The organism is Ralstonia sp. VS2407, from assembly GCF_052950655.1.
This window is the reverse complement of sequence record NZ_JBRFVG010000010.1, coordinates 56,186-113,856: the sequence shown is the minus strand read 5'-3', so window position 1 is coordinate 113,856 and position 57,671 is coordinate 56,186. Positions and strand designations below refer to the sequence as shown.

At 64.6% G+C, this 57,671-nt stretch carries 48 protein-coding genes (2 of these 48 running past the window's edge); 29 read left to right on the top strand and 19 right to left on the bottom strand.

Annotation, left to right across the window (positions count from 1 at the left end; genetic code table 11):
* From ACU8YE_RS17170 to mprA, 5 genes are all read left to right on the top strand, one after another.
* Positions 1-562, top strand: partial view of an NAD kinase gene (locus ACU8YE_RS17170; protein WP_316878642.1) — the 3' portion only. Its footprint begins 377 nt before the window's first position; the window shows 562 of its 939 coding nt (coding positions 378-939); its start codon lies off the left edge, out of view; it ends in the stop codon at positions 560-562.
* Between the two features lie 145 nt (positions 563-707).
* Positions 708-2,414: a DNA repair protein RecN gene (gene recN / locus ACU8YE_RS17165; RefSeq protein WP_440476639.1), complete on the top strand. Its 1,707-nt coding sequence runs from the start codon at positions 708-710 to the stop codon at positions 2,412-2,414.
* 93 nt (positions 2,415-2,507) lie between these two features.
* Positions 2,508-2,972, top strand: coding sequence for a hypothetical protein (locus ACU8YE_RS17160; protein ID WP_232040935.1), 465 nt, complete (start codon positions 2,508-2,510; stop codon positions 2,970-2,972).
* A gap of 264 nt (positions 2,973-3,236) precedes the next feature.
* Positions 3,237-4,874: a S8 family peptidase gene (locus ACU8YE_RS17155; RefSeq protein WP_446929237.1), complete on the top strand. Its 1,638-nt coding sequence runs from the start codon at positions 3,237-3,239 to the stop codon at positions 4,872-4,874.
* 191 nt (positions 4,875-5,065) lie between these two features.
* Positions 5,066-7,039, top strand: a complete 1,974-nt coding sequence (mprA, locus tag ACU8YE_RS17150; RefSeq protein WP_446929236.1) for an MprA protease, GlyGly-CTERM protein-sorting domain-containing form — start codon at positions 5,066-5,068, stop codon at positions 7,037-7,039.
* A gap of 96 nt (positions 7,040-7,135) precedes the next feature.
* Here mprA and rrtA read toward each other — a convergent pair whose 3' ends face one another.
* Entirely contained in the window at positions 7,136-7,756 is a 621-nt protein-coding gene (gene rrtA / locus ACU8YE_RS17145; protein ID WP_446929235.1) for a rhombosortase, read from the bottom strand.
* On the bottom strand, positions 7,753-10,596 hold the full coding sequence (gene glnE, locus ACU8YE_RS17140) for a bifunctional [glutamate--ammonia ligase]-adenylyl-L-tyrosine phosphorylase/[glutamate--ammonia-ligase] adenylyltransferase (protein WP_446929234.1): 2,844 nt from the start codon (positions 10,594-10,596) through the stop codon (positions 7,753-7,755). Before glnE ends, rrtA begins: the two co-directional genes overlap by 4 nt.
* Positions 10,597-10,771: 175 nt before the next feature.
* Between glnE and ACU8YE_RS17135 the strand changes: the two genes are divergently transcribed.
* From ACU8YE_RS17135 to ACU8YE_RS17115, 5 genes are all read left to right on the top strand, one after another.
* Complete coding sequence (locus ACU8YE_RS17135; protein WP_446929233.1) at positions 10,772-15,055, top strand: YhdP family protein; 4,284 nt, start codon at positions 10,772-10,774, stop codon at positions 15,053-15,055.
* 5 nt (positions 15,056-15,060) lie between these two features.
* The gene (locus ACU8YE_RS17130; RefSeq protein WP_260802126.1) at positions 15,061-15,930 is read left to right on the top strand and encodes a carbon-nitrogen hydrolase family protein; all 870 of its coding nucleotides are present in this window, start codon (positions 15,061-15,063) and stop codon (positions 15,928-15,930) included.
* 30 nt (positions 15,931-15,960) lie between these two features.
* On the top strand, positions 15,961-17,424 hold the full coding sequence (gene tldD, locus ACU8YE_RS17125; RefSeq protein WP_232040942.1) for a metalloprotease TldD: 1,464 nt from the start codon (positions 15,961-15,963) through the stop codon (positions 17,422-17,424).
* Positions 17,425-17,813: 389 nt separating this feature from the next.
* Positions 17,814-18,893, top strand: a complete 1,080-nt coding sequence (aroG, locus tag ACU8YE_RS17120; protein ID WP_232040943.1) for a 3-deoxy-7-phosphoheptulonate synthase AroG — start codon at positions 17,814-17,816, stop codon at positions 18,891-18,893.
* 170 nt (positions 18,894-19,063) lie between these two features.
* Positions 19,064-19,966: a mechanosensitive ion channel family protein gene (locus ACU8YE_RS17115; protein WP_232040944.1), complete on the top strand. Its 903-nt coding sequence runs from the start codon at positions 19,064-19,066 to the stop codon at positions 19,964-19,966.
* 68 nt (positions 19,967-20,034) lie between these two features.
* Here ACU8YE_RS17115 and ACU8YE_RS17110 read toward each other — a convergent pair whose 3' ends face one another.
* Positions 20,035-20,592, bottom strand: a complete 558-nt coding sequence (locus tag ACU8YE_RS17110) for a cob(I)yrinic acid a,c-diamide adenosyltransferase (protein ID WP_232040945.1) — start codon at positions 20,590-20,592, stop codon at positions 20,035-20,037.
* Positions 20,593-20,710: 118 nt separating this feature from the next.
* Here ACU8YE_RS17110 and ACU8YE_RS17105 point away from each other — a divergent pair, with 118 nt between their 5' ends.
* From ACU8YE_RS17105 to ACU8YE_RS17055, 11 genes are all read left to right on the top strand, one after another.
* Positions 20,711-22,129, top strand: a complete 1,419-nt coding sequence (locus ACU8YE_RS17105; RefSeq protein ID WP_260802128.1) for an FAD-binding oxidoreductase — start codon at positions 20,711-20,713, stop codon at positions 22,127-22,129.
* Positions 22,130-22,156: 27 nt separating this feature from the next.
* Complete coding sequence (locus ACU8YE_RS17100) at positions 22,157-23,047, top strand: LysR substrate-binding domain-containing protein (RefSeq protein ID WP_232040947.1); 891 nt, start codon at positions 22,157-22,159, stop codon at positions 23,045-23,047.
* 493 nt (positions 23,048-23,540) lie between these two features.
* On the top strand, positions 23,541-25,034 hold the full coding sequence (locus ACU8YE_RS17095; RefSeq protein ID WP_446929232.1) for an FAD-linked oxidase C-terminal domain-containing protein: 1,494 nt from the start codon (positions 23,541-23,543) through the stop codon (positions 25,032-25,034).
* Positions 25,035-25,047: 13 nt separating this feature from the next.
* Complete coding sequence (locus tag ACU8YE_RS17090) at positions 25,048-25,989, top strand: ion transporter (RefSeq protein ID WP_414561049.1); 942 nt, start codon at positions 25,048-25,050, stop codon at positions 25,987-25,989.
* Between the two features lie 22 nt (positions 25,990-26,011).
* Positions 26,012-27,145 (top strand): glycolate oxidase subunit GlcE, encoded by a 1,134-nt coding sequence (gene glcE, locus ACU8YE_RS17085; protein WP_322017604.1) that lies wholly within the window; start codon positions 26,012-26,014, stop codon positions 27,143-27,145.
* A 26-nt stretch (positions 27,146-27,171) separates the two neighbouring features.
* Entirely contained in the window at positions 27,172-28,416 is a 1,245-nt protein-coding gene (gene glcF, locus ACU8YE_RS17080) for a glycolate oxidase subunit GlcF (protein ID WP_440839545.1), read from the top strand.
* Positions 28,417-28,468: 52 nt separating this feature from the next.
* A complete protein-coding gene (locus ACU8YE_RS17075; protein WP_446929231.1) occupies positions 28,469-28,846 on the top strand; it encodes a CidA/LrgA family protein in 378 nt (125 codons plus the stop codon).
* The gene (locus ACU8YE_RS17070; protein WP_092972481.1) at positions 28,843-29,574 is read left to right on the top strand and encodes an LrgB family protein; all 732 of its coding nucleotides are present in this window, start codon (positions 28,843-28,845) and stop codon (positions 29,572-29,574) included. Before ACU8YE_RS17075 ends, ACU8YE_RS17070 begins: the two co-directional genes overlap by 4 nt.
* Before the next feature lie 177 nt (positions 29,575-29,751).
* Positions 29,752-30,147 carry a VOC family protein gene (locus ACU8YE_RS17065; RefSeq protein ID WP_316870166.1) on the top strand — a complete coding sequence of 132 codons (396 nt, stop codon included), beginning with the start codon at positions 29,752-29,754 and terminating at the stop codon, positions 30,145-30,147.
* Positions 30,148-30,206: 59 nt separating this feature from the next.
* The gene (locus ACU8YE_RS17060) at positions 30,207-30,686 is read left to right on the top strand and encodes a cupin domain-containing protein (RefSeq protein ID WP_232040953.1); all 480 of its coding nucleotides are present in this window, start codon (positions 30,207-30,209) and stop codon (positions 30,684-30,686) included.
* A 41-nt stretch (positions 30,687-30,727) separates the two neighbouring features.
* Positions 30,728-31,426 carry a helix-turn-helix transcriptional regulator gene (locus ACU8YE_RS17055; protein WP_232040954.1) on the top strand — a complete coding sequence of 233 codons (699 nt, stop codon included), beginning with the start codon at positions 30,728-30,730 and terminating at the stop codon, positions 31,424-31,426.
* A gap of 11 nt (positions 31,427-31,437) precedes the next feature.
* Here ACU8YE_RS17055 and ACU8YE_RS17050 read toward each other — a convergent pair whose 3' ends face one another.
* The 9 genes from ACU8YE_RS17050 to ACU8YE_RS17010 all read right to left on the bottom strand — a co-directional run bounded on the left by ACU8YE_RS17050 (position 31,438) and on the right by ACU8YE_RS17010 (position 40,881).
* A complete protein-coding gene (locus tag ACU8YE_RS17050) occupies positions 31,438-31,935 on the bottom strand; it encodes a glutathione peroxidase (RefSeq protein WP_232040955.1) in 498 nt (165 codons plus the stop codon).
* A gap of 90 nt (positions 31,936-32,025) precedes the next feature.
* Positions 32,026-35,274 carry a pilus assembly protein gene (locus ACU8YE_RS17045; RefSeq protein WP_446929230.1) on the bottom strand — a complete coding sequence of 1,083 codons (3,249 nt, stop codon included), beginning with the start codon at positions 35,272-35,274 and terminating at the stop codon, positions 32,026-32,028.
* A 30-nt stretch (positions 35,275-35,304) separates the two neighbouring features.
* On the bottom strand, positions 35,305-35,880 hold the full coding sequence (locus ACU8YE_RS17040; RefSeq protein WP_322017601.1) for a pilus assembly PilX family protein: 576 nt from the start codon (positions 35,878-35,880) through the stop codon (positions 35,305-35,307).
* A gap of 2 nt (positions 35,881-35,882) precedes the next feature.
* The gene (locus ACU8YE_RS17035) at positions 35,883-36,920 is read right to left on the bottom strand and encodes a PilW family protein (protein WP_446929229.1); all 1,038 of its coding nucleotides are present in this window, start codon (positions 36,918-36,920) and stop codon (positions 35,883-35,885) included.
* A complete protein-coding gene (pilV, locus tag ACU8YE_RS17030; RefSeq protein ID WP_446929228.1) occupies positions 36,917-37,519 on the bottom strand; it encodes a type IV pilus modification protein PilV in 603 nt (200 codons plus the stop codon). The genes ACU8YE_RS17035 and pilV overlap by 4 nt, the downstream gene beginning before the upstream one ends.
* Positions 37,516-37,989 carry a GspH/FimT family pseudopilin gene (locus ACU8YE_RS17025; protein ID WP_232040960.1) on the bottom strand — a complete coding sequence of 158 codons (474 nt, stop codon included), beginning with the start codon at positions 37,987-37,989 and terminating at the stop codon, positions 37,516-37,518. Before ACU8YE_RS17025 ends, pilV begins: the two co-directional genes overlap by 4 nt.
* Positions 37,990-37,997: 8 nt before the next feature.
* A complete protein-coding gene (locus tag ACU8YE_RS17020) occupies positions 37,998-38,435 on the bottom strand; it encodes a type IV pilin protein (protein ID WP_260802136.1) in 438 nt (145 codons plus the stop codon).
* Between the two features lie 196 nt (positions 38,436-38,631).
* Positions 38,632-39,771 carry a PilT/PilU family type 4a pilus ATPase gene (locus tag ACU8YE_RS17015; RefSeq protein WP_232040962.1) on the bottom strand — a complete coding sequence of 380 codons (1,140 nt, stop codon included), beginning with the start codon at positions 39,769-39,771 and terminating at the stop codon, positions 38,632-38,634.
* A 66-nt stretch (positions 39,772-39,837) separates the two neighbouring features.
* Positions 39,838-40,881, bottom strand: a complete 1,044-nt coding sequence (locus tag ACU8YE_RS17010) for a type IV pilus twitching motility protein PilT (protein WP_024974790.1) — start codon at positions 40,879-40,881, stop codon at positions 39,838-39,840.
* A gap of 122 nt (positions 40,882-41,003) precedes the next feature.
* On the opposite strand from ACU8YE_RS17010, the gene ACU8YE_RS17005 reads away from it, so the two are divergent.
* Complete coding sequence (locus ACU8YE_RS17005) at positions 41,004-41,720, top strand: YggS family pyridoxal phosphate-dependent enzyme (protein WP_446929227.1); 717 nt, start codon at positions 41,004-41,006, stop codon at positions 41,718-41,720.
* A 30-nt stretch (positions 41,721-41,750) separates the two neighbouring features.
* Entirely contained in the window at positions 41,751-42,575 is an 825-nt protein-coding gene (gene proC / locus ACU8YE_RS17000) for a pyrroline-5-carboxylate reductase (protein WP_446929226.1), read from the top strand.
* A gap of 52 nt (positions 42,576-42,627) precedes the next feature.
* On the opposite strand, the gene ubiA is transcribed toward proC, so the two are convergent.
* The 5 genes from ubiA to ACU8YE_RS16975 all read right to left on the bottom strand — a co-directional run bounded on the left by ubiA (position 42,628) and on the right by ACU8YE_RS16975 (position 48,047).
* On the bottom strand, positions 42,628-43,503 hold the full coding sequence (ubiA, locus tag ACU8YE_RS16995) for a 4-hydroxybenzoate octaprenyltransferase (RefSeq protein ID WP_322017596.1): 876 nt from the start codon (positions 43,501-43,503) through the stop codon (positions 42,628-42,630).
* 67 nt (positions 43,504-43,570) lie between these two features.
* A complete protein-coding gene (gene katG, locus ACU8YE_RS16990) occupies positions 43,571-45,748 on the bottom strand; it encodes a catalase/peroxidase HPI (RefSeq protein WP_446929225.1) in 2,178 nt (725 codons plus the stop codon).
* A gap of 127 nt (positions 45,749-45,875) precedes the next feature.
* Positions 45,876-46,376, bottom strand: coding sequence for a Dps family protein (locus tag ACU8YE_RS16985; protein WP_446929224.1), 501 nt, complete (start codon positions 46,374-46,376; stop codon positions 45,876-45,878).
* Between the two features lie 174 nt (positions 46,377-46,550).
* Positions 46,551-46,793, bottom strand: a complete 243-nt coding sequence (locus ACU8YE_RS16980; protein WP_260802141.1) for a hypothetical protein — start codon at positions 46,791-46,793, stop codon at positions 46,551-46,553.
* Between the two features lie 306 nt (positions 46,794-47,099).
* On the bottom strand, positions 47,100-48,047 hold the full coding sequence (locus ACU8YE_RS16975; protein WP_446929223.1) for a LysR substrate-binding domain-containing protein: 948 nt from the start codon (positions 48,045-48,047) through the stop codon (positions 47,100-47,102).
* 153 nt (positions 48,048-48,200) lie between these two features.
* On the opposite strand from ACU8YE_RS16975, the gene ACU8YE_RS16970 reads away from it, so the two are divergent.
* On the top strand, positions 48,201-49,364 hold the full coding sequence (locus ACU8YE_RS16970; protein WP_446929222.1) for a metallophosphoesterase: 1,164 nt from the start codon (positions 48,201-48,203) through the stop codon (positions 49,362-49,364).
* 147 nt (positions 49,365-49,511) lie between these two features.
* Here ACU8YE_RS16970 and recG read toward each other — a convergent pair whose 3' ends face one another.
* Positions 49,512-51,659, bottom strand: coding sequence for an ATP-dependent DNA helicase RecG (gene recG, locus ACU8YE_RS16965; protein ID WP_446929221.1), 2,148 nt, complete (start codon positions 51,657-51,659; stop codon positions 49,512-49,514).
* 132 nt (positions 51,660-51,791) lie between these two features.
* Between recG and queA the strand changes: the two genes are divergently transcribed.
* The 5 genes from queA to secF all read left to right on the top strand — a co-directional run bounded on the left by queA (position 51,792) and on the right by secF (position 57,496).
* Positions 51,792-52,853 carry a tRNA preQ1(34) S-adenosylmethionine ribosyltransferase-isomerase QueA gene (queA, locus tag ACU8YE_RS16960; protein ID WP_316878612.1) on the top strand — a complete coding sequence of 354 codons (1,062 nt, stop codon included), beginning with the start codon at positions 51,792-51,794 and terminating at the stop codon, positions 52,851-52,853.
* A 2-nt stretch (positions 52,854-52,855) separates the two neighbouring features.
* The gene (tgt, locus tag ACU8YE_RS16955; RefSeq protein ID WP_232040973.1) at positions 52,856-54,007 is read left to right on the top strand and encodes a tRNA guanosine(34) transglycosylase Tgt; all 1,152 of its coding nucleotides are present in this window, start codon (positions 52,856-52,858) and stop codon (positions 54,005-54,007) included.
* Between the two features lie 106 nt (positions 54,008-54,113).
* Positions 54,114-54,446 (top strand): preprotein translocase subunit YajC, encoded by a 333-nt coding sequence (gene yajC / locus ACU8YE_RS16950; RefSeq protein ID WP_004632835.1) that lies wholly within the window; start codon positions 54,114-54,116, stop codon positions 54,444-54,446.
* A 110-nt stretch (positions 54,447-54,556) separates the two neighbouring features.
* Positions 54,557-56,446, top strand: a complete 1,890-nt coding sequence (secD, locus tag ACU8YE_RS16945) for a protein translocase subunit SecD (protein WP_446929220.1) — start codon at positions 54,557-54,559, stop codon at positions 56,444-56,446.
* Positions 56,447-56,524: 78 nt separating this feature from the next.
* Positions 56,525-57,496: a protein translocase subunit SecF gene (gene secF, locus ACU8YE_RS16940; RefSeq protein ID WP_232040975.1), complete on the top strand. Its 972-nt coding sequence runs from the start codon at positions 56,525-56,527 to the stop codon at positions 57,494-57,496.
* A gap of 104 nt (positions 57,497-57,600) precedes the next feature.
* Here secF and ACU8YE_RS16935 read toward each other — a convergent pair whose 3' ends face one another.
* Positions 57,601-57,671, bottom strand: partial view of a YceI family protein gene (locus ACU8YE_RS16935; protein WP_232040976.1) — the final stretch only. It continues 526 nt past the right edge of the window; only the last 71 of its 597 coding nucleotides appear in the window; its start codon lies off the right edge, out of view; it ends in the stop codon at positions 57,601-57,603.

The following is a 57,671-nucleotide window of genomic DNA, read 5'->3' as shown; positions in this document are numbered from 1 at the left end:
CACCGTGCTGCCCGACATGTTGTCGGGCCGCTACGAGGCCGAAACCCGCACGCTGCTGCAGGCTCAGGTCGTGCGCGACGACGAGGTCATCTTCTCCGCCCTCGCCTTCAACGACGTGGTAGTCAACCGCTCGGGCACCTCGGGCATGGTGGAGCTTGCCGTGTCGGTCGACGGCTTCTTCATGTACAACCAGCGTTCGGACGGCTTGATCGTCTCCACGCCCACGGGCTCGACGGCGTATGCGTTGTCTGCCGGCGGGCCGATCCTGCATCCCGCGCTCTCGGGTCTGGTGCTGGTGCCCATCGCACCGCACTCGCTGTCGAACCGGCCGATTGTCATTCCGCAAGACGCCGAGGTGGTCATCCAGGTCACCAGCGGGCGCGATGCCAGCGTCAACTTCGACATGCAGTCGCTCACGTCACTGCTGCCCGGTGACCGCATCGTGGTGCGCCGCTCGGAGCGCACGGTGCGGCTGCTGCACCCGATCGGCTACAACTACTACGCCACGCTGCGCAAGAAGCTGCACTGGCACGAGTATCCGACCGAAGACAACCGGCTCTAAGAACCTGCCCATGATCCTACTGCGCGGCCCGATCTTGAACTTGCAATGCTCGCCGTACGCATGTACGGCTGCGCTTCTCGCTTCAACCTCGAGCCGCTCGCTACGAATCATGGGCAGGTACTAAAACTCCTCGCTCACCGCTTCCATGCTGCGCAGCCTCACCATCCGCGATTTCGTCATCGTTCACGCGCTGGATCTCGATCTGGCCGACGGTTTTACCGTGTTTACGGGCGAGACCGGCGCGGGCAAATCCATCCTGATCGATGCACTTGCACTCACGCTGGGTGAGCGCGCCGATGCGGCTGTCGTGCGCGAAGGCGCGCCGCGTGCCGACATCACCGCCGAGTTCGACGTGCATCCGCATGTGGCCGCATGGCTGGAGGCACATGAACTGCACGACGACGAGGGCGTGATCCTGCTGCGTCGCACAGTCGATGCTGCCGGCCGCAGCAAAGCCTTCATCAACGGCGCGGCCGTCACGCTGGCGCAGCTGCGCGAGGTGGGCGAACAACTGGTCGACATCCACGGTCAGCACGCGCATCAACTGCTGCTGAAGGCGGATGCGCAGCGCAGCCTCCTCGACGCCCATGCGGGCCTGGAAGGCGCCGTGCGCGTGGTCGGAGAACGTTACCGGGAGTGGCATGCCGTGGTGCGGGCACGCGAAGCCGCCGAGCAGCAGTCGCGCGAAGTCCAGCTCGAGCGCGAGCGCATCGAATGGCAGGTCAACGAATTGCAGAAACTCGCCCCGCAACCTGGCGAGTGGGAAGAGGTCCAGGCCGAGCACCACCGCCTGTCGCACGCAGCCAGCCTGATCGAAGGCACGCGCGCGGCGCTGGATGGGTTGTCCGAGTCGGAAGGTGCGGTGCTCACGCAACTGGGCGCGACGCTCCATACGCTGCGTGAACTGGCCGAGATCGACCCCGCGCTTACCGACGTGCTGGCTGCACTTGAGCCGGCCGAGGTGCAGATCCAGGAGGCCGTGCACACGCTCGCCCGCTATGCCGATCGCGCCGAGCTGGACCCGGACCGCCTGGCCGAAGTTGACGCACGCATGCAGGCACTGCACACCATGGCACGCAAATACCGCGTCGCCCCCGAAACGCTGCCCGCTGAACTGGCTGAACGGCAGGCGCAACTGGCCGCGCTGCAAGCGGCATCCGACCTGGACGCGCTGCAGGCCCAGGAAGCGCAAACCCAAGCCGCCTATATGACGGTCGCGCAATCGCTGTCGCGCGACCGCGCCAAGGCCGCGCGCGAGTTGGCCGACGCGGTGACCGGCGCCATGCAAGGCCTGTCGATGGCCGGCGGGCGCTTCGACATCGCGCTGCACGCGCTGGAACATGGCGGGGCAGCGGGGCTGGAGCAAGTCGAATTCCTCGTCGCGGGGCATGCGGGCGTGTCACCACGGCCGTTGGCGAAGGTCGCCTCGGGCGGCGAGCTGGCGCGGATCAGCCTGGCCATCTCGGTGATTGCCAGCGAGGCAAGCCCGACGCCCACGCTGATCTTCGACGAAGTGGATTCCGGCATCGGCGGTGCGGTGGCAGAAGTCGTGGGACGACGCCTGCGCGAACTCGGCATGCGCCGCCAAGTGCTGTGCGTCACGCACCTGCCGCAAGTAGCCGCGCTCGCCAATCACCATATTCAAGTCGCCAAGCAGACGGTCGCCGGCAGCACGCGGTCCGACCTCGTGGTGCTGGACGCCACGGGCCGCGTGGACGAGATCGCCCGCATGCTGGGCGGGGCGTCGCTCACCGACACCACGCGGCGCCATGCAGACGAGATGCTCGCCGCGGGCCGTGCGCAATCGGCACCTGAATCCGCGGCGCGAAAATCCCGCCGCGTGGCACAGTGATCGCCTATACCGGAACCATTGCTGCCAGGGTTGGCACGAACATTCCGGATGCACGCGCTACAAACACCCTCTACCGAATCCAAGGAGAACTTCATGGCCCGCATGGCCCGCACGATCCAACCGGCTGCCCGCCCTCGATCCCTGCTGTCGACCGCCAAGCCTGCGCTGGCCGCGGCTCTCGGCCTGTGCCTGCTGGCCGCGTGCAAGTCCGTGCCGGCCATTGATCCGGGCAAACCGCCTGCCATGGACCCCGCCTCGGCCAACACCCAGCCTCCTGCTTCCGTGTCGGCTGCACATAGTCTGGGCGACATCATCATCGGCCTGAGCACGCCGACCACCTCGTCCGCCACCGTGCAAGGCGTGCTGGATGCTGCCGGCGCACGCGCAACGCCGCGCCTGGCCTTTGCGGTGGTGCGTCCGATGTCGGGTGGATTCTGGGTGGTGCGCGCCAGCTCGGGCGATGCATCGGCCACGCTGGATGGCGCAGTGACAGCGTTGCGCGGCACGCCCGGCATCGCTTCGGCCGACCCGGATCGCATCATGAAGATTCAACGCTGAACTACCGCGACACCACTCTACACTGTGAATGATCGGGCGCCGCCTGGCGTCCGGTTCCGGCTCCACACTCCTTCGCCAGGCCCGCATTCTGCTTCAGCAGCAACGCACCAGCCGGCCTTTTTCCCCTCGCAAACGTGATCGGCCATCGCCGCCACACCAAGCGGACAAGTCGCGTGCTACCTTTGGTTTTGTGTAACGGTATGTCAACGATCACATCCTGACGACGTTTCTCATTACAACGAGACCCCCACGGAGCACCCGCTGATGACCCCCTCCCTCTTCCGGTTGAAGTCTTGGCTCCGCGCGGGCGCCGGCCTGGCCTGTCTTGCCTGGGTGATGGGCAGCCAGGTCGCCACAGCTGCCGCGCCGCTGCCGCAATACACCGGTGACCTGATCATCAAATGGCGCGACGACACGAGTGGCACGCGCAAGACGCTTTCCGCCAGCGAGGCGAACAACCGCTTGCTGTCGGTAGCGCAAGCAGCGGGCAGCACGCTGCAGGTCAAGCGCACGCTGGGCACCAATGCGCAGCTCATGCACACCGGCCTGACCGATGCGGCCAGCATCCAGGCCACCGTCGACAAGATCGCGCAGGACGCCCGCGTGGCCTATGTCGTGCCGGATCGCATCCTGCGGCCCAACACCATTCCGAACGATCCGCTGTTCGCCACGCAGAACAACCTGGCCGCACCGGCGCTGGTACCGGGCGGCATCAACGCAGCCGCGGCGTGGAGCATCACGCAGGGCTCCACGGGCATCGTGGTGGCGGTGGTCGATACCGGCTACACCGATCATCCCGACCTGTCAGCCAAGATCCTGCCGGGCTACAACTTCATCTCGGACCCGGCCCGCGCGGGTAACACCTTCGGCCGGGGAACGGACGCGCATGACTTGGGCGATGGCGTAACGAGCACGGATGTCGCAAACATTTCGGGCTGCACCAGCAGCGATATCGCCAATAGCAGCTGGCACGGCACCGAGGTCAGCAGCGTGCTCGCCGCCCAGACAAACAACACCCTCGATATTGCAGGGGTCGGCTGGAATACGCCGATCGTGCCGGTACGCGTGTCGGGCAAATGCGGCGCGCTGCTTTCCGACACGGTGGACGGCATGCTGTGGGCGGGCGGCATCAACGTGTCCGGCGTGCCGACCAACGCCAACCCGGCGCGTGTGGTGAACGTGAGCCTGGGCAGCACGACGCAGTGCTCTGCAGCAGAACAGGACGCGGTGAACCAGTTGGCCGCACGCGGCGCCATCGTGGTGGCGGCCGCCGGCAATGAAGCCGCGCAGACCGTTGATGCGCCGGCCAATTGCGCAGGCGCCATCGCCGTCACCGCGCACGTCGACAGCGGCGAAAACGCCAGCTACGCAAACGTGGGGCCCCAGGTGGCGTTGTCCGCGCCGGGCGGTGGCTGCGGCAACTCGAAGGTCGTTACGAGTACAACTCCGGCCACTTGTGCGGAACCCGTTTCCGTCATCCAGGCCGACTCGAACGATGGTACGCAGAGCGTCGGCAACCCCACGGTCAAGTCGGTGGCAGGTACGAGCTTCTCGACACCGGAAACAGCCGGCACCATCGCGTTGATGCTGAGCGTGCAACCACAGTTGTCGAACGCGCAGGTATTGGCGGGTCTGAAGCAGACCGCACGCCCGCACCCGAGCGGCACGTTTTGCGCCGTGAACACCGGCATCTGCGGCGCGGGCCTGCTGGATACCGCAGGTGCTGTCAGTTATGCCCAGAACACGGCGCCTGCCGGCGCGGGTAGTGGCACGACGGGGTCGGGTGGATCGACCGGGAGTTCCAGCAGCGGTGGTGGGGGCGGGGCCGTGCCACTGGTTGGGGGGGCGCTGCTGTTGGCGCTGGGGCTCGGATGCCGACGCAAGCGCACGTTGCCGCATTGACGCACCTTTGGCTTGAGCAAGACCGCCTCCCGATGGGGGCGGTTTTCATTTGCGCCACTCCTGCGCACCGCCTCCCAGCCACCGATACTAGGGTTTATGCCTAGTACGATCGACGCGACGCTGTCTCAATCCTTTTGGACAATGCAAACGCAAGCTTTGCAATTCCTTACAAAAAAGACAGGACTGCTCTGATGAAGACAATGGTTGCCGGGGGTGTAGTGCAGGCGCTGGTGGCGCTTGGGCTGGTGTCGTATCACGTTGCGCCGGCGCTGGCCGTGGAGAAATCCGCCACGTTCAATACGCAGTTGCAATGGGTGACGCAGTTGGTCGTGAAAGAGAAAAGCACGGGACTGAAGACGCAATCGGTTGCAACAGGTGGGGCGGTGCCCCCCGCAGACGTGGCAACGGTGCAACGCTGGTCGGCGGCAGCACAGTTGCCGATGGCGTACAAGCGCCCGATGTCGGGTGGGGCACACGTACTGACGTTGCCCAAGGTCATGACGCTGGAAGACGCCCAGATCATCGCGCAGCGTATGGAGGCCACCGGCGAGTTCGAATATGTATCGCCCGACCGCATCATGCGGCCGATGGCACTGGCGACCGATCCGCTGTTCGGCCAGCAATGGAACCTGCTGGCGCCGACCGCAAGTGCGCCCGGTGGCGCCAACGTAACGGCCGCGTGGGATACCACCACCGGTGTCAACACCGTTGGCGTTGGCATTGTCGATACCGGCATCCGCGCAGACCATACCGACTTTGCCGGGATCAGCTTCGGCACTGGCCGCAACTTCGTCAGCAGCAACGCCATGACGGGCAGCCCCGATCCGAAGACGGGCAATACGATCCCATCCGGATTCGTCAACAACGGCGCCAACAATGCGCTGGCGAATACCGACCCCTCCGACCCGGGCGATTGGGTGACCAGCAACGACGCCGCGCTCTACCCGACGTTTTGCGGCAGCTCGGCAAGCGACAGCAGTTGGCATGGCACCTTCGTCGCTGGCCAGATCGGGGCGCAGCGTAACAACGGCATCGGCATCGCAGGCATTGCCCCCCGCGTGCGTTTGCAGATGGCGCGGGCACTGGGCAAGTGCGGCGGCGCCACGTCCGACATCATGGACGCCGTGACGTGGCTGTCGGGCGGCTCGGTGCCGGGCGTCACAAGCAACCCGACACCAGTCAAGGTCATCAACATGAGCCTGGGCGGCTCCGGGAGCTGTTCGACGCTGGAGCAGAACAGCATTACCGCAGCACGTGCGTTGGGTGTGACGATTGTCGCCGCCACCGGCAACGAGGCTGGGCCTGTGGATGCGCCCGCCAACTGCACGGGCACCATCGCCGTGACAGCCCACACGCTGGAAGGCGACAACGCGTTTTACGCCAATGTCGGTGCGCAAACGGTGATCAGCGCGCCAGGCGGCGGTGCGGGCACGGTCATCTCCGGCTCCTCCAGCAAAATCGTGTCGCTGTCCAACACCAGCAAGACGTCGCCTGTGGCGTCTCCCACGGGCGACGCCTACGCGCAGGACATCGGCACATCGATGGCCACGCCGCATGTAGCAGCCACCGCAGCACTGATGCTATCGGTTCAGCCCGCGCTCACGCCAGACAACATCACGGCGATCATCAGGCAATCGGCGCGACCGTTCGTCGCCGGCACTTACTGCGCAACACACGCTGGCGTTTGCGGCGCCGGTACGCTGGACGCCGGTGCGGCCGTCGCGCAGGCGCAAGGTTTGCCGACCGTGCATGCCACGGCATCGGCCTCGAGCGTGACCGCCAACACGGCCGTCACGCTGACGTCAGTAGGCGGCGCCGGCTATAACAGAACGGCCAGTAGCACCGTCTGGGCCCAGATCGCCGGAACGCCCGTTACCCTGACAACGACCGGCCCCGATGCCAACGGCGTCAGCACAGCCACGTTCACACCGGGCGTCGCCGGCGTGTACAGCTTTAGCGTGACGTTGACGAACAGCGCGGGCGCCACCGCCTCCGATACGGCCAGTGTGACTGCTACGGCGGCAGCGACGACATCGGGTTCAGGTACGGGTAGCGGAAGTGCGACTAGCAGTAGCGGCGGCGGCGGCGGTGGCAACATCCCCCTGTGGCCGGGAAGTCTGCTACTCGCCGCCGGCGTGCTCACATTCCGCCGTCGCAAGGGCTGATCGAGCAATCTCGCGATCGTCTAAACGCAAAACGGACACCCTGGCCCTCGCCGGCGTGTCCGCTTTTTTTGGCTCGGCACAGACCTGCTCTGCCGATCAACCCTGCGCCTGTTTCCTGCCTTGCGCGCCCCACTCCCCCAACACCCATATCAGCAACCCGCTCGCCGCGCCAAACGCATGCGCAATGCGCACCACGCCAAACCCCCAGTGCGGGTCAAAGGCGATGGGCGACAGCCAGGATTGCTCCAGCCACACCTTCACCAGCACGCCTGCGCACAGCGCCACGCCAATCCAGCGTGAGAAACGATCCTCTGCCGCGTCCGTGGATGGCCTCAGCAGCCGTAGCCCGCCCCATGCCGCCAAGCCATGCAGCGCGCCGGAAAGCCCTCCGTACCACTGCAACGTCGGCTGACTAAGCAGGGCGATCTGGACGAGCACCCCGCACGCCACCAGCACTCCAACGATGACTTGCGGCCGCAACACGCGCGCCAGCATCAGGATGAGCCCCACGGCTGCCATTGCATCGCCGAGCCAATGCCACTGGTCCAGATGCACCCACATGGCGGTCACGATGCGCCACCACTGCCCTGTTCGCACGGCGTCGCGTTGATACAGCCCGACCGCATACAACCACGGCACGAACGAGAACGCCGCCGACAGCGCAGCCACACCGGCGCACGCGGCCCACGTGTGCAGCGTTTGCCGATGCACCCTCATTGCGCAGGCCCGAATACTTGCTTCCACAACGCACGTACGTGAGCGGCCTCGCGCGCGCAGGTGTCGATCGGTACGCGGGCAGTGGGTTGCCCGTCGAGCCGTAATTTGTGCTGGCGCGCGCGAAAGTCCCGATAGGCATCGGCCACTTGCGCGGCCGCTGTCGCATCGATCAACCCCAGTTCGCCAGCCATGCGCAGTAGCGCGATGTTGCCCTTGTTGAGGGTCAGCTCGGCATGCGCTGCGCTATGCAAAAGCACCAGGAACTGCACGGTGAATTCGATATCGACCATGCCCCCGCGATCGTGCTTGAGATCAAACAGCCCCGTCGGGTTCGCATGGCCTTCGGCCACGCGTTCGCGCATCGCCACGATTTCGTCGCGCAGCGGGCCGGGCTCGCGCGCCTGGCGCAATACGGCGGTACGCAACACCTCGAAGCGCTCGCCGATTTCCGCATCGCCGGCACAGAAGCGTGCACGCGTGAGCGCCTGGTGCTCCCACACCCACGCTGCGTTGTCGCCCTCGCGCATCTGATAGCGGCGGAACGCCTCGAAGTGCGTGACCATCAGGCCCGCCGCACCGTTCGGGCGCAATCGCGTATCGACGTCGAACAGCGTGCCGGCGGCGGTATGGCTGGTCAGCCAGGTAATGAGCTTGCGTGCGAATGACGCGTACACGTCCGGCGCGCGCTCGTCATCGTCGTCATACAGGAAGATGATGTCGAGGTCCGACGCATAGCCCAGTTCCTTGCCGCCGAGCCGCCCGTAGGCGACCACGGCAAAGCGCGGCACCTCGCGGTAGCGTGTCGAGACCTGCTGCCAGACGGTTTCAAGCGTCAGGTCCAGCACGGCATCGGCCAGATCGGAAAGCCGGTCGCTGATGTGCTCGACACTCAGCATGCCCTGCAAATCCTGCAACAGCACGCGGAAGGTCTCCGCATGGTGCTCCTGACGCAGGATATCCATCTGCATCTCGACATGGTCGGACGCTGCCTGCAGGCGTTCGCGCACGCGCGCCCGGAAGGCGGGCCAATCGGGCTCGGCCGACAGGGCTTCCACGTCGAGCAGCTCATCGAGCAGTTGCGGATGACGCGTGAGGTAGTCCGCCGCCCAGCGCGACGCATGCAGCGTGTGGGCCACGCGCTCCATGGCCTGCGGATATTCGCTCAGCAGCGAGAGGTACGAGGATCGCCGGCTGATCGCGTCAAAGAAATCGAGAAAGCGCGCGATGGTGACATCGGCATCTGTCTGCCGCGATGCCTGGTCAAGGGCTCGGTTGATCAGCAAATCGAAACGCTGGCGGCTGACTTCAGACAACGCGCGATAACGCGGCGAATTGCGCGTCGCACGCAGTCGCTCCAGCACGCTGTCGGGGTTCGCATAGCCGAGTTCGGCGAGCTGTGCGCGGGCGGTTTCCGTGTGCTCGTCGTCGAGCAGATCCGCATGCCAGACGGCGGCGCACGGCGGCTGGCTGTCCTGCTTGTCGGAGAAGGTTTGATCGAAATGTTGTGCGACTTCGTCCTGGTACGCCTCGAGCCTGGTGACCAGCGCCACATAATCGTCAAAGCCCATCATGCGTGCCACGCGCAGCTGATCTTCCGGCGAGCCCGGCAGGTTGTGCGTCTGTGCGTCTTCGATGTACTGCAGGCGGTGTTCAAGCTGGCGTAGGAAGCGATAGGCCTCGGTCAGGCGCGCCACGGCTTCGGCATCGATCAGGCCGCGCTCCGACGCCGCCCGAAGCACCTCCAGCGTAGGCCGCACGCGCAGCCCGAAATCCTGCCCGCCGCGAATGAGCTGAAACACCTGCGCGACGAATTCGATCTCGCGAATGCCGCCGCGCCCGAGCTTGATGTTGGGCGAGCGCGCCTGCAGGTGGCCCGCGTTATCGCGCTGCTGGTTGGCGCCATTGCTGCGCTTGGCGGCCTCGTTGCGGATCTGCGCATGCAGCGCGCGAATGGCGGAGATCACGCCGTAGTCGAGATAGCGCCGGAAGACGAACGGGCCCGTCACGCGCTCCAACTGTTGAATGACCCGGGCCGCATGCGGACTGGTCGGGTCGGTGATCACGCGGCCCTTGATCCAGGCGTAGCGCTCCCACTCGCGGCCCTGCACGACGAAGTATTCCTCCAGCATGCCCAGGCTGCACGCGAGCGGTCCCGCATCGCCGTTCGGGCGCAGGCGCATATCGACGCGGAAGACGTAGCCGTCCTCCGTCACGTCGGCCAGCGCATTGATCAGCCGCCGGCCAAGCTTCGTGAAATATTCATGATTGGAGAGCGGGCGCGGGCCGCCCTGCGTGTCGCCGTCATCGTCGTAGAGAAAGATCAGGTCGATGTCGGACGAGACGTTCAGCTCGCGCCCGCCCAGCTTGCCCATGCCGACCACCACCAGTTCCTGCACCTCGCCGGAGGATTGCCCGATCGGCTGGCCGTGCAGCGCGCGCAGTTCCTGGCCGATCAAGGAAATGGCCGTGCGCACGGCAAACTCGGCCAGGTCGGTCATCGTTCCCGTGACCTCATCGAGCGTCGCGGCGCCGGACAAATCGCGCTCAACCAGTGTGCCGAAAACTTCATTGCGCAGCAGGCGCAAGGCGCGCTTGAGCGCAGTCTCGACCTCCACGGCCTTGGTATCGAACAGCTCGGTAAAGCGCGCCGACAGCCACGCCACGTCAATCGGCTGCCCTGCGCCGGCCTGCACGCGCTCGGCCCAGCCTTCGCGCGCTTGCGCCTGGCGCTGGAGATAGCGCGAATACGCAAGTGCAAAGGGCAGCGCGGCGGCGGGAGCCTCCGGCGCGCGGGCCGGAGCTTGCAGAAATGGCTGGGCGGACAAGGCGGAATCAGTCATGCGGACGCATCGAGCATTGGCGGAAGCATCCATTCTCGCTGAAATGCGCGCCGATACACGCAGGGCAATCCGTGATCACCAACGTTCACGGGCACTGGGCGTGCTTGCCGCTGGGCAGGCGCCACACCGAACCCCAAATGTGGCGCCACCTCCTGAATATCGGATAATCCGCATCATGCCCCGCCCGTCCCAGCCCCCAGAATTGCCGAAGTCCGATGGTGGACACGCCAGCACCCTGTCCACACGCGGGGTGAGCCGACCCACGGCTTGGGCATGGCTGGTACGACGCGTCGGCCGGATCGGCACGGGCATCGGGGCTGTCTTACGCGCCCCGATCTGGCGCAAGCTGTGGCGCGTGCTCTGGAAGACGGCGGTGGCGCTGGCCGTCCTGGCCATCGTGGGCATACTGGCGGTGCGCTTCATCCTGTGGCCGCGTGCAAGCCTGGCGCGCGAATGGATGGAGCGCGAGGCGTCCAGTGCACTGCACGCCACGGTCGGCATCGGCTCGCTCGAGACCTACTGGGAGGGCTGGCACCCGGCCTTCCGCGCCCAGCGCATCGACGCGCACGACACTGCCGGCCGCCGCACCTTGGCGGTCCAGGACGTGCAGGCACGGCTGTCCTGGCGCTCGTTGCTGCGCATGCAGATCACCTTTGCCGCCCTGCACGCCAGCAACGCCGACGTGCTGGTACGGCGCAATGCTGAGGGTGCCTTGCTCGTCGCGGGCATGCCGCTCGGCCCGGACACCGGCGGCGACAGCGATTTCCTCGACCAGCTCCTCTCCCAAGGAGACATCGATTTCCAGCAAGGCGCCGTCCGCTGGCTCGACGAGCAGCAGAAGCTGCCCGAAGTGGCACTGGGCAATGTGCGCGTGCAGCTACGCAGCGGCCCGACGCGCCACCGGCTGGAGGCCAGCGGCACCTCGCCCACGCTGTTCAACGGCCCCATCAAACTGCACGCCGATTTCCGTCACGACCTGCTGGCCCGCCCCGGCGATTGGCGCCACTGGCACGGCCAAGCTTCCTGGCAGGTCGATACGCTGCAGTTGGCTTCCGTGCAGCACTATGTTCCCGTGCTGGCCGCCGCAAAAAGCGGCACGCTCACGTCCGACGGCTCGGTGGAGTTTGCCGACGGCGTATTCACGCGCAGCCAGGCACGGCTGACAGGGCAGCAGCTAGATCTGCAGGTCCGCAAGGATCTGGACCCGCTGCAGTTGCGCAGCCTCCAGGCGCTGGCCACGCATCAGCGCAACGCGCGCGGTGAGCACACCTTGCGCGTCGACACGCTGCTCTGGCAACCCCTGAACCCGCCCGCCCAACCGCCGTCGGGGCCCGAACTGGCAGGCCCCGGCATTCAGGCGCCCACCAACCCGGCCGGCACGCCGCGGGGCTTGCGCAACGTCACCGTAGGGTGGGCGCTCGACTCGCGCGATGCCCTGCGCAGCCTGCAAGTCAAAGCCACGACACTGGATTTGGCCGACCTGCGCAACATCGCCACCGCCCTACCGCTGCCCGCCGGCGTGCTCGAACCGCTGCGTACCAAACAACCGTCCGGCCGCATCGACGATCTGGACATCAACTGGCAACGCGATGTCTCCCGCTGGCGACCAAATTCGCCGGCGCCCGTGCACTTCACCGGCCGCGCCACGATGCGCCAAGTGTCGTTCGGCCCCGGCGCGCTGCCTGCGGTGCCGCCCGGCCAGCATCCCGAGCCAGCCGTGCCTGGTGTGGAGAACCTCTCCGGCAACGCCGTCTTCTCCAACGACAAGGGCACGCTGCGCATCGAGTCCAACGACACCGCGCTGCTGCTGCCCGGCACGTTTGCCGACGCCCGCGTGCCGCTGGACCGGCTGCAAGGCACGTTCAACTGGACGTATCGCAAGCAGGAACTGGTCGTCACGAGCGACAACCTCGCGTTCTCCAACGACGACCTGTCGGCGCGCATCACGGGCAGCTATCGTCACGCGCCAGACACCAGCCATCTCGGCACCATCGACCTGAAGGGCACGCTCGACCGCGCCAGCGTTCCACGTGTGCCGCGCTACCTGCCGCTGTCGATCGGCCAGCATCTGCGCGACTATCTGGGCGGTGCGTTGCAAGCCGGCACGGCCAATAACGTCGATTTCGCACTGGCAGGCGATCTGCACGACTTCCCGTTCCGTCCGCCGCACAAGGGCATGTTCCGCGTAGAAGTGCCGATCCAGGACGTGACGTACCAGTCCGCGCCGCCCGAAGCCGCGCACAACCCGCCGGGCCACGTGCCCACGCACCCGGGCGACTGGCCAGCGTTCACCAACATCAACGGCACGGTGATCTTCGATCGGGCATCCCTGGCGTTCAAGGTGGCGCGCGCCAAGGTGATGGGCGTGAATCTGCAGGACGTGAATGGCAGCCTGCCCGACATGGGCGACCACAGCCCGCTGCTCACCATTGACGGCCGCGGCGATGGCGCCACGCAGAACTTCCTGCAATACGTCGAGGCAAGCCCCATCGGCCAGTGGATCGGGCATTTCACGAAGGACGCACGTGCCCAGGGCAACGCCACGCTGGCGCTCAAGCTGGAGCTGCCGCTGCACGAGATGCATTCGACGCGCGCCCAGGGCAGCGTCACGTTCGTGCGCAATGACGTCACGCTCGTGCCGCAAGCGCCGCCGCTCACCGATGTGAACGGCGCGCTCACCTTTACGCAGAAGGGCATCGGTTTCGATAACCTGCGCGCGCGCTTTGCCGGCGGCGAAATCCGCCCCACGGGCGGTACCGCACCCGACGGCACGATCCGCATCCAGGTGGCGGGCACTGCGTCGGCACAAGGGCTGCGTGAGACGACGCCAGAGAACAGCCCGGTGGCCGCCGTCGCCCGCTCGCTGGACGGCAGCGCGCCGTACAGTGCGACCATCAGCGTCAAGCAGCATCGCCCGCTCATCCAGGTGCAGTCGGATCTCACACCGATGACGGTGCGTCTGCCGGCACCGCTGAACAAGGCTGCCGGGCAGCCGCTGCCGGTGCGTTTCGAGATGCAGCCGCTGGCGTCCAACAACGCCATCGACGAAATCGTTTTGCAGGTCGGCAATATCGTCAGCGCGCGCTACGAACAACGCAACACGGGCAACGGCGTGGAGGTGCTGCGAGGCGGCATCGGCGTGCGGCAACCGGTACCGCAGCCGCAGGAAGGCGTGCAGGCCAACCTGGCGCTGGACCAGTTGGACATCGACGCCTGGCGCCAGGTATTTTCCGCGCCCGCCGCAGACAAGAGCGCCAGCCAGATTGCCGCCGAACACGTGGCCAACGCCGCCGCCAACGCCCCCGACAGCCATAGCGCATATCTGCCCAGCCACCTGAGCGCCCGCGCGCAAACGCTGCGCATCCTGGGCCGCGACTTCAACGCCGTGCGCATTGACGCCACGCGCGACGGCCCCAACTGGCAATCGACCATTGATTCGCGCGAAATTGCGGGCAGCGCGCGCTGGCACGCCGAGAGCGCCGCCGTGCCCTTCGGCGAGCTGACGATGCGCCTGTCGCGCATGAGCATCCCGGATGCGAAGGAAGAGACTGCGCTCACCGAATCGCTGGCCAGCAGCTCGCAGGAAATACCATCGGTCGATCTCGTTGCCGACAAATTCGACCTGCGCGGCAAGGCGCTCGGCAAGCTGGAGATCAAGGCGCGCAACCAGATCACCGACGGTGCACCTGTCTGGACGCTCGAGACGCTGAAGATCGAGCAGCCCGCTGCCACGCTGACGGCACACGGTACGTGGCGCATCCCGCGACGCCTGCGCGGCGGCGGCGATGACCCCGAGCGCCGGACGCTCCTTGACTTCAACCTTGACCTGCGCGATACCGGCGACCTGCTGCAGAAAATGGGCTTCGCCAAGGTGATCGACGGCGCCAAGGGCAAGCTCGAAGGCCGCGTGGTCTGGCGTGGCTCGCCCATGTCGATCGACTACCCCACGCTCAATGGCCGCATGGCGCTGAACCTGGAGCGCGGCCAGTTCCTGCCGGTCGATCCGGGCCTGGCCAAGCTGGCCGGCGTGCTGAGCCTGCAGGGGCTGCTGCATTTCGCCACCGACCTGCGCAGCGCCACCGGGCGCGGCACGCCGTTCGAAAGCGTGGCAGCCACCGGCACCATCGCCAGCGGCGTTGCCCACACCGAAGATTTCGCCGTCAAGGGCCCGCAGTTCCAGGTAGCCATGCAAGGCTCGGCCAACATCCTCGATGAAACGCAGGACCTGCGCGTAAAGGTCACGCCCAAGGTGGATGCCACGTCGGCCTCGCTGGCAGCGGCGTTCATCAATCCGGCCATCGGGCTGGGAACGCTCGCCGCGCAGCTGGTTCTGGGCGATCAACTGTCGAAGGCATTCGTCACGCAATACCACGTAACCGGTAGCTGGGCCGATCCGAAGATCGAGAAAGTCGCGTCCAACAGCAATTCGGGCAGCCAATCGCAAACCTCGGCAAAATAGGCGCCATGACTTCGACCACCGTTGCTCCGGCCCCCGTCGCATCCGGCATGGATGCGCCTTTCGATGCACCTTTTCGCGTCGCCGCCATCCAGACCGTGACGGCCATCGACGTGGACGCCAATCTGGCGCGCGCAGACGCGCTGCTTGCCGAGGCGGCCGCCCAGGGCGCGCAGCTCGCGCTGCTGCCCGAATACTTCTGCATGATGGGCCGCAAGGACAGCGACAAGGTCGCCATCCGCGAGAGCGACGAAGACGGCCCGATCCAGGCCTTCCTCGCCGATGCCGCGCGCCGCCACAAGCTGTGGCTCGTCGGCGGCACGTTGCCGATGTGGTGCGAAGACGAACAGCGCGTGCGGAATACGTCGCTCGCATTCAACCCGGCCGGATTGCGTGTCGCGCGCTACGACAAGATCCACCTGTTCAACTTCGTGCGCGGCGAAGAGCGCTACGACGAAGCCCGCACCATCGAGCCCGGCGCCACGCCGGTCGCCTTCGATGCGCCGTGCGGCCGCGTGGGCATGTCGGTGTGCTACGACCTGCGCTTTCCGGAGCTGTACCGGGCGTTGGCGTCGCAAGGCAACCTGAACTTGATTCTGATGCCGGCGGCCTTCACCTACGTCACGGGCGCCGCGCACTGGGAAATCCTGCTGCGTGCCCGCGCCATCGAAAACCAGTGTTATGTGCTCGCCGCCGCGCAGGGCGGGCGCCATGAAAACGGCCGCCGCACGTGGGGCCATTCCATGCTGGTCGACCCGTGGGGCGAGATCGTTGCCTCCGTGCCCGAGGGCGAAGGCGTGGCCATCGGCGACATGGACCCCGCCCGTATCGCACAGGTGCGCCGGGATTTGCCGGCGCTCAAGCACCGCGTGATGTAAGCCAATCGAATTTTTTTGCGAGAACCGATCATGAACGCAGGCGACATCGCCATCCAGAATCTGTCCATCGCGCGCCGCGTGCTGCTCGATCCGTACGGCCTCGACGAAGCGCACCTGCAGCGCGCGCTGGCCGACATCTTCACGCACCGCGTGAACTATGCCGACCTCTACTTCCAGTACACCCGCAACGAGGCGTGGAGCCTGGAAGAAGGCATCGTCAAATCCGGCAGCTTCAGCATCGACCAGGGTGTGGGCGTGCGCGCCGTGTCGGGCGACCGCACCGCGTTTGCCTATTCCGACGACATCAGCCTGCCCGCGCTGATGCAGGCCGCCGGCGCCACGCGCACGATCGGCAAGGCAGGCGCCGGCCGCGTAAAGGTGGCCAGCAGCCTGGCCACCACCCCGGGCAGCCACTCGCTCTATGCGCCGAACGACCCGCTCGATTCGATGACGGCCTCCGAAAAGGTTGCCCTGCTCGAGCGGATCGAAAAGCTCGCCCGCGCCAAAGACCCACGCGTGGTGCAGGTGATGGCCGGCCTGGCCGGTGAATACGACGTGATGCTCGTTGCGCGCAGCGACGGCGTGATCGCCGCGGATGTGCGCCCGCTGGTGCGCATCTCCGTCACGGTCATTGCCGAGCAGAACGGTCGCCGCGAAATGGGCAGCTCCGGCGGCGGCGGCCGCTATGCCTATGGCTATTTCACCGACGAACTGCTGCGCGAATACGTCGACGAGGCCGTCTCCTCCGCGCTCGTCAACCTGGAAGCCAAGCCAGCACCGGCCGGCACGATGACGGTGGTGCTGGGCCCGGGCTGGCCCGGCGTGCTGCTGCACGAGGCCATCGGCCACGGCCTGGAAGGCGACTTCAACCGCAAGGGTTCGTCGGCGTTCTCCGGCCGCATGGGCGAGCGTGTGGCCGCCAAGGGCGTCACCGTGGTGGATGACGGCACGCTGGCAAACCGCCGGGGCTCGCTGAACCTCGACGACGAGGGCAACCCCACGCAGTGCAACACGCTCATCGAAGACGGCATCCTGACCGGCTACATGCAGGACACGCTCAACGCGCGCCTGATGAAGATGCCCGTGACCGGCAACGCCCGCCGCGAGAGCTACGCCGCCCTGCCGATGCCGCGCATGACCAACACATACATGCTCGGCGGCGACAAGGACCCGCAAGAGATCATCGCCAGCGTCAAGAAGGGGCTGTATGCGGTCAACTTCGGCGGCGGCCAGGTCGACATCACCAACGGCAAGTTCGTGTTCTCGGCCAGCGAGGCCTACCTGATCGAAGACGGCAAGATCACCGCCCCGGTCAAGGGTGCAACGCTGGTCGGCAGCGGCCCGGAATCGCTCAAGCACGTGACCATGATCGGCAACGACATGCGCCTTGATTCAGGCATTGGCGTGTGCGGCAAGGAAGGCCAGAGCGTGCCGGTGGGTGTGGGCCAGCCGACCCTGCGCATGGAGAACATGACGGTGGGCGGCACGGCCTGATTGCCCTGAAACCGTCGTTTTGACGCCGCAGGCCCGGAAATTCCGCGCTTGCGGCCCTCAAAAAAAGGGTTTATAAAGACGGTTCGATTGGTGCGGCGCAGTAGTTTCAAGTCACCTGTGCGCCACAATTTTTCCTGCATTGCCTGCTTTTCCTCTCATGTCCTTCGCCAAGTTTTTTTACTTTTACTTTTGGCATCTCGCACCGCTGGCGGAAGGAGAGGGGCGCTTGCAGCAAAAATAAAAGCACCCAGCAGATACCGAAAACCGCCAGCGACCCTGGCGGTTTTTTTTCGCCCAGTCACCTGCCCCACCCCGGCACCGACGCGAAACATGATCCGAACACAGTAGACGTTTCCAATAGAACTCAAGACACATCCCCGGAGCTTTCCATGCCGAAGAACACCGATGATTTGCGCATTCGCGAACTGAAAGAGCTGACGCCGCCGTCGCATCTGATCCGCGAATTCCCGTGCAGCGACACCGTGTCCGACCTGATCTACCAAAGCCGGAACGCGATGCACCGCATCCTGCATGGCATGGACGACCGCCTGATCGTCATCATCGGCCCCTGCTCCATCCACGACACCAAGGCAGCGATGGACTACGCCCGCCGCCTGGTCGAGCAGCGCGAGCGCTTCAAGAACGAGCTGGAAATCGTGATGCGCGTGTACTTCGAAAAGCCGCGCACGACGGTCGGCTGGAAAGGTCTGATCAACGACCCGTACATGGACGGCAGCTTCAAGATCAACGACGGCCTGCGCACCGCGCGCGAGCTGCTGATGAACATCAACGAGCTGGGCCTGCCCGCCGGCACCGAATACCTCGACGTGATCAGCCCGCAGTACATCGCTGATCTCGTGAGCTGGGGCGCAATCGGCGCGCGCACCACCGAAAGCCAGGTGCACCGCGAACTCGCTTCCGGCCTGTCGTGCCCGGTCGGCTTCAAGAACGGCACCGACGGCAACGTGAAGATCGCCGTGGACGCCATCAAGGCCGCATCGCAGCCGCACCACTTCCTGTCGGTCACCAAGGGCGGCCACTCTGCCATCGTGTCGACGGCGGGCAACGAGGATTGCCACATCATCCTGCGCGGCGGCAAGGCGCCCAACTATGACGCGGCCAGCGTGCAGGAAGCCTGCGACGCCATCTCCAAGTCGGGCCTGGCTGCACGCCTGATGATCGACGCTTCGCACGCCAACAGCAGCAAGAAGCACGAGAACCAGATCCCGGTGTGCGAAGACATCGGCCGCCAGATGGCTGCTGGCGACAACCGCATCGTCGGGGTGATGGTGGAATCGCACATCAATGCTGGTCGCCAAGACCACGTGCAAGGCACGCCGGTGTCCGACCTGGCCTACGGCCAGAGCGTGACCGACGCCTGCATCGGCTGGGACGATTCGGTAAAGGTGCTGGAAACGCTGGCCGACGCGGTGCGCAAGCGCCGTCTGGTGCCCGGCAGCGGCAACTAAGACGCCATCAGCATGATTTGGGAAGGACGCCTGCGGGCGTCCTTTTTCTTTGCGCGCGCTTCAAAGCGCAGATCTATAACAAATGTGAGCAGAACGTATCAAAGTCACACAAGTGCGTTGTCTTTGACATATCGTAGGAGGATTCCCCTGCCCATCCCCCGGAGGCATCCATGGCAGACACCCTGGCGGACACCGCCGTCAACACCGCAAACAAGTACCAGGCGATCGTGGCGCAGTACGCCACCGACGTCGGCATGAAGATCCTCGCTGCTATCGTCTTCTGGGTGGTCGGCCGCTGGCTGATCAATCTGGCGGTGCGCATGGTCGAAGGCTCGTTGAGCCGACAGAAGGTCGATCCGACCGTGCTGCGCTATGTGGGCTCGATCATCACCGTCACGCTGAACGTGCTGCTGGTGATCGGCATCCTCGGCTATTTCGGCATCCAGACGACGACGTTCGCCGCGCTGATTGCCGCAGCCGGTGTGGCCATCGGCATGGCGTGGTCGGGCCTGCTGTCGAACTTTGCTGCGGGCGCGTTCCTGATCGTGCTGCGGCCGTTCAAGGTGGGCGACTTCGTGACGGCCGGCGGCGTGACGGGCACGATCAAGGAGATCGGCCTGTTTGCCACGACCATCAACACGCCGGACAACGTGGTCACGATGGTCGGCAACGGCAAGATCTTTGCCGACACGATCCAGAACTACACCTCCAACCCCTACCGCCGCGTCGAGTTGAAGGCGCAACTGGCCGGGAGCGCAGACCACCGCGCCGCCATCGCGCTGCTCAAGGAGAAGATTGCCGCCATTCCGAACGTGCTGACCGATCCGGCGGTCGATGTGGAGATCCTGGAATTCAACCTGGTCGGGCCGGTGCTGGCCGTGCGCCCGTACACGCACAACGACAACTACTGGCAGGTCTATTTCGACACCAACCGGACGATCAAGGAAGCGCTGGCCGAAGGCGGCTTCCCGGCGCCGACGCCGTCGCAAGCGCTGACCATCACCACGCCGGGGCAATTGGCGGGCTTGGCTGCCGTGGCACAAAGTACGTCCACGCCGACCAGCGTGAACTGATCCACGCGCGGCAAAGCAAACGGCCCGGTACACAACCGGGCCGTTTTGTTTTGATGCGCCGACTGCGATCAGGTCGGCTTGTGCTCGTCGCGTTTCCAGAGTACGTCGGAGCCGCCATCTGCGCGGTTCAACACGCGTGCCAGCACAAACAGCAGGTCCGACAAACGATTGACGTATTGGCGCGGCGCCTCGCCAATGGTCTCCGCCCGGCCCAGGGCGACGATGCTGCGCTCGGCACGGCGCGCAACGGTGCGGCAGACATGCGCCTGTGCCGCAGCGCGGCTGCCGCCTGGCAGGATGAATTCGGCCAGCCGCGGCAGATCGGCGTTGTAATCGGCCAGCCATTGGTCGAGCCGCAACACGTGCGCGGTGGTCACCATCGTGTAGCCGGGAATGCAGAGTTCGCCACCCAGATCGAACAGGTCGTGCTGGATGGCCGTGAGCGCCGCGCGCACGCCGTCGGGCAACGTTTCCGTCAGCAGCACGCCGATATGCGAGTTCAACTCGTCGACGTCGCCGATGGCGGCGATGCGCAGGCTGTCCTTGGCCGTGCGGCTGCCGTCGCCGAGGCCGGTGGTGCCGTCGTCGCCGGTGCGGGTGGCGATTTTGGATAGGCGATTGCCCACGGTGCGTCTCCCTGTATTGCGTCAATGTTGGTGGCGCCATTATCGCAAGAGCGGCAGGACCCCGGCGTTAGAATGACAGCCCGAGCCGGCTTCAGACCGCTGCCCCACGCGAGACGCCATGAACCATCCAGCCCCGCCCTCCCAGATCATCCGCAAGCCGATTCCGCCTGCGATGCTCGACGCGCTGCGCGCCCGCTTTGGCGATCGCATCTCCACCGCTGAAGCCGTGCGCGCACATCACGGCCGCGATGAATCCGCCTACGACCCGATGCTGCCCGACGCCGTCGTCTTCGCGCAGACCACCGAGGAAGTCGCCGCCGTCGCCAGGCTGTGCTTCGAGCACGAGATTCCGCTGATCCCGTATGGCGCCGGCTCGTCGCTCGAAGGCCATTTGCTGGCCGTGGCCGGCGGCGTGAGCCTCGACCTGTCGCAGATGAACCATGTGCTGTCGGTGCATCCGGAAGACCTGACGGTGACGGTCGAGCCGGGTGTCACGCGCAAGCAGCTCAATACCGAGATTCGCGATACCGGTTTGTTCTTCCCGATCGACCCGGGCGCGGATGCGTCCATCGGCGGCATGTGTGCGACGCGCGCGTCCGGCACCAACGCCGTGCGTTACGGCACGATGCGCGAGAACGTCCTGAACCTGACGGTGGTCACCGCTGACGGCCGCATCATCAAGACAGCCAACCGTGCACGCAAATCGTCAGCGGGCTACGACCTGACGCGCCTGTTCATCGGCAGCGAGGGGACGCTGGGCATCATCACCGAGATCACGCTGAAGCTGTATCCGCAGCCCGAAGCCGTGTCCGCGGCCGTGTGCGCCTTCCCGAGCATGGGCGATGCGGTGTCCGCCGTGATCGACACCATCCAGATGGGCGTGCCGATTGCGCGCGTCGAGTTTGTCGATGCGCTCGCCATCCGTGCGATCAACCAGTACGACAAGCTCACGCTGCCCGAGATGCCGACGCTGTTCTTCGAGTTTCATGGCTCGGAGCACGGCGTGCAGGAGCAAGCCGAGACCGTCCAGCAGATCGCCGCCGAACACAAAGGCCAGGGCTTCGAGTGGGCAACGCGCCCCGAAGACCGCAGCCGCCTGTGGAACGCCCGCCACAACGCCTACTTTGCATTCCTGCAGCTCAAGCCGGGCTGCCGCGCCGTCACCACTGACGTGTGCGTGCCGATCTCGCGCCTGGCCGACTGCGTGGTGGAGACCGAGAAGGACCTGCTCGCCAGCGCGCTGCAACTGCCCGCCCCCATCGTCGGCCACGTGGGCGACGGCAACTTCCACGTCGCGCTGCTGATCGACCCGAACAAGCCGGAAGAACTGGAAGAAGCCGAGCGCATCAACCAGCGCATCGTCGCGCGTGCGATTGCCATGGACGGCACCTGCACGGGCGAGCATGGCGTGGGCCTGCACAAGATGGACTTCCTCATCGCCGAGCACGGCAACGACGCGATCGACCTGATGCGCAGCGTCAAGCAGGCGCTGGACCCGAAGCACATCCTGAACCCCGGCAAGATCTTCCACCTGTAACCGACACACCCACCAGCGACCACCCGCATGTCCTCCGTCTTCAAGCGCGTTCCTCCGCTGCATCTGCTGATTGCCTTTGAGGCGGGCGCGCGCCATGCGAGCTTCGCGCGCGCGGCCGAGGAGCTGTCCGTCACGCCCAGCGCGGTATCGCACCGCATCAAGAACCTCGAAGAACTGTGGGGCGAAGACCTCTTCGTGCGCACCGGCACAGCGCTGCGGCTCACCGCCGCCGGCACGCGCTACCTGCGCAGCGTCCAGGTAGCGCTCGACACGCTGCACGAACTCGCGCGGCCCGAATTCAGCAAGCAGCGTGCGCGGCTGCGCGTGGCGATCCCGCCCACATTCGGGCGCCAGCACCTCGTGCCGCGCCTGCCCGAGTTCAACGGGCTGTACCCGCACATTGATCTGGAATTGCATCTCTCCATCCCGTTCCTCGACGTGAAAGCCGAGGACACCGATGTCGAGATCCGCTACGGCACCGGTCGCTATCCGGACCTGAAGACCACGCTGCTGCTCAACGAACCGGTGTTCCCGGCGTGCGGGCGCGGCTACTTCGAGCAGATCAGCGGCAACACCATCACCGAAGCGTCGCAGTTGCTGAACCTCACGCTGCTGCGCAGCCCCCTGGAGCCATGGCGCCCGTGGTTTGAGGCAGCGGGGCTGGACGCGCCGGAGCCCGCCACCGGCTCGCTGTTCAACGACATCGGCCTGATGCTCGAAGCGGTGGCCTCCAACCAGGGCGTGGCGCTGGTGCGGCAGGCGATGGCGCGCAACTGGCTGGGCTCGGGGCAGATCGTCCGGCTGCTGGACATCGAATCGGCCTCGCCGCATGCTTATTACATCGTCCAGCGCGAACAAGCGCCGATGAAGCCCGAGGCACGGCAATTTGTGGATTGGTTGCTTGGGCTGGATTGGTAAGCCGCTCAACTGTGGGCAGCCGAGCCTCGTCACCGGAGCTCAAACCACCACATTCGAAACTTTTAGTATCGACGTTGAGGCCCTGAAGCCTCAACGTTGATGAAAAAAGCAGCAACGTCGGAGCAAAAAGGGGCATGGGTCGAGCCTCCGGGCCTCGAAGGCGACGTTCTGAACCTCATCGTTGCTGCTTTTTTCATCAACGCTGACCGTATTTGCCTCATGCGTGAGGTACCGGAACTCCGGATTCGAAACTTTTAGTGTGAAGCGCGGTGATTGGAGCTCCATCGTCGACCGGCGAAGGCTCGATCGTGAGGATCGGACCTCCACGATCCAGCCGTGCAACCTTGCCGCACCGCGATGAACCGCATTGGGCGCCTCGGCGAGCCAAATTCATCGCAGCAAAAGTCCTTAACACGCCGCATGGCGCGGCGGCCGGGCTATAGTGCCCTCCACCCCGGCCACCGCTGCCGGGCACAACGATGAGAGACACCCCATGAACGCGTCGCTGCCCGCCACCGCCCGCGATCAATCCGCCCTGCAGGCCGAGTTGACCGCCGCGCTGTCCCAGATCGTGTCCGACGACGCGCTGCTCTGGGAGCGCGAAGACACCACCCCGTATGAATGCGATGGCCTTGCCGCCTACCGGCAGGTGCCGCTGGCCGTGGTGCTGCCGGATACCGAGGCGCAGGTCGTCGAGATCCTGCGCGTGTGCCACCGCATGGGCGTGCCCGTGGTGCCGCGCGGCGCGGGGACGAGCCTGTCGGGCGGCGCCATGCCGACGCCGGGCGGGCTGGTGCTGTCGCTGGCCAAGTTCAAGCGCATCATCAAGGTCGACCCCTACACGCGCACGGCGGTGGTCCAGCCGGGCGTGCGCAATCTCGCCATATCCGAAGCGGCCAACCCGCACGGGCTGTACTACGCGCCCGATCCGTCCTCGCAGATCGCCTGCACCATCGGCGGCAACGTCAATGAAAATTCGGGCGGCGTGCATTGCCTGAAGTACGGCCTGACCGTGCACAACGTGCTGCGCGTGCGCGCCGTGATGATGGACGGCGAGGTGGTCGAATTCGGCAGCGAAGCACCCGACGCACCCGGCCTCGACCTGCTGGCCACGGTGATCGGCTCCGAAGGCATGCTGGCCGTGGTGACGGAAGTGACCGTGCGCCTGATCCCCAAGCCGCAGCTCGCGCAGGTGATCATGGCGAGCTTCGACAACGTGGAAACCGGCGGCAACGCCGTGGCCGACGTGATTGCCGCGGGCATCATCCCGGCCGGGCTGGAGATGATGGACAAGCCCGCCACCGCAGCCGTTGAGGAATTCGTCTGCGCCGGCTACGACCTGGACGCGGCGGCCATCCTGCTGTGCGAGTCCGACGGCACGCCCGAAGAAGTGGCCGAAGAAATCGCGCGCATGAGCGAAGTGCTGCGTGCCTCCGGTGCCACGCGCATCCAGGTGTCGCAAAGCGAAGCCGAGCGCCTGAAGTTCTGGAGCGGCCGCAAGAATGCATTCCCGGCAGCGGGCCGCATCTCGCCGGACTACTACTGCATGGACGGCACCATCCCCCGCAAGCACATCGGCACGCTGCTGCGGCGCATCGAGGCGATGGAGCAGAAGTACGCCCTGCGCTGCATCAACGTGTTCCATGCGGGCGACGGCAATATGCACCCGCTCATCCTCTTCAACGGCGAAGACCAGGACGAATGGCACCGCGCCGAGCTGTTCGGCTCCGACATCCTCGAGACCTGCGTAGAACTGGGCGGCACGGTCACGGGCGAACACGGCGTGGGCGTGGAAAAGCTCAGCTCGATGTGCGTGCAGTTTTCGGCGGAAGAGCGTGACGCCTTCCTGCGCGTAAAGGCGGCTTTTGACCCGGCGCGCCTGCTGAACCCCGACAAGGCCATCCCCACGCTCGCGCGCTGCGCCGAATACGGCAAGCTGCACGTGCGCAACGGCCTGCTGCCGCATCCGGACCTGCCCCGCTTCTAAGCACGCGACGGCCATGAGGAATCCGCCCCGCAACAGCCGCAACCGATGGCACGCCCATAACGCGCGCCTTGGCGAGTATCTCGGCAAACCCGAGAGCGGCTGGCGCGCGCGCTGGTACACCGTCATCTTCGAAGCCGATACGCGCGCCGGCAGGCTGTTCGACCTGACCCTGCTGGGGGCCATCCTCGCCAGCGTGCTGGTGGTGATGCTCGACAGCCTGCCGAGCGTCAGCGGCCGCGCGGGCACGCTGTTCACGGTGCTCGAGTGGCTTTTCACGCTGCTGTTCACGGCGGAATACGCCATGCGCATCCTCGTGGTGCGCAGACCCTGGCGCTACGTGCTGAGCTTTTACGGCGTCATCGATTTCATCTCGATCCTGCCGACGTGGCTGGCGATCTTTGTGCCCGAGCTGGCCTACCTGCTCGATGTGCGGCTGCTGCGCCTGCTGCGGATCTTCCGGATCCTGAAGATCACGGTCTACTTTGAAGAGGCGCAGATCCTGCTGCGTGCGCTGCTGAACGCCCGGCACAAGATCTTCGTGTTCCTGGGCACCGTCTTCATCATCACCATCATCCTGGGCACCGTGATGTACGTGGTGGAGGGGCCGCAGCATGGCTTCACCAGCATTCCGGTCAGCATGTACTGGGCGGTCGTCACGCTCACCACCACGGGCTTCGGCGACCTTGTGCCGAAGACCCCGCTGGGGCAGTTCATCACGTCGATGACCATCCTGCTCGGCTACAGCATCATCGCGTTCCCCACCGGCATCATCGGCGCCGAACTGGTGAACACCATGCGCGAAGAGTCCGGCTCCGGCTCCGCCTCCGCCGCCCCACCGCAGACCCGCGCGTGCAGCGGCTGCACGCTGGAACGTCACGATACAGACGCCGCATTCTGCAAGCGCTGCGGCACACGGCTCCCACTGCTTCCAACGGAGACAGCTGGCAGCCAGTGAGCTGCCCGCCAGAAAGTTCGACATGCCAATCACCCCAGACACTGCCCTTTCGCCTGCGCTTTCGCGCTTTCGTGACGCCATCGCCCAGGCCGCCGACAGCCGCACGCCACTCACCCTGCGTGGTGGCGGCACCAAGGATTTCTACGGCCGCGCACCGGCACCTCACGGCACCGTGCTCGACACACGCGAATGGTCCGGCATCGTCGACTACGACTGCGCCGAGCTCGTCATCACCGCGCGCAGCGGTACACCGCTCGTCGAGATCGAAGCCGCGCTGGCCGAGCACCGGCAGATGCTGGCGTTCGAGCCGCCGCACTTTGCAGCGGACGGAAAACAGGCAACGGTGGGCGGTGCGTTTGCATCGGGCCTGTCGGGGCCGCGTCGGCAGTCGGTGGGCGCACTGCGCGATTTCGTGCTCGGCGCCGTCGTCATGGATGGCCGCGGCGACATGCTGAACTTCGGCGGCCAGGTGATGAAGAACGTGGCCGGCTACGACGTTTCGCGCCTGATGGCCGGCGCGCTCGGCACGCTGGGCCTGGTCGTGCAGGTATCGCTCAAGGTGCTGCCGATGCCGTTCTGCGATGCAACGCTGCGCTTTGCCATGGCGCAAGGCGAGGCCATCGACACCCTCAATCGCTGGGGTGGTCAGCCGCTGCCGATCGCAGCGTCTGCGTGGATCGACGGTGCGCTGTGGGTACGCTTGAGCGGTGCCGATGCGGCAGTGCGCGCAGCCATCACCAAGCTTGGCGGCGAGCGCGTTGATGACACAGAAGGGGCCGCGTTCTGGCGCGACCTGCGCGAACAATCGCATGCGTTCTTCGCCCGCGCCGTGCAAGGCAGCCTGCCGCTGTGGCGCATCGCCCTGCCCCCGGCCACACCGCCTCTGGCACTCGGCCATGCGTCCGCAGACGAGCAACTCGTCGAATGGGGTGGCGGCCAGCGCTGGTGGATCGACACCGCCAACACCTCCGCCGACGTCATCCGCGATGCAGCACGCAAGGCCGGCGGCCACGCCACGCTGTTCCGCAACGGCGACCGCGCCAGCGACATCTTCACGCCCGTCGCCGCGCCGTTGATGGCCGTGCACAAACGCCTGAAAGACAGCTTCGATCCGCACGGCATCTTCAACCCGGGCCGTCTGTATTCAGCGTTCTGACTGCCGACTTCTAACGCAAGCCCATCATGCAAATCACGCTCGCGGCGTTCCTGCGCAACACCCCCCAGGGCGAAGAAGCCCAAAGCATCGTGCAGAAGTGCGTGCACTGCGGTTTCTGCACGGCCACCTGCCCGACCTACCAACTGCTCGGCGACGAGCTGGACGGCCCGCGCGGGCGCATCTACCTGATGAAGCAGGTGCTGGAAGGCCAACCTGCCGGCGAGGCCACGCGCCTGCACCTGGACCGCTGCCTGACCTGCCGCAACTGCGAATCGACTTGCCCGTCCGGCGTGACCTACGGGCGCTTGGTGGAGATCGGCCGCAAGATCGTCGACGACCAACTCGACGCGAAAGGAGCATCACGCCCGCTCGGCGAACGCGCCGTGCGCTGGGCACTGCGCGAAGGGTTGACGCGGCCGGCGCTGTTCGGCTCCGCACTCAAGCTCGGGCAGGCCGTGCGGCCGATGTTGCCGCAGGTGCTGCGCAACAAGGTGCCGGCGAAGCAGCCTCACGCCGGCATGCGGCCAAGCACCGCACACGCACGCAAGATGCTGCTGCTCGAAGGCTGCGTGCAACCCGCCATGTCGCCCAACATCAATGCCGCCACGGCACGCGTCTTCGACAAGCTGGGCGTGCAGCTCATCAGCGCAGACCGCGCGGGCTGCTGCGGGGCCATCCGCTATCACATGAACGACCACGCAGGCGGCCTTGGCAACATGCGCGCCAACATCGACGCGTGGTGGCCACATATCGAAGCGGGCGCCGAGGCCATCGTCATGACGGCCTCCGGCTGTGGCGCGATGGTCAAGGAATACGGCCACCTGCTGCGCGATGACCCCGCCTATGCCGAGCGCGCGGCGCGCGTGTCCGCCATGACGCGCGACCTGTGCGAGGTGCTGCCCGCGTTTTCGCAACAGCTTCTGCAGAAGGCCAAGCCTGAAGCACAGCGGCCGCGCGTGGCGTGGCACCCGCCCTGCACGCTGCAACACGGTCAGCAGATCCGCGGCGCGGTGGAAACGCTGCTCGGCTCATTGGGCGTGGACGTCAAGCTCTGCGCCGACAGCCACCTGTGCTGCGGCTCGGCGGGCACGTATTCGGTGCTGCAACCTGAACTCGCCTACCGCCTGCGCGATGACAAGCTCGCCAAGCTGCAAGCGACGCAGCCCGAGCGCATCGTCAGCGCCAACATCGGCTGCGTGACGCATCTGCAGAGCGGCACCGACACGCCGGTCGAACACTGGATCGAACTGGTCGACCGCATGCTGGCCTGAAACGAACGCAGCCGGGTTCTATACTTGGCGCTTCGTTTCGCCCGGAGGCCCCATGCTGCAAACCTTCGCGATCCTGTTGACGTTCCAGTCGGTAGGAGAGCTGCTCACGTATTCGCTGCACCTGCCGGTGCCCGGCCCGGTGATCGGCATGGTGCTGCTGGTCATCTATCTGCTGATAGACAAGGGCCGCGTGCTCGAAGTCATGCAGGGCACCGTCAGCGACCTGCTGCGACATCTGACCATCCTGTTCGTGCCGGCCGGCGTGGGCGTCATGACGCAACTGAACCGCATCGGGCAGGAATGGCTGCCCATCGTGGTGGCGACCGTCGTGTCGACGTGGCTGTCGATTGCCGCCGGTGCACTCGTCACCCGCGCCCTGATGCGCCGCATGGGTGACAGCGGCGAAGGCAACGAGGAGCTGGCCCCATGAACGCAATGGCTCCCAACCTGCATCAACTCTGGGTCTACCTGGCCGCCAGCCCGCTGCTGGGCCTGACCGCCACGCTCATCGCCTACCTGATCGGCGTGCGCCTGCACGAGCGCAGCCGCTTCAACCCGATGGTCAATCCGCTGCTGATTGCGGTGGTCATCCTGGGCACACTCCTGACGCTCACGGGCACGCCGTACAAGACGTACTTCGACGGCGCGCAGTTCGTGCACTTCCTGCTGGGGCCGGCCACGGTGGCGCTGGCGGTGCCGCTGTTTCAGCAATGGGCCAAGCTGCGCCGCCACGCGTTGCCGCTGATGGGTGGGCTGCTCGCAGGGTCGGTGGTGGCGGTGGTGTCGGCAGTGGGCATTGCGTGGCTGTTGGGCGCATCGCCCGAAACGCTGCGCTCGATGGCGCCGAAATCGGTGACGATCCCGATCGCCATGGGCATCTCGGAGAAAATCGGCGGCGCGCCGACCATCACGGCGGTGCTGGTGCTCATTACCGGCATTGTCGGTGCCACCACCACGACACGGCTGCTGAACCTGCTGCGCGTGCGCGAGTACAGCGTGCGTGGCTTTGCCACCGGCATTGCGGCGCATGGCATCGGTACGGCGCGCGCGTTTCAGGTCAATCCGGAAGCGGGCGCGTTCTCGGCGTTGGGCATGGGCCTGAACGGCGTGCTGACAGCCGTGCTGGTGCCGCTGCTGGCGGGTTGGATTCCGCACTGAGTCGCCTCCCCCTCCCCCTGGCTTTCACTGCCTGGGCAATCTGCAACACGCTACCCAATCCTCCTGAATGCTCCTGACAGAACGCTGTCAGGAGCCCCCCGCCACAATCGCTCCACCTTAACGAGACAGGTTCCCCGCTCCCTTCAAGCGGCCTGCCTCACCAACCGGAGCGACAACATGGCAAGCGTGATCAACTGGTTTGAAATCCCCGCCAACGATTTCCCGCGCGCGGTGAAGTTTTACGAGAACGTCTTCGACACGCAGCTCAAGCAGGAAGACATGGGCGACATGACCATGGGCGTGTTTCCGGCGGGTGAGACGACCATCCACGGTGCGCTGGTCAAGGGCGAAGGTTTTGCGCCGTCCGACAAGGGCAGCGTGGTCTACCTGAACGCACCCAACCTGGATGCCGTGCTCGAGCGCGTAAACGGCAGTGGCGGCCAATGCGTGTTCGGCCCGATGACGCTGCCCGACCACATGGGCCGCATCGCCCACATCGTCGACACCGAAGGCAACCGCGTCGGCCTGCACGAGCCGGACGCCACGACGCAGGCGTATCTGCTACAGCAGTAACGCCCCCCCGAGGCCGGTGCGCGGGCGCCGGCCTTCACTACGAGACAGAGAAGAACACCATGCCCAGCCAATCCCCGTATCTCATGCGTGCCGCGGATATCACCGCGCGCACGCAGTCGTTTTCTCACCCCTGGAACAGCCTGTCGGAAATCCACGGCACCATGATGGGCCGGCTGCTCGGGCTCAAGCGTACCGGCGTGAACTTCGCGCGCGTGCCACCGGGCAAGGAATCATTCGTCTATCACTCGCACCAGCGCGAAGAGGAATGGATCTACATCCTTTCCGGTGAAGCGCAGGCCGAGATCGACGACAACATCTTCACCGTGCGCCCCGGAGATTTCATGGCCTTCCCCACGGGCGTGGCGCACCACCTGCGCAACTGCGGCAAGGAAGATCTCGTCTATCTGTGCGGCGGCGAACATCTCAACATCGAGATTGCCGATTTCCCGCGACTGGGCAAGCGCATGCTGCGCCGTGGCGAGCAGGTCGACGTGGTCGACATCCACCCGCAACGTGAACTGACGCCCTTCGGCGCGTAGGGGATATGGCCCGCATTGCACCCGGGCCGAAGGCCACTACAATGCCGCGCATGACACGCCGCGCCGACCGCCTGTTCCAGATTGCCCAGATCCTGCGAGGCCGCCGTTTAACCACGGCGGCCATGCTGGCCGAGCGCCTCGGCGTGTCGGAGCGCACGGTGTACCGCGACATCCGTGACCTGTCGGTCTCGGGCGTGCCGATCGAAGGGGAAGCCGGTATCGGCTACCGCATGCGCGCGGGCTTCGACCTCGCCCCGCTCATGTTCACCGCCGATGAAGTCGAAGCGCTGGTGGCCGGTGCGCGCATGATCAAGGCATGGAGCGGCGGCACCATGGCCGACTCGGTCGAAGCGGCACTGGAAAAACTGATGGGGGCCCTGCCTGCGGAGCGCCGCTCCGAAGCCGAGACCACACGCATCTTCGCGCCCGGCTACGGCATGGGCGACGAGGTCAAGCAGGTCTTTGACACGCTGCATGCGGCGCTTGGCCGCCATGCGGTTGCGCGGCTCGCCTACCGCGACGCGCAAGGCCAGTTAACTGAACGCTGCATCCAGCCGCTCGGCCTGTTCTTCTGGGGACAAGTCTGGCTGGTGGCCGCCTGGTGCGAGCACCGCCAGGACTACCGCACCTTCCGCCTCGACCGCTGCGTCAAGGTCGACATCCTGGAGCGCCACTTTGCCGAATCCGCCGAGCGCTCGCTGGCGGATTTCATGCGCAAGGTACGGGGCTCGTCAGACTAGCGAAGGCAACCTCAGGCGGGATCCGGCTCCGCCAACAGCCGCTCGATATCGTCGGCAATCTCTTCCGGCTTGGTCATGGGCGCATAGCGCTTGTAGACCGTGCCGTCGCGGCGCAGCAGGAACTTGGTGAAGTTCCATTTGATGGCGCCGATGCCAAGCACACCGGGCTTTTCCGAGGTCAGCCACTTGTAGAGCGGATGCGCGCCCGAGCCATTCACGTCGATCTTGCCGAACATCGGAAACGAGACGCCGTAGTTCTTCTCGCAGAAGGCGCCGATTTCGTCTTCGCCGCCCGGCTCCTGCTTGCCGAACTGGTTGCACGGAAAGCCGAGCACCTCAAGGCCTTTCTCATGCAGCCGCTTGTACACCGCCTCCAGCCCCGCGTATTGCGGCGTGAATCCGCACTTGCTTGCCGTGTTCACGATCAGCAGGACCTTGCCTTTGTACTGCGACAGCGGCACGCGCTGGCCGGTCAACGAATCGGCCTCGAATGCGTAGACGTCACTCATGGCTACTCTCCGGATGGTTGCGGGAACGGGGTGCTCCGGCATCTGCCCGGAATTGTAACGGCCCGCGCTGGGCGGGCCGTTGAGGAGAAGTTAAGGCTTCTTGTCGGTGTCTGAGAACCAGAATGTGCGCTTGCGTTTGCCGAGGCCCTTGGGGACGACCTTCACCGGGGAAAGTGCTGATCCGCCACCGCCTGAACCCGTTTGGTTGCCGCAGCCGAAACATACAGGCACAGAAGAGGTCGTGCCGTTGCCATTATTGATCAGGACAACGCCATAGACGGACGAGGGTGGAAAGCCACCACCGTCGAGAACGACAGAGCGGTTCGGATTTTGCCCTGTACCCGTCAGGAAGCCGACCGAATACGTGCGCGCGACACCCAGGTTGGGATAGCACTGGCCCGCCGTGGGGATAGCAGGCGTGTTGGTTCCGAACGTGGTGTATCCGGCAACGGTCAGCGGTGCGTTCACCACCTTCTCTCCGGGGTTGGGCAGCGTGATGAAGAAACCTGACCCCGATCCGTCGTACGCCAGCGTTGACGCATCGAACAGGTTGGCTTCGGTGATCGGAGTCCAGCTCGCGGGCATGCTGCCGAGATTCGGATCCTTCACCATGTAGAACCGGTTGACCACGTTGTAGGCCGTACCCGGCGTCGTGTTGGAAGAATAAAGCGGGTGCTCGCGATCGCCCGTGCCAGCCATGATGGCGTTGTAGGCGGAGGTGGGCACCACGTCGGGAGCATAGAAGAACTTGCGCGCGTTATTGGTGTTGGCGGCGCCGCCCAGGGTTGCGAGTTTGGTGATCGTCCAGTTGGAAGGCGTATTGCCAGCCGAGGTCTGGAAATCGACGCGCCAGATGTTGCCACCGACATCTCCGGCGTAGGCCATTTGGATATAGCCGCTGCCCGTACGGTCGACCACCGTGACGTCAGACGGAATGGATCGCGTCAGTCCGGTGTTCTTCACGCACACACCCGCCATGCCGGAACAGCTCGGAAGCGCGCTCCATACCGGTGCACCCGTGTAGGCATCCAGCACCACGATCCCGCGGCCCATCGTATCGGTACCAGGAGCCGGATCACTGTCTTCGGAGGCTGCGTCATAGCCGGCGCCCATGATCAGCAGTGGCCCGGAGTATCCCGCTACCGTCATCAGGCGCGGCTTTGACCAAGTCTGGCCGAGCTCCGGAATATCGCTATTGCTGCGCGACCACAAATATTGCGGACTCATCGGATTGGTCACGTCCAACGCGTAGATCAGGTTCCCGCCGCGACGTGCGGTCAGGTAGATGATCGTGCGCGGGCTTCCCGGATTCCGCTGGTCCTGCATGACGGTCGTGCTGCCGTCAAAGAAATCGTCGCGCGGCGTCGGCGTCGGCGAGATGCCGCTCGGCGTCGTGGACAGCTTCACTTCCGGCGAGTTGGCATAGAGACGGCTCAGCTTGCCGATGAACTCAGGCGCAATGAAGCCCCACAGTTCACCGCCGGGACGGACACCACTGATGCCCATGCTCTGATTTGCATTGACGGCATGGAACACACCATCATTGGCGCCATAGAACGCCACGATGCCGATGCTGCCTCCATAGTTCACGACGACGGGGCGTGAATGCAGGACGTCGCCATGAACCGAGCTTCGCACCGTCACGGATCCGCCCGGCCCGGTCTCGGCTTCCTGCCCGGCGCCGGTGCTGGCCCCGCCGTCAAGCGCATACACGTCGCGCCCGCGCACCCAGTTGATCAGATAGTTCTGCTGCGCCGAGGTGATCGTCGGCGCCCCGCTGGAACCAGAATTGATCGCGTTCAACCCGTTGGTACCCGCGAGCCAATTGTTGGACGTATCGAATGACGGCATAGCGGTGCCGACTGGACATGTTCCCACGCCGTTGCACGTATAGAGCGTCCGTCCCGATTGGCTGGTCACGTTCTGGGCGCGCAACATCTCGCCGGCACCGCCCTTTTCAACGATCTGGCCGTCAGGCGAATCCAGGTTCCAGCCCACGCCGGATGGGCTGTTCTTCCAGAAGCCGTTGCTTGGCCAGCCGGATACCCCCGATGTCCCATAGCTGGTCGCCCCGAACGTTAATGGCGGATCCTGCGTCCAGAAGCTCACCGCTGTGGGCGCAATGAAGCCCGTGCCCGCACTGCTGATGGCTGGGTTTCCGAGAGAATCCTGCAGGACGACATTGCCGCTCGTGTCGTACCCGACCTGGTACTGCTTGAGGTTACCCATCCAGCGCGGTGCAGCCGTGGCATCCGGTCGGAACATGCCGATGTAGACCTGGCTCAGGAACTGACCTTGGGTGTTGACCGCAGCTGGCAGACTGACCGATGCGAAGACACTGTTGACGGCCTGGATTTCATTGAGGATCGACAGCAAGGCCTGCTGCAATCCTTGCACGTCGCCAAGCTGGATGGTGTAGGCCTTGCCGCCACCGTTGGTGGCCATGCTGTTGTCGAACGCGACGTAGTCGGGGTTCTTGCCGTCCGTGACCGTGATGGCGTATGTGACGACGTTCTGCGGATTGGCCGAATTGGCCGTCCCCTGCAGATCGGTCTGATACATGAAGCGCGCCCACTCGTCGCCCCAGTTGCTCTGGTACTTGTTGTACGTCGGGATGACGATCTGCTGAAGCTGCGACGAAGTCGGGGTCGGCGCGGCAGCCGCCAGCGCGTTGTACATCTGCGAATCGCTTTCAGCCGGGTGGCCGCTGTTGGTCGCGTTTCCGATGTAGATGATGAAATTGCGCTGGCACGGATCCGTGAGGGGCGACGTGTACTGGTTGCCCGACAACGCAATCATCTTGTTGAGCGAGGAATGGTATCCGTAATAAAAGGACCAGGCCTCCTGCATCGCGCCCGACGTCTGAACGTTGTTGCCGTTCAGATCGCTGGGAAACTGATTCTGCATGTACGACAGGAAACTGTTCACCCCGTTGCCGTCCATTGGCTGCAGGGTTTGGGCGGACGGCGAGCTTGCAGACGGGAACCGGAAGATGCCGCCAGGGCTCTTGGGGTCGAACATCATCAACCCGAGGTTCAGGTTACCCAGCAGCGGCGAAGTACTGTTGATCGACTGGATCGCCCCATACAGCGCGCATTGCTCGGCGCCAGAACTCTTCTTCGGATTGGCGACCGTCAGACCTTGCGCAGAACAAGTAAAAGTGGCGTTGGCGTCTGAGTTCGCGCCATCGTCAAAGACGATCAGTACGTTGGGCTTGCCAGCGTTCTGCTGCAACCCCGTATAGAGGTCAATATCCTCGGCGCCTGCTGGCTGGGATCCCAGCGCGAGCATGAAGGTGGCCGCAGCGGTCAGGGCGATACGTTTGGAAAATGTGCGCATGTCAGTCTTCCTGGCTTGGCGCGTGCGGGCTTAGGGGCACAACGTGCCGGTCAGGACCCGTACAGCGACACCCTGATGTAAGGTGGTGTTCGTATTTGTTGCGTTCGCATCGTTGACCGTGGCGGAGACGTCCCATTGCGTCGCGCTGCAGTTCGACATCCCGCCAGGGGTGCCCGCCTTGGTCAGCAGCCCCGTATCCGAATTGGTATTCACGCCGCCAAAGCAGGATGAATCGTTGGCGAAATTTGGGTTGGCCGGGTCCAACGTCAACTGGGTGTTGGAGATCTGCTTGGTGGCCAGGCATGTGGGCGCCGCCACCTGCGCTGTATAGTCCGGCTTGCCATCTCCGTTGACATCCACGGGCACATTGACGGCCGCAGCCGCAGGGTTGCCGGTGAAGTCGGAACTGATGACCTGCTCAATACCCTGCTGCGCAGCGTTGCGCGCTTCCAGACCGTATTGCTGGTTGGCGGCGATCTTGGTGTTGATCACACCCGAATTCATGATCATCACGACGATGCCCATGAAGATCGCCAGGAAGATCAGCGTGACAACAAGCGTCACGCCCGACTGACGTGCCGATTGGCGAACCGAAAAGCGCCGCATGGCTACTCCCGTGGGCCGGCTACATTGGCGACGCGTGCGAGTTCCGCATAGACGTGTCGCTTATAGCCATCGTTGAAAGGGGCGGTGAGCGTGCCGCGGCCCATGTCGTAAGACCGCGTGTCGGTCCAGCCCGGCGACACGCCTAGCGTGCGCGCGAGCACGTTGATGCGTACGGCGGTCACGTTGCTCCAGTTCGTCGCAGCGGATGCGGTCCAGTTGTAGCCACTCACGGTGGTGCAGGCGGCGCTGTTGTCGATGCCCGGATTGGCGACATAGCAATCGGGCGAACCGTTGCCGTCCATGTCTACGCCGTAGGCGAAATGCACGTCGTCGATGCCCTGGGCGATTGAGTTGGGCGGCTGCAGCGCCCCATTGGAGAACTCGACCATCTTGAGCGTGGGAATGCTGTCGCCGCCGGTGCCGCAGCGGTCGCACGTAGCAAGGTAGAACGCTCGCACACTGACTTGGCGCAGCGGGGCAGCATTTGCGCAGGTTTTGTCTTTCAACACGAAGTCCGCGCTGTTGCTGCTGAAGACAAAGGGAGCGGTGTCCGTACTGCAGAACGAGTCCTGCAGATAGGCCTGCCCTGCCGCTACGGCACTCGCAGAGGTGACGACGCTCGACACGCGCCGCACCACCAGGATTTCCGAGTTGGGCGACAGGTTGGACAGGCATGGCGCCGCGTTCGCACCGGGTACGTAGCCGTAGATGGCAACCGGTACCGTCGCAGGGCTGTTGGTAAAGCCCAGTGCATTGGTGGCGCTTGCGCACACATCGGGCGTCGCAAGCGCTGAGGTTCCCAGCAGATTCAGATCGCCAAGGAAACCTCCGAGCCCGACTTCCTGGCTGATGATGTCGAGCGCATAGCGGCCGTTCTCGATCTGCGTGGCGCTGTTGCCCAATTGCACGCGCGATTGCGAGGTCGACGCATACAGGCTTGCCAACGCGGTCAGCAACAGCAGCCCCAGCGTCATGCCGACCATCAGTTCGATCAGCGACATCCCGCGCTGCAGACGCCGCGAAGTCCGATTGGACGTCATGACAGCACCCCCATGCGCACCTGCACGCTAATGGCGCGCCGATAGGCGTCGTTACCGTAATTGTTGCTGCCGCTGCCACATGGCAACGCCGGCGCCACGGTCTGCACCAAGCCTTGCCATGCGACGGTTACGCGATAGATCTGGTTGACCGTGTCGATGGCTTCGATGCAGCCGCGCGCGCCGATCATGGCGCCCAGGGCAACGGTGCCGCTCGCGGCAGTCTCCGTATTGCCGAGCAGCGCATTGTTCCAAGCCGCGAGATCGGTTGTGACGGTGGCTTGCTGGGCGGCCGTGCCGGTCGTGCAGCTGGGCGCCGAGACACCGCCCGTGCCAACCGTGGTCATTACACCGGGCGCGGCATAGCACGAGGCCACCTGGCGGTTGGCATTGAGCCGCGCAGCCATGTCCTGCAACAGCGTCAGGGCCTGCACGCGCTGGTAAGACTCCATCTCGGACTGGTTCGAGCGGACCATCATTCCGGCCGCGCCCAACAGCGCCACCAGCAGGATCACGACCGAAATCAGGATCTCGATCAGGGTCGTGCCGCGCTGCCCGCGCTTGCCGAACCGGCGATGTGACAAATGTGCGATGGCGCTCATGAGCACGTTCCTGAAACCACGGCGACGCGGCCAGTGCCGCCCACCTGTACGCAGCTTGACGAGACCGATTGCGACGCGCTCGTCGGCGTGACCTGGAACGTGACGCCGCCCGCAGTGGGCCGGCCATCGTTGCCGAACGACAGCGTGTTGCCGTTGCTCGCTGCAATGGTGACGCCGTTGTAAGGGCCGAACGTGCGGATCACCGTGGCAGGCGTGCCCGCCATCAGCGTCCAGCCGGCCGCCCAAGTGCTGCTGGTCGATACGGTGACGATGGTGTTCTGCTTGACCGCCTCCGCCCGCGCCAACGACACGGCGGACGACAAGTCAAACGACGCATTGCGCGTGGCCTGCGTCGCAATCATTCCGGAGAACGACGGCACGGCAATCGTCACGAGAATGGCGAGCACGGCCAGCGTGACCATCAGCTCCGTCAGCGTGAAACCTTGAATGGGCTTGCGCAGGATCTTCATGGCTCGCCTCACTTCCAGCAGTTGGATGCGCCAGTGGATGCCGCCTTGGCACCCGTGTTCGTCAGGGTGAGCGTGCCGCACGCGGTGTCGTTCACCTGCTGCGAGCCCTGCGGAGCCGCTGCCAGCTGGTAAGACGGCGGCACGCTGCTGGCGCTCAGCGTGAACGTGTAGTTGGACGAAACATTGGCCGGCACGTTGCTGGCGTATTGCAACGTGGCCAGATTCGGCGCGTAGGCACGGTTGTCGAGCAGGAAACGCTCCTGCGCGGCCGCCACTTCCTGCATGAAGGATTCCGCCGCTGCCCGATTGGAGCGGACGATGTACTGGACGTAGCTGGGATACGCAATGATCGCCAGGATGCCGACAATGGCCACTGTGATCATCAGCTCAATCAGCGTAAAGCCCCGCGCCGCCCGCGCGCGCTGACACCTCGGCTTGCTTGCCACGTTTTTACCCACCCGGATTTGCTGTTGCTTTTATGTTTTGATGCGTGCCTGCCGATGACTTGGCAGCCCCGCTCACCGCTTAAACGGCAATTCTCAGCAAATATTAAGGAAAGATCATGACGACCGGGTGGCCTTCCGAGCGGCGCAAACGTTATGCGCCGCAAATTACCTCAAATGGTGTAGCGCTTTCGACACATCACACGACGTTGAGATGTTCAGTGCCGGCAGACAGGTCTGTTTGCCCGCCACGCTTGCTGTGCAGCTTGATCTGCAGGCGCAGATCGTTGAGCGAGTCCGCATTGCGCAGCGCGTCTTCGTAGGTGATCTTGTTTTCCTCGTACAGCTCGAAGAGCGCCTGGTCGAACGAGATCATTCCCTGCTCGCGGGATTTCTTCATGACCTCCTTCAGCTCGTGCACCTCGCCCTTGAAGATGAGGTCTTGCACCAGCGGGGTGGCCAGCATGATTTCGACGGCCGGGACGCGCCCCTTCCTGCCCTGACGCGGCAGCAGGCGTTGCGCGATCATCGCGCGCAGGTTCAGCGACAAGTCGATCAGCAGTTGCTGACGCTTCTCTTCCGGGAAGAAGTTGATGATCCGATCGATGGCCTGGTTCGAGCTGTTGGCGTGCAGCGTGGCAAGGCACAGGTGGCCGGTTTCCGCATACTGGATCGCGTATTCCATCGTGTCCCGGTCGCGGATTTCGCCGATCAGGATCACGTCCGGTGCCTGGCGCAGCGTGTTTTTCAGCGCCACGTGCCAGGACTCGGTGTCCACGCCCACCTCACGCTGCGTCACCACGCAGTTCTGGTGCGTGTGCACGTATTCCACCGGATCTTCAATGGTGATGATGTGGCCGTATGAATTCGCATTGCGATAGCCCACCATTGCCGCCAGCGAGGTCGACTTGCCCGACCCCGTGGCCCCCACCACGATCACCAGCCCGCGCTTGCTCATCACGATCTCGTTGAGGATCGGCGGCAAGTCCAGCTCGCCCAGCGTCGGGATCTTCGTATTGATGGTCCGCAGCACCATGCCGGCGCGGCCCTGCTGCATGAACGCCGACACGCGGAAACGCCCCGCGCCCGGCGCCGTGATGGCGAAGTTGCATTCCGAGCTGTCTTCGTACTCGCGCAGCTGCTTCTCGTTCATGATCGACTTGACCAGACCGATGGCCTGCTGGGCATTCAGCGGCTGCTGCGAGATCGGCGTGACCTTGCCGTCCACCTTGATCGCGGGCGGAAATTCTGCGGTGATGAACAAGTCCGAGCCACGGCTGTTCACCATCAACTGCAAGAGTTCGTGGATGTATTTGGTGGCGGCTTCGCGGTCCAGCATGGCGTGCCCCTCCTGAAGAAAATTGGAAAGCGCGCCGACGTGTCAGTCAGCGCATCAGTTCGCGTATCAGCTCGCGAACGCGTCCGGGTTCTTGGCGATGGCGCGCGCGTCTGCGTAGTTGATCGCCGAGCGCTTGATCAGCTCCGACAGGCACTGGTCGAGCGTCTGCATGCCCATGCCACTGCTGGTCTGCATCATCGAGTACATCTGCGAGATCTTGTTCTCTCGGATCAAGTGACGGATGGCCGGCGTGGCAATCATGATCTCGTGCGCCGCAATCCGGCCCGAACCGTCGCGCGTCTTGAGCAGCGTCTGCGAGATCACCGCCTCCAGCGATTCGGAAAGCATGGTCCGGACCATCTCCTTCTCGTCCGACGGAAACACGTCGACGACCCGGTCAATGGTCTTGGCGGCCGAGCTGGTGTGCAGCGTGCCGAACACCAAGTGGCCGGTTTCTGCGGCAGTCAGCGCCAGGCGGATGGTTTCAAGGTCACGCAATTCGCCGACCAGCACCACGTCCGGGTCTTCACGCAGTGCCGACTTCAGCGCATTGGCGAACGAGTGGGTATGGGGCCCGAGTTCACGCTGGTTGATCAGGCTCTTCTTCGATTCGTGCACGAATTCGATCGGGTCCTCCACCGTGAGGATGTGGCCCATGTCGTTTTCGTTGCGGTGGTTGACCATCGCGGCAAGCGTGGTCGACTTGCCCGAGCCGGTCGGGCCCGTGACGAGCACCAGACCGCGCGGCTTCATCGCCAGATCGGCAAACACGGCGGGCGCCTTCAGGTCATCCAGCGAGAGCACCTTCGACGGAATCGTCCGGAACACGGCCGAAGCACCGCGGTTCTGGTTGAAGGCGTTGACCCGGAAACGCGAGAGGCCGGGGATCTCAAACGAGAAGTCGACTTCCAGGTTTTCTTCGTAGACCTTGCGCTGCCCGTCGCTCATGATGTCGTACACCATGGAGTGCACGTCCTGGTGCGTGAGCGGTGGCACGTTGATCCGGCGCATGTCGCCGTGGATCCGGATCATCGGCGGCAGTCCGGCCGACAGGTGCAAGTCCGACGCCTTGTTCTTGGCGGAAAACGCCAGAAGCTGCGCGATGTCCATCTTATAATGACCCCCGACTTTTTTATGTCGCCCGGGCGTCGCAAAGGCGCCTCCAGACGCGCTCCGAGCCGTTGATTTGACGTGCCGGAACCTTGTTTATTTGTAACAAACGTCGCCGGATTATGTCTGTAATCGCCGCCAACTTGCAAGCCGTGCGTCAACGGATCACAACGGCCTGCACACTGGCTTCGCGCGATGCTGCGGGTGTCACATTGCTGGCCGTTTCCAAGACGTTCGACGCCGATGCCGTACGCGCCGCCCATGCCGCAGGGCAACGCCTCTTCGGCGAAAACTACGTGCAGGAAGGCATCGGCAAGATCGACGCGCTGGCCGACCTGCGCACGGGCCCCGACCCGATCCGCTGGCACTTCATCGGTCCCCTGCAGAGCAACAAGACGCGCGCGGTGGCCGAGCAGTTCGACTGGGTACATAGCGTCGATCGTCTGAAGATCGCCGAGCGGCTGTCGGCCCAGCGCCCCGATACCTTGCCGCCGCTACAGGTCTGCCTGGAGATCAACATCAGCCGCCAGGCCAGCAAGCATGGCCTCCTGCCCGATTTCGATGAAGTGCTTGCCGTGGCACAAGCCGTGTCGGCGCTGCCCCGCCTGCAATTGCGCGGCCTGATGGCCGTGCCTGAGCCCAGTGACAACCCCGTCGCGCAACGCAAGCCTTTTGCCGATCTGCGCACCCTGGCCGCTCGGCTGCGCGAGGCTGGCATCCCGCTCGATACCTTGTCGATGGGCATGTCTGCCGACCTGGAAGACGCGATTGCCGAAGGCGCCACGATTGTGCGCGTCGGCAGCGCCATCTTCGGGGCGCGGCAGTATGCCAACGCCTGAATTCCTGTTTTCTTTCACACCACCACTCTCATGCTCGACACTCTGAAACTCGGCTTCATCGGCGGCGGCAACATGGCGGCGGCCCTCATCGGCGGCCTGATCGCCAAGGGCGCGCACGGCGGCAACATCGTGGTGGTAGACCCGACCGAACCCGCCCGCAGCCGCGCCGAGAAGACCTGGGGCGCCCGCACAGCCGCCGCCCCAGGCGCAGAACTGGCCGACCGCGACGTGATCGTCCTGGCAGTCAAGCCGCAGCAGATGCGTGAAGTCTGTGCGCAACTCGCACCGCATCTGGGCGACAGCCTGGTGCTGTCGGTGGCGGCAGGCATCCGGATCCAGGATCTGTCGCGCTGGCTGAATGGCCATGCACGTGTCGTGCGGGCGATGCCGAATACGCCTGCGCTCTCCGGTCTGGGTATGACCGGCCTGGCCGCCAACGCTGGCTTGTCCGACGCCGACCGCGCAACGGCGAGCGCCATCGCCAATGCCGTCGGCAAGAGCGTTTGGGTGCCCGCGGAGGCGCAGATTGATGCGGTAACCGCCATCTCGGGCAGCGGCCCGGCGTACGTGTTCTATTTCATCGAGGCGATGCAGCAGGCGGCGCAGGAGCTGGGGCTGTCGGCTGAAGATGGGCGCACGTTGGCAGTCGAGACGTTTATTGGCGCAGCCACGCTGGCAGGCCAATCGTCTGAGCCGGTTGAGGTGCTGCGTGAGCGCGTGACATCCAAGGGTGGGACGACCTATGCAGCGCTCACTTCAATGGAAGGGGCGGGTATCAAGGCTGCCTTTGTACGCGCAATGCATGCTGCTGCCGCGCGTGGCAAGGAGATGGGGGAGGAGTTTGGGCGGGATTGAGGCTACTGGTCCGTCCCCGGCAGGGGATGAAATCAGGGATGGACCAAAAAAATTAGCGCAGCAAATACGCCCCCACCACCCCGGCAAACAAACAAGCCCCTAACCAATTGTTATGCCGGAAAACAAAAAAACACTTCATCCGATCTCGCGTCTGCAACATGGGGTAATACCAAAGCGACAACGCAACGGCGGCGGCAAACCCGATCCAATACGCCACGCCTAGCGCCATCACATGGCCAGCCCAGGCCATGATCCCGAAGAAGCCGCCGTAGCACAGCATGATCGCCGCCACGTCGTAGCGTCCGAAAGTAATGGCCGACGTTTTGATGCCGATGACCAGATCGTCATCGCGATCGACCATCGCGTATGCGGTGTCGTAGGCAATCGCCCAGAACACATTGCCGGCAAGCATCAGCCACGCCAGCACCGGCACCTGATCCTGCACCGCTGCATACGCCATCGGAATCCCAAAGCCGAACGCAATACCCAGGTACGCCTGCGGGATTGCGAAGAACCGCTTGAAGAAGGGGTACGTGCCGGCAATCACGATGGCCGCCACCGACATCCACTTCGTCAGTGCATTGAGCGGCAGGATCAGCGTGAAGGCGATGAGCGACAGCACCGCAGCCACCGCCAGCGCTTCCCACGGGGCGATCAGGCCCGCAGTGATCGGCCGCTCCTTGGTGCGTTTGACGTGCTTGTCAAAGTCGCGATCGGCCCAGTCGTTGACCGCGCAGCCGGCTGAGCGCATGAGGAAGGTGCCGACCGTGAAGATCACCACCAGCGACAGCGGCGGATGACCATCAGCCGCCATCCATAGCGCCCACAGCGTCGGCCACAGCAGCAGCAGCGTGCCGATCGGTTTGTCCATCCGCATCAGGCGCGCATAGAGCACGAGGCGGCTGGGTTGGGCAGCGGACGATTGCATGGAACTCACCAAAGAAAAATGGCGCCTGCACGAGGCAAGGCGCCATTTTAGTCCCGCCGATAGCAGCTTAGGCGGCGGCCAGATCGAACCGGTCGAGATTCATCACCTTGACCCACGCGGCCACGAACTCGCTGATGAAGCGCTCCTTACCGTCGGCACTGCCGAACACCTCGGCCAGCGCACGCAGGATCGAGTTCGAGCCGAACACCAGATCGACGCGCGTGCCGGTCCACTTGCGCTCGCCCGTCTTGCGGTCATAGCCCTCGTAGATGTCGCCGGCGGGCTTCCACTCGGTGCTCATGTCGAGCAGGTTGACGAAGAAATCGTTCGTCAGCGCGCCGGGCGTGTTGGTAAAGACACCGTGCTGGCTGCCATCCGCATTGATGTTGATGGCGCGCAGGCCACCGATCAGCACGGTCAGTTCAGGGGCGGTGAGCGTCAGCAACTGCGCCTTGTCGAGCAGCAACACTTCGGCCGGCATCGCGTAGTCGGCTTTCTGGTAGTTGCGGAAGCCGTCGGCCACCGGTTCGAGCGGCGCGAACGAGGCGGCGTCGGTTTGCTCGGCGGTTGCATCAACGCGGCCCGGCGTGAACGGCACGGTGATCGTCGTGCCAGCCGCCTTGGCAGCCATTTCGATACCGACGCTGCCCGCGAGCACGATCACATCAGCCAGCGAAGCCTTGCCGGAGGCGCGCTGAATCTCCTCCAACTTGGCCAGCGTGCCGGCCACCGGCTGGTTGACCGCCCAATCCTTCTGCGGCGCCAGGCGAATGCGCGCACCGTTGGCACCGCCGCGCTTGTCCGAACCGCGGAAAGTCGAAGCCGACGCCCAGGCCACGGCAACCAGCTCGGATGCCGACAGGCCCGAAGCAGCAATCTTCGCCTTGACGTCGGCGATATCGGCCTCGGTCGGCTTGTGTGTGGCGGCCGGCAGCGGGTCTTGCCAGATCAGGTCTTCACGCGGCACTTCGGGGCCAAGGTAACGCGACTTCGGGCCGAGATCACGGTGCGTGAGCTTGAACCAGGCGCGCGCAAAGGCTTCGGCAAACGCCTGCGGGTTGTCCAGGAAGCGGCGCGAAATCTTTTCGTACGCCGGATCGAAACGCAGCGACAGGTCGGTCGTCAGCATGGTCGGCTTGCGCTTGGGCGAATCGGGCGTCGGGCCCGGAATGATCGCCTCGGCGTCTTTGGCCACCCATTGCAGCGCGCCGGCGGGGCTCTTTTCCTGTACCCATTCGTACTTGAACAGGTTCTCGAAGAAGAAGTTGCTCCATTGCGCGGGCGTCTGCGTCCAGGTGACTTCGAGCCCGCTGGTGATGGCATCCGCGCCCTTGCCGGTACCAAAGGTGCTGGCCCAGCCCAGGCCCTGCGCTTCCAGCGGCGCGGCCTCGACATCGGCGCCAACGTGGCTTGCCGCACCTGCGCCGTGGGTCTTGCCGAAGGTGTGACCGCCGGCAATCAGTGCGACGGTTTCTTCGTCGTCCATCGCCATGCGGGCGAACGTCTCGCGAATATCACGAGCGGCGGCCAGCGGATCGCCGTTGCCGTCCGGGCCTTCCGGGTTCACGTAAATCAGGCCCATTTGCACGGCGGCCAAGGGGGTCGCAAGATTGCGGTCGCCCGAGTAGCGGCTGTTGGGGTTGTCGGTGGGTGCGAGCCACGCGGTCTCGCTGCCCCAGTAGACGTCGTCGTCCGGTTCCCACGTGTCTTCACGGCCACCGGCAAAGCCGAAGGTGCGGAACCCCATGGTCTCAAGTGCCACGTTGCCCGTCAGGATCAGCAGGTCGGCCCACGAGATGGCCTGGCCGTACTTCTGCTTGATCGGCCACAGCAAACGGCGCGACTTGTCGATGTTGACGTTGTCGGGCCACGAATTGAGCGGTGCAAAACGTTGCTGGCCGCGCCCGGCGCCGCCACGGCCATCGCCCGTGCGGTACGTGCCGGCGGCGTGCCACGCCATGCGGATGAACTGCGGACCATAGTGGCCGAAGTCTGCCGGCCACCAGTCCTGTGAATCGGTCATCAGTTTGCGCAGATCTGCCTTGAGCGCTTCGTAGTCGACCGACTTGAAGGCTTTGCGGTAGTCGAACTTCGCGCCGAGCGGGTTCGACTTTTCCGAATGCTGATTCAGCAGATCAACACGCAGTTGGTTCGGCCACCAGTCCTTGTTGGCCGTACCGCCACCGAAGGCGTGCGAAGCAGCGGGAGCATGGCCGGAAAACGGGCATTTGGCTTCAGTCGTCATGATTCTCTCGTTTAGGTCATGGGGTTGATGCCGCCCCACCCGCAACACAACGGGCTCGCGGGAGGGGCGCAATTCGCTGCTGTCGAAACGCCTGGCGCAAACGTGGCGAACGGCCGTCAAGCCAGCCTTAAGCCAGGAGCGAGCGCAGCATCCACGCGGTCTTTTCGTGAATGTCCATGCGTTGCGTCAGCAGGTCGGCGGTCGGTTCGTCGGCGGCCTTGTCGACATCGGGGAACAGGCTGCGGGCGGTTCGGGTCACGGCTTCGTGGCCGGCCACCAGTTCGCGCACCATGTCCATCGCCTCGGGAATGCCCTTCGACTCCGGAATCGACGACAACTTGGCGAACTCCGAATACGAGCCCGGCGCGGGATAACCCAGCGCGCGGATGCGCTCAGCCACCGGGTCGACGGCATTCCACAGTTCGTTGTACTGCGTCTCGAACATCAGATGCAGCGTGTTGAACATCGGGCCGGTGACGTTCCAGTGGAAGTAATGCGTCTTCAGATACAGCGAGTAGGTATCGGCCAGCAGGCGCGACAGGCCGTCTGCGATCTTCTTGCGATCCTTGTCGGCAATGCCGATGTTGATCTGGGCTGCGGCACTCGCGCCGTTGTTCTTCTTTGCCATCTGGATTCCCCTATGAAGTGGTGTGCAAAAACGCGATGCCCTCGCCTTGATTCAGCGTGGGGCCACGCGTGCTTCGAGCCTTCTTTCGGTTGCCGCTCGCGCAGCAAGTTCCGATCGTCGCATCGTCCTATGACGAAACGCACAGCGGATGGCAACCGAGCATCAGGCCGGTCATCAGACCATGAGCTGCACCATACCGTGCAGGAGCACGATCATAGCGCCGGCAGCCACGATGGTTAGACCGATCTGCTTGCGCACCCACTTGCGTTGAAGGCGGGCGGATTCTGCAGCGCGCGTACCGAGGCCCGCCGCCGCACTGCCGGGCATACCGGACAGCGTCGGCACCTCTGCCTGCGACGCGCGCACGGCGCCCGCAAACCCCTGCCATTCCGAAGCGAACATCCGCACCATTGCCATGCTTTTTCTCCTTGCAACCACACGCGTTCCTGAAGCCCGTACGACAAGCCCGGGCGGCTTCATGCACTACTTCAGGTCAGTGCGATTCACCATAGGCAGCGAGCCATTCCAGCACGGTCGCGACGGTGTTCGAGGCAAGCGACAGGGACATGACAGGCTCCACGGTGATCGGGCAGTGAGCGATGCGCTCACCATGGAACACAGCTTACCTACGCGCTATCGATACGTATATTTGATTGTTTTTATCTATCAATTAGACGTGCGCTATGGCTGCCATGGATGACGGCCAATAGATATCTCAGAGGATCAGTGAATCAGCGGGGTGGCCGGCAACAGCTTGATGCCGGGCAGTTCGCATTGCGCGACCGCCTTGGCCACCGCTTCGATCGCGGCAATGCGGGTGAAACTCTTGCGCCAGGCCAGAACGACGCGGCGGTCGGGCACAGGCTCCTGGAAAGGCACATAGCTCAGCAGATCGGTGGCGGCGGGCTGCATGCTGGGCACCGATGTACGCGGCAGCACCGTAATGCCCACGCCGCTGGCAACCATATGGCGGATCGTTTCCAGCGACGAACCTTCGAACGTCTTCTGTATTCCGTCCGCGTTCTGCGAGAAGCGCGACAGCTCGGGGCACACGCCCAGCACGTGATCGCGGAAACAATGGCCGTTGCCGAGCAGCAGCATGGTCTGCTGCTTGAGCGCTTCCGGGTCAACCGACGACGCCTTGGCCAGTTCATGACCGCGCGGCACCGCCACGACAAAGGGCTCGTCGTACAGTGGCACCGTCATCAGGCCCGCTTCGGGAAACGGCTCAGCCATGATGGCGCAGTCGATCTCGCCCTGCTTGAGCAGCTCCACCAGCCGCACGGTGAAGTTCTCCTGCAGCATCAGCGGCATCTGCGGGACGGTGTCGATCATCTGCTTGACGAGGGCGGGCAGCAGGTACGGCCCGATCGTGTAGATCACCCCCAGGCGCAGCGGCCCGGCCAGCGGGTCCATCCCCTGCTTGGCGATCTCGCGGATCGCCATCGTTTGTTCAAGCACACGCTGCGCCTGCGTAACGATCTGCTCGCCGACGGGCGTGACGCTCACTTCCGATGCGCCGCGCTCGAAAATCTGCACGGCCAGTTCGTCTTCCAGCTTCTTGATGGCGACCGACAGCGTCGGCTGCGAGACGAAGCAGGCCTCGGCGGCACGCCCAAAGTGGCGTTCCCGAGCGACGGCGACGATGTATTTGAGTTCAGTGAGCGTCATGACGATCAATCGGCTTGGGGATATCGATAGATTTTACCAAGGGACGTGCAATATTGCTTGGCGTTCGAACGACGACCCGGCATTGACAACGCTGCCATCCACCCCATCTTCCGGGGATACGCCCCACCGAGACAAAAAAGGAGCCGCCCCAGCATGAGTGACGAACCTAACGGCAGCCGATCCCTGCCCCGCGGTAGACGCCGCTTCCTGATGACGACGGTCGGGCTCATGGCAGCGCTGCATCTCTACATCGGGTGGCGGCTGCTCCCGGATCTGGGCTGGAATCGCGCAGGCTGGGCTGCAGGCGCCGTCTTCCTGTTCGTATCGACGGTGATGATTCCGACTGGGATGGCTGCGCGCTTCGTGATCCGCCCCATCTCGCTGGCGGATCGCGTGACCTGGTTTGGCGCGTTGCTGATGGGCCTGTTCTCGTCGCTGCTGGTGCTGACGCTGCTGCGCGACGTGGCGCTCATCGTGCTGCCGCAGGCCTATCGGCACGACTCGGCCCTGCTCGTCGTCGGCCTCACCGTGTTGGTGACCGTGATCGGCTATGTCAACGCGCGCCGCATCCCCCGCGTCGCTCGGGTGACGGTGCCCATTGCGGACCTGCCCGCCGCGTTGCACGGCTTCACCATCGCGCAGATCACCGATCTGCATGTCGGCCCCACCATCAAGCACGCGTATGTGGCCGGCGTGGTCGAGCGGCTCAATGCGCTGCAACCGGATGTCGTCGCCGTGACGGGCGATCTGGTGGACGGCGAGGTTGACGTGCTGCGCCCGCATATCGCACCGCTGGCCGGCATGTCGGCTCGGCACGGCGTTTATGCAGTGACGGGCAATCACGAGTACTACTCAGGGGTCGGCCCCTGGGTGTCGGAGTTCGAGCGGCTCGGCATGCGCGTGCTGATGAACGAGCATGCGGTGCTTGAACACAACGGCGCGCCGCTGGTGATCGCGGGCGTAACCGATTTCAGTGCTGGCAAGTTCGACGCTACACACGCGAGCGATCCAACCCGGGCGCTGGCAGGGTCGCCGCCCGGCGTGACGCCCACCATCCTGCTCGCGCATCAACCGCGCAGCGCTGCTGCTGCTGCAGAGGCCGGCTTCGACCTGCAACTGTCGGGGCACACCCATGGCGGCCAGTTCTGGCCATGGAGCCTGTTTGTCCCGCTGCAGCAGCCTTTTACGGCTGGGCTGCACAGGCTGGGGCGCCTGTGGATCTACACCAGCCGTGGCACGGGATATTGGGGGCCGCCCAAGCGGTTCGGCGCGCCGTCGGAGATCACGCTGATAAGGCTCGAGCCGGCCGTGGGCTAAGCCGCAAGCGCGGGCACCCAACGAAGAAAACGCTCAGTTGACGGAGATCACCACCCTACTCGATCAGGCCGGTCATGCGCTGTGCCCGGCCGAGCGCTTGCGCAAGCAGGCTCTGCTGGCGCACTAAAAAGCCGAGCGTCGCGGGCCTTAAACGCGCAGATAGTGCTCGCGCTCGCCCAGCCAGCGCTTGAGATGGGTATCGACGGCTTCGGGAAACCGCGCAAGCATGTCGTCCGCCGCGCCCTGGGCAAACTCGACGAGCCACGCATCGTGGTTCAGATCGGCAAAGCGCAACATCGCTTCGCCCGATTGCCGCGCCCCGAGGAATTCGCCGGGCCCGCGAATCTCCAGATCGCGCCGGGCGATCTCGAAACCATCGGTGGTCTCGCGCATGGTCTGCAGACGCTGCTTGGCCGTCGGCGACAAAGGCGCCTGATACAGCAGCACGCAAACCGATTCCGCCGTGCCGCGCCCCACCCGCCCGCGTAGCTGGTGCAACTGCGCAAGGCCAAAGCGCTCGGCGTGCTCGATCACCATCAACGAGGCATTGGGCACGTCCACACCGACTTCAATGACGGTGGTGGCCACCAGCACGTGCAGCTCGCCGCCGGCAAAGGCGCTCATCACGGCGGCCTTCTCGGCCGAAGGCAGGCGTCCGTGGACGAGGCCTACCTTCAGGCCTTGCAGGCTTTCCGAAAGCGTCTCGAAGGTTTCGACGGCGGTCTGCAGTTGCAGCGCTTCGCTTTCTTCGATCAGCGGGCAAACCCAGTAGACCTGCCGCCCTTCGCGTGCCGCGGCATAGATGCGTTCAATGACTTCGTAGCGGCGCGCATCGTTCACCAGGCGCGTGACGATGGGCGTGCGGCCGGGCGGCAATTCGTCGATGGCAGAGACATCGAGATCGGCGTAATACGTCATCGCCAGCGTGCGCGGGATGGGCGTGGCGGACATCATCAGCTGGTGCGGCACCTGGGCGCGGGCGGCGGGCGCATCGCCATTGCCAGCCTTGCCCCGCAACGCCAGACGTTGCGCCACGCCAAAGCGATGCTGTTCGTCTACCACCGCCAGGCCGAGCCGGGCGAACGTGACCGCATCCTGGATCAGCGCGTGCGTGCCAATCACGAGTTGTGCCGTGCCGGCCGCCGCGCGCGCGGCCGCCTCGTCCTTCTGCTTGCGCTTGAGGCTGCCGGCCAGCCAGACGATGTCCACGCCCAGCGGTTCCAGCCAGGCAGAAAGCTTGCGGTAATGCTGCTCGGCCAGCAGCTCGGTCGGCGCCATCAGGGCGGCCTGCCAGCCGGCATCGATGGCCTGGCAGGCGGCCAGCGCAGCAATGACGGTCTTGCCGCTCCCCACATCGCCCTGCAGCAACCGCTGCATCGGGTACGGGTGCGCAAGGTCGGCGCGAATCTCCTCCCACACGCGGGCCTGCGCGCCGGTCAGCTTGAACGGCAGCGCATTCATGAAGCGCGCGAGCAGCCCCTCCTTGCCGCTGTCGCGCAGGACGGGCGCGTTGCGCATCCGGCGCGCGGCCTGCGCGCGCTTGAGCGACAACTGCTGCGACAGCAGCTCATCAAACTTGATGCGCAGCCACGCCGGGTGCGTGCGTTCGACGAGGCTATGCTCATCGACATCGGGCGTCGGCTGATGCAGCAGGCGCACGGCATCGGCCGGCGCCATCAGTTTGAGCGGTGCGAGCGGGCCAGTGATGAGGCTGTTCGGCAGCGTTTCCGGCAGCGGCGTACGCGTGAGCGCGTTCAGGATCGCCTTGCGCAGATAGGCCTGGGCCACGCCAGCCGTGCTCGGATACACCGGAGTCAGGCGATCAGGCAGCGGTTCATCTTCCGCCACGGCACGCACGGTCGGGTGCACCATCTCTGCGCCGAAGAAGCCGCCGCGTACCTCGCCGCGCACGCGCAGGCGCACACCCTCGGCCATCTGCTTGACCTGGCTGCCGTAGAAATTGAGAAAGCGCAGAACCAGCTCGCCCGAATCATCGGCGATATGCACGACGAGTTGTCGGCGCGGCCGGAACGCCACCTCATTGCGCGTGACGGTGCCCTCTACCTGCGCAGCCCAGCCGGTGTTGGCACGGGCCGTGGCTTCTGCAATGGTCAGCAGCGTGGTTTCATCCTCGTAGCGCATCGGCAGATGCAGGACGAGATCGACATCGCGGTGGAGGCCGAGCTTGGCCAGTTTGTCCGCCGGGCGGACGGTCTTGGCCGCTGCCTTGGCTGGCTTGTCTGCCGGAGCTGCGCGTTTTGGCTTCAGCGCCGGCGCGGTATCAGCGTCGGGCATAGGAGCGGCATCAGTGGCGGAACGGGCGCGAGACGGCACAGGGCGTTTACAATGGCGAACTTTGCGGTTTCGCCCGATTGTACCGGCGCCCGCCACCATCACTTGGCGCAATCCACGTCTGCGCCACTTTTCATGCTGACGCTGTCCGATTTCGATTTCGATCTGCCACCCGAGCTGATCGCACAAACCGCCCTGCCCGACCGCACCGCGAGCCGCCTGCTGGCCGTGTGCCGTGCGGAAGATGCCGTGCATTTTGAAGACCGCCAGTTTGCCGATCTGGTCGATTACCTGCGCCCCGGCGACCTGCTGGTCTTCAACGACACGCGTGTCATCAAGGCACGCTTTTTCGGCCACAAAGCCAGCGGCGGAAAGGTGGAGGTGCTCGTCGAGCGCCTGCTGGACGAACACACGGTGCTGGCGCAGATCCGCTCCAGCAAGTCGCCGGTCGAGGGCACCACGCTGCGCCTGGCCGACGCCTTTGACGTGACGGTCGGCCCACGCGCCGAACCGTTCTTCACGTTGCGTTTTCCGCAGCCAGCGCTGGAGCTGATCGAGCAATACGGCCGCCTGCCGCTGCCACCCTACATCGAGCACGATCCGGACAGCTTTGACGAGACGCGCTACCAGACCGTGTATGCGCGCAATCCGGGCGCCGTCGCGGCACCCACGGCGGGCCTGCATTTCGACGATGCGCTGTTCGCCAAGCTGGACGCCATGGGCATCCAGCGCGGTTTTCTCACGCTGCACGTCGGCGCCGGCACGTTCCAGCCGGTGCGCGTGGAAAACATCGCCGAGCACCGGATGCACAGCGAGTGGTACGAAATTACGCCGGAACTGGCCGAAGCCATCCGCGCCACGCGCGCTGCCGGCGGCCGCATCATCGCGGTCGGCACCACATCGATGCGGGCGCTTGAATCGGCCGCGCAGCCGGACGGCACACTCAATGCCTGCAGCGGCGAGACCGACATTTTCATCACCCCGGGCTACCGTTTCCGCGCCGTCGACCTGCTGGTGACCAACTTCCACCTGCCTAAATCGACGTTGCTGATGCTGGTATCGGCGTTTGCCGGCATGAACGCCATCCGAGACGCCTACCAGCACGCCATTGCGCAGCGCTACCGCTTCTTCAGCTACGGCGACGCCATGCTGCTGACACGCGCTCCCTCCGAACCCGGCGAACCCCAATCGCTCTGATCATGCTCAAGTACGAATTGCTCACCACCGATGGCCTCGCCCGACGCGGCCGCATGACCCTGAACCACGGCGTGGTGGAAACGCCCATCTTCATGCCGGTGGGCACTTATGGCGCAGTCAAGGCGATGTCGCCGGCGGAGCTGAAGGACATCGGCGCGCAGATCATCCTTGGCAACACGTTCCACCTGTGGCTGCGCCCGGGGTTGGAAGTGATGGACGCGCACAAGGGCCTGCACGGCTTCAATGGCTGGGACAAGCCCATCCTGACTGATTCCGGTGGTTTTCAGGTGTTTTCGCTGGGTGATCTGCGCAAGATCACCGAAGAAGGCGTGACGTTCGCATCGCCCATCAACGGCGACAAGCTGTTCCTGTCGCCCGAGATCTCGATGCAGATCCAGCGCCGGTTGAACTCCGACATCGTCATGCAGTTCGACGAATGCACGCCGTACAAGATCGGCGATCGGCCAGCCACCGAGGCTGAAGCCGCCGCGTCGATGCGCATGAGCCTGCGCTGGGCGCAACGCTCACGCAATGAATTCGAACGCGAGAAGAATCCGAACGCACTATTCGCCATCGTCCAGGGCGGCATGTTCGAAAACCTGCGTGATGAATCGCTGGCCGGCTTGCAAGCCATTGACGCCGATGCCGGCGGCGAAGGTTTCGGCGGATACGCCATCGGTGGCCTGTCAGTCGGCGAGCCGAAGGAAGACATGATGCGCGTGCTGCAGCACGTGGCGCCGCGCCTGCCCGCCAACAAGCCGCATTACCTGATGGGCGTCGGTACGCCGGAAGACCTGGTGGCGGGCGTCGCCAGCGGCGTCGACATGTTCGACTGCGTGATGCCGACCCGCAACGCGCGCAACGGCTGGCTCTTCACCCGCTTTGGCGACATCAAGATCAAGAACGCGGTACACCGCAACGATCCGCGCCCGCTGGACGAGACCTGCGGCTGCTACACCTGCAGCAACTTCTCGCGCGCCTACCTGCACCACTTGCAGCGCGTCGGCGAAATCCTGGGTGCCCGCCTGAACACCATCCACAACCTGTATTACTACCTGGAACTGATGGCCGAGATGCGCACCGCCATCGAGTCGCACAGCTTTGCCGCATTCCAGGCGCGCTTTGCCGCAGACCGCGCGCGCGGGGCGCTGTAAAGGCGCCTCACCAGGGCGCTGGACGCGCCCATTTGCCGCAGCATCGCAATGGTAGAATGTCGGGTCCGATTTTTGACCGATTGACGAACCATTACGGAGTTCTGACGTGTTCCTGATTTCCGACGCTTACGCGCAAACTGCACCGGCAGCTGGTGGTGCCGCGGGTGGCCTGATGAGCTTCCTGCCCATCATCCTGATGTTCGTGGTGCTGTGGTTCATCATGATCCGCCCGCAGATGAAGCGCCAGAAAGAAACCAAGGCGATGCTCGAAGCCCTTGCCAAGGGCGACGAAGTCGTCACTGCCGGTGGCATTCTGGGCAAGGTGAGCAAGGTGGCTGAGCAGTACGTCACCGTGGAAATCGCTGCCAACACCGAAATCACTGTTCAGAAGAGCGCCGTGACGACCGTGCTGCCCAAGGGCACGCTCAAGGCACTGTAATCGGCCCATCCTGGCGCCGCGCACGATTGCGCCGGCGCCGGAACCCCAGGCAGCGCCTATTCTAAGAATCCGCGCCCGCGCCCCTCGGCGTCGCCTCTCTGCATTCCAAGATGAATCGCTATCCGCTCTGGAAATACATTGTGATCCTGGTGGCGCTTGCCATTGGGTTCATCTACACGCTGCCGAACTTCTTCGGTGAGGCGCCTGCTGTACAGGTGTCTTCGGGCAAGGCCACCGTCAAGGTCGACCTGAACGTGCAAAAGCAGGTCGAGAGCCTACTGGCTGCGGCCAGCATTCAGCCCGACGGCGTGTTCTTCGACAACAACGGGACATCCGCCAGCGTGCGCGTGCGCTTTGCCGACACCGACACGCAGCTCAAGGCCAAGGATGTCCTGGCCCGCGGCCTGAACACTGATCAAGCCGATCCGACCTACATCGTGGCGCTGAACCTCCTGCCGGGCTCGCCGCGCTGGTTGAGTGGCGCGCCGTTCTTTGCTAAACCGATGTTCCTGGGCCTCGATTTGCGCGGTGGCGTGCACTTCCTGCTGCAGGTCGACATGAACGGCGCCGTGACGAAGAAGCTCGACTCGCTGGCCGGGGACATCCGCACGCAACTGCGTGACAAGGGCATCCGCCACAGCGGCATCGACCGCAACAGCAACGCGATCACGATCAAGTTCAGCAACCCGGATGACGCCGAGCGCGCCCGCGGTCTGCTGGCCGACTCGACCCGCGAACTGGCCTACACCGTGGACAAGAGCGCCGACGGCGCCACGCTCACCGGTACCTTCACCGCCGCTGCGATGAAGGAAGTGCAGGACAACGCGGTCAAGCAGAACATCGTCACGCTGCATAACCGGGTGAATGAACTGGGCGTGGCTGAACCTGTGATCCAGCAGCAGGGCCCGGACCGCATCGTCGTGCAACTGCCCGGCGTGCAGGATACGGCCAAGGCCAAGGACATCATCGGCCGCACCGCGACGCTGGAAGCGCGCCTGGCCGATCCGAACGCGCCGCTCGCCCCGCGTGCCGGGGATCCGGTGCCGCTGGGCGACGAGCTGTTCACGCAAGGCCGCAGCGCCCCGGTGCTGCTGCAAAAGCAGGTGATCTTCACGGGTGACCGCATTACCAGCGCCTCGGCCGGCTTCGACCAGAACCACAACTCGTCGGTCGACATCACGCTCGACGGCCAGGGCGGCCGCATGCTGCGCGATGTCTCGCGTGACAACATCGGCAAGCGCATGGGCATCGTGCTCTTTGAAAAGGGCAAGGGCGAAGTGCTGACGGTGGCGACCATCCAGTCCGAACTGGGCTCGCGCTTCCAGATCACCGGCATGGGCTCGACCGAGGCGGCTTCCGACTTGGCGCTGCTGCTGCGCGCAGGCTCGCTGGCAGCGCCGATGGAGATCATCGAAGAGCGCACCATCGGCCCATCGCTGGGTGCCGACAACATCAAGAAGGGCTTCGATTCGGCGCTGTACGGCTTCCTCGCCATCTCGGGGTTCATGGTGCTGTACTACATGCTGTTCGGTGCGTTCTCGGTGGCGGCCCTGGGCGTCAACGTGTTCCTGCTGATCGCCCTGCTTTCCATGCTGCAGGCCACGCTCACGCTGCCGGGTATCGCGGCAATCGCGCTGGCGCTCGGTATGGCCATTGACGCCAACGTGCTGATCAACGAACGCGTGCGTGAAGAGCTGCGCAGCGGCGCATCGGCACAGATGGCGATTGCCGCCGGTTTTGACCGCGCCTGGGCGACCATCCTCGATTCGAACGTCACCACGCTCATCGCTGGTCTGGCGCTGATTGCCTTTGGTTCCGGCCCGGTGCGTGGCTTCGCGATCGTGCACTGCCTGGGGATCGGCACGTCCATGTTCTCGGCGGTGTTCTTCAACCGCGGTCTCGTGAACCTCTGGTACGGCCGCAAGAAGAAGCTGCAGAGCGTCGCCATCGGGCAGGTGTGGAAGCCGGGCAATACGAACACGCAATCGCCCGCCAAGTAATCACGCCACCCACAACGAATCTCGCATAACCGGCACCGCCCCCGGCATTACAGGGGCGGTCGCCACAAAGGGCAGACCATGGAGTTTTTCCGCATCCGCCGCGACATTCCGTTCATGAAGCACGCGTTGATCCTCAACGCGCTGTCGTTCCTGACGTTTATCGCCGCTGTCTTCTTCCTGTTCCACAAGGGGCTGCACCTGTCGGTGGAGTTCACTGGCGGTACGGTGATGGAAGTCGCTTACACCCAGGCCGCCGATCTACCGAAGATCCGCGGTGACGTTGAAAAGCTCGGCTATGCCGACGCCCAGGTGCAGAACTTCGGCACCTCGCGCGACGTGATGATCCGCCTGCCGCTCAAGAACGGTCCGGACGGCAAGCCCATCGCCTCGGCCGTGCAAAGCCAACAGGTGATGACGGCCTTGAATGCCGCCAACCCTGACGCCAAGCTGCAGCGTGTCGAGTTCGTCGGCCCGCAGGTCGGCAAGGAGCTGGCCACGGACGGCCTGCTGGCGCTGCTGTTCGTGGTGATCGGCATCGTGATCTACCTGTCGATCCGCTTCGAGTGGAAGTTTGCCGTGGCGGGCGTGATCGCCAACCTGCACGACGTCGTGATCATCCTGGGCTTCTTCGCCTTCTTCCAGTGGGAGTTCTCACTGTCGGTGCTGGCGGGGGTGCTGGCGGTGCTGGGCTATTCGGTCAACGAATCCGTGGTGATTTTCGACCGGATCCGCGAAGCGTTCCGCAAGTACCGCAAGATGAATACGCACGAGGTCATCGATCACGCGATTACCAGCACCATCTCGCGAACGATCATCACCCACGGCTCGACCGAAATGATGGTGGTGTCGATGCTGGTGTTCGGCGGCCCGACGCTGCACTACTTCGCTCTGGCCCTGACGATCGGTATTCTGTTCGGCATCTACTCTTCGGTGTTTGTGGCAGCCGCGCTGTGCATGTGGCTGGGCGTCAAGCGCGAAGACCTGGTCAAGTCTGAAAAGAAGGCCGGCGGCCCGAAAGAAGACGATCCCAACTTCGGCGCGCAGGTCTGAAGAGACCGCTCCGCACTGCCCGGAGGACTCATTCTTCGGGCAACAAAAAAGCCCCGCAACTGCGGGGCTTTTTCTTTGGCTGTGAGCTGTGACGTTTGCCAGGCTTATTGCTGCGCTACGCTGGCGTCTTGCTTGATGCCTTCCACCTGGATCTTGAGCTTGGTTTCCATGTTGA

Bases quoted from the DNA above. Each gene is read 5' to 3' on its own strand.
- ACU8YE_RS17070 (WP_092972481.1), top strand. From the start codon at position 28,843: ATGAACGCAATGGCTCCCAACCTGCATCAACTCTGGGTCTACCTGGCC.
- ACU8YE_RS16980 (WP_260802141.1), bottom strand. From the start codon at position 46,793: ATGGCAATGGTGCGGATGTTCGCTTCGGAATGGCAGGGGTTTGCGGGC.
- secD (WP_446929220.1), top strand. From the start codon at position 54,557: ATGAATCGCTATCCGCTCTGGAAATACATTGTGATCCTGGTGGCGCTT.
- ACU8YE_RS17050 (WP_232040955.1), bottom strand. From the start codon at position 31,935: ATGAGTGACGTCTACGCATTCGAGGCCGATTCGTTGACCGGCCAGCGC.
- ACU8YE_RS17040 (WP_322017601.1), bottom strand. From the start codon at position 35,880: ATGCGGCGCTTTTCGGTTCGCCAATCGGCACGTCAGTCGGGCGTGACG.
- ACU8YE_RS17065 (WP_316870166.1), top strand. From the start codon at position 29,752: ATGGCAAGCGTGATCAACTGGTTTGAAATCCCCGCCAACGATTTCCCG.
- ACU8YE_RS17005 (WP_446929227.1), top strand. From the start codon at position 41,004: ATGTCTGTAATCGCCGCCAACTTGCAAGCCGTGCGTCAACGGATCACA.
- ACU8YE_RS17055 (WP_232040954.1), top strand. From the start codon at position 30,728: ATGCCGCGCATGACACGCCGCGCCGACCGCCTGTTCCAGATTGCCCAG.
- glcE (WP_322017604.1), top strand. From the start codon at position 26,012: ATGCCAATCACCCCAGACACTGCCCTTTCGCCTGCGCTTTCGCGCTTT.
- ACU8YE_RS17090 (WP_414561049.1), top strand. From the start codon at position 25,048: ATGAGGAATCCGCCCCGCAACAGCCGCAACCGATGGCACGCCCATAAC.
- rrtA (WP_446929235.1), bottom strand. From the start codon at position 7,756: ATGAGGGTGCATCGGCAAACGCTGCACACGTGGGCCGCGTGCGCCGGT.
- queA (WP_316878612.1), top strand. From the start codon at position 51,792: ATGCTGACGCTGTCCGATTTCGATTTCGATCTGCCACCCGAGCTGATC.
- ACU8YE_RS17025 (WP_232040960.1), bottom strand. From the start codon at position 37,989: ATGAAGATCCTGCGCAAGCCCATTCAAGGTTTCACGCTGACGGAGCTG.
- ACU8YE_RS17035 (WP_446929229.1), bottom strand. From the start codon at position 36,920: ATGACGTCCAATCGGACTTCGCGGCGTCTGCAGCGCGGGATGTCGCTG.
- mprA (WP_446929236.1), top strand. From the start codon at position 5,066: ATGAAGACAATGGTTGCCGGGGGTGTAGTGCAGGCGCTGGTGGCGCTT.
- recG (WP_446929221.1), bottom strand. From the start codon at position 51,659: ATGCCCGACGCTGATACCGCGCCGGCGCTGAAGCCAAAACGCGCAGCT.
- secF (WP_232040975.1), top strand. From the start codon at position 56,525: ATGGAGTTTTTCCGCATCCGCCGCGACATTCCGTTCATGAAGCACGCG.
- ubiA (WP_322017596.1), bottom strand. From the start codon at position 43,503: ATGCAATCGTCCGCTGCCCAACCCAGCCGCCTCGTGCTCTATGCGCGC.
- ACU8YE_RS17160 (WP_232040935.1), top strand. From the start codon at position 2,508: ATGGCCCGCATGGCCCGCACGATCCAACCGGCTGCCCGCCCTCGATCC.
- ACU8YE_RS17010 (WP_024974790.1), bottom strand. From the start codon at position 40,881: ATGGACATCGCGCAGCTTCTGGCGTTTTCCGCCAAGAACAAGGCGTCG.
- proC (WP_446929226.1), top strand. From the start codon at position 41,751: ATGCTCGACACTCTGAAACTCGGCTTCATCGGCGGCGGCAACATGGCG.
- tgt (WP_232040973.1), top strand. From the start codon at position 52,856: ATGCTCAAGTACGAATTGCTCACCACCGATGGCCTCGCCCGACGCGGC.
- ACU8YE_RS16970 (WP_446929222.1), top strand. From the start codon at position 48,201: ATGAGTGACGAACCTAACGGCAGCCGATCCCTGCCCCGCGGTAGACGC.
- pilV (WP_446929228.1), bottom strand. From the start codon at position 37,519: ATGAGCGCCATCGCACATTTGTCACATCGCCGGTTCGGCAAGCGCGGG.
- ACU8YE_RS17105 (WP_260802128.1), top strand. From the start codon at position 20,711: ATGAACCATCCAGCCCCGCCCTCCCAGATCATCCGCAAGCCGATTCCG.
- ACU8YE_RS17095 (WP_446929232.1), top strand. From the start codon at position 23,541: ATGAACGCGTCGCTGCCCGCCACCGCCCGCGATCAATCCGCCCTGCAG.
- aroG (WP_232040943.1), top strand. From the start codon at position 17,814: ATGCCGAAGAACACCGATGATTTGCGCATTCGCGAACTGAAAGAGCTG.
- ACU8YE_RS17045 (WP_446929230.1), bottom strand. From the start codon at position 35,274: ATGCGCACATTTTCCAAACGTATCGCCCTGACCGCTGCGGCCACCTTC.
- ACU8YE_RS17135 (WP_446929233.1), top strand. From the start codon at position 10,772: ATGCCCCGCCCGTCCCAGCCCCCAGAATTGCCGAAGTCCGATGGTGGA.
- ACU8YE_RS17130 (WP_260802126.1), top strand. From the start codon at position 15,061: ATGACTTCGACCACCGTTGCTCCGGCCCCCGTCGCATCCGGCATGGAT.
- ACU8YE_RS17155 (WP_446929237.1), top strand. From the start codon at position 3,237: ATGACCCCCTCCCTCTTCCGGTTGAAGTCTTGGCTCCGCGCGGGCGCC.
- ACU8YE_RS17015 (WP_232040962.1), bottom strand. From the start codon at position 39,771: ATGCTGGACCGCGAAGCCGCCACCAAATACATCCACGAACTCTTGCAG.
- ACU8YE_RS17100 (WP_232040947.1), top strand. From the start codon at position 22,157: ATGTCCTCCGTCTTCAAGCGCGTTCCTCCGCTGCATCTGCTGATTGCC.
- recN (WP_440476639.1), top strand. From the start codon at position 708: ATGCTGCGCAGCCTCACCATCCGCGATTTCGTCATCGTTCACGCGCTG.
- ACU8YE_RS17060 (WP_232040953.1), top strand. From the start codon at position 30,207: ATGCCCAGCCAATCCCCGTATCTCATGCGTGCCGCGGATATCACCGCG.
- ACU8YE_RS17075 (WP_446929231.1), top strand. From the start codon at position 28,469: ATGCTGCAAACCTTCGCGATCCTGTTGACGTTCCAGTCGGTAGGAGAG.
- glcF (WP_440839545.1), top strand. From the start codon at position 27,172: ATGCAAATCACGCTCGCGGCGTTCCTGCGCAACACCCCCCAGGGCGAA.
- tldD (WP_232040942.1), top strand. From the start codon at position 15,961: ATGAACGCAGGCGACATCGCCATCCAGAATCTGTCCATCGCGCGCCGC.
- katG (WP_446929225.1), bottom strand. From the start codon at position 45,748: ATGACGACTGAAGCCAAATGCCCGTTTTCCGGCCATGCTCCCGCTGCT.
- glnE (WP_446929234.1), bottom strand. From the start codon at position 10,596: ATGACTGATTCCGCCTTGTCCGCCCAGCCATTTCTGCAAGCTCCGGCC.
- ACU8YE_RS16985 (WP_446929224.1), bottom strand. From the start codon at position 46,376: ATGGCAAAGAAGAACAACGGCGCGAGTGCCGCAGCCCAGATCAACATC.
- ACU8YE_RS16975 (WP_446929223.1), bottom strand. From the start codon at position 48,047: ATGACGCTCACTGAACTCAAATACATCGTCGCCGTCGCTCGGGAACGC.
- ACU8YE_RS17115 (WP_232040944.1), top strand. From the start codon at position 19,064: ATGGCAGACACCCTGGCGGACACCGCCGTCAACACCGCAAACAAGTAC.